Annotated in this window: 55 protein-coding genes; 31 read left to right on the forward strand and 24 right to left on the reverse strand. The window is 71.7% G+C overall.

Annotated features, from left to right (window positions below; genetic code table 11):
* Window positions 1-110: 110 nt before the first annotated feature.
* The 3 genes from ACZ7GJ_RS02930 to ACZ7GJ_RS02940 all read right to left on the reverse strand — a co-directional run bounded on the left by ACZ7GJ_RS02930 (window position 111) and on the right by ACZ7GJ_RS02940 (window position 1,379).
* A complete protein-coding gene (locus ACZ7GJ_RS02930) occupies window positions 111-365 on the reverse strand; it encodes a hypothetical protein (RefSeq protein ID WP_470748805.1) in 255 nt (84 codons plus the stop codon).
* On the reverse strand, window positions 362-796 hold the full coding sequence (locus tag ACZ7GJ_RS02935) for a sigma factor-like helix-turn-helix DNA-binding protein (protein ID WP_470748806.1): 435 nt from the start codon (window positions 794-796) through the stop codon (window positions 362-364). The genes ACZ7GJ_RS02930 and ACZ7GJ_RS02935 overlap by 4 nt, the downstream gene beginning before the upstream one ends.
* A 61-nt stretch (window positions 797-857) precedes the next feature.
* Window positions 858-1,379: a MarR family winged helix-turn-helix transcriptional regulator gene (locus tag ACZ7GJ_RS02940; RefSeq protein ID WP_470748808.1), complete on the reverse strand. Its 522-nt coding sequence runs from the start codon at window positions 1,377-1,379 to the stop codon at window positions 858-860.
* A gap of 304 nt (window positions 1,380-1,683) precedes the next feature.
* On the opposite strand from ACZ7GJ_RS02940, the gene ilvA reads away from it, so the two are divergent.
* From ilvA to ACZ7GJ_RS02955, 3 genes are all read left to right on the forward strand, one after another.
* Complete coding sequence (gene ilvA / locus ACZ7GJ_RS02945; RefSeq protein WP_470748810.1) at window positions 1,684-2,916, forward strand: threonine ammonia-lyase; 1,233 nt, start codon at window positions 1,684-1,686, stop codon at window positions 2,914-2,916.
* A gap of 87 nt (window positions 2,917-3,003) precedes the next feature.
* Entirely contained in the window at window positions 3,004-4,032 is a 1,029-nt protein-coding gene (locus ACZ7GJ_RS02950; RefSeq protein ID WP_470748812.1) for an ATP-binding cassette domain-containing protein, read from the forward strand.
* Window positions 4,029-4,886: an ABC transporter permease gene (locus tag ACZ7GJ_RS02955; protein ID WP_470748814.1), complete on the forward strand. Its 858-nt coding sequence runs from the start codon at window positions 4,029-4,031 to the stop codon at window positions 4,884-4,886. Before ACZ7GJ_RS02950 ends, ACZ7GJ_RS02955 begins: the two co-directional genes overlap by 4 nt.
* 93 nt (window positions 4,887-4,979) lie before the next feature.
* Here the strand turns inward: ACZ7GJ_RS02955 and greA are convergent, their stop codons facing one another.
* Entirely contained in the window at window positions 4,980-5,477 is a 498-nt protein-coding gene (gene greA, locus ACZ7GJ_RS02960; protein ID WP_470748816.1) for a transcription elongation factor GreA, read from the reverse strand.
* Window positions 5,478-5,612: 135 nt separating this feature from the next.
* Entirely contained in the window at window positions 5,613-6,029 is a 417-nt protein-coding gene (locus ACZ7GJ_RS02965; protein ID WP_470748818.1) for a DUF4307 domain-containing protein, read from the reverse strand.
* Between the two features lie 120 nt (window positions 6,030-6,149).
* Between ACZ7GJ_RS02965 and mca the strand changes: the two genes are divergently transcribed.
* Together mca and ACZ7GJ_RS02975 are read left to right on the forward strand one after the other, a co-directional pair.
* Entirely contained in the window at window positions 6,150-7,031 is an 882-nt protein-coding gene (mca, locus tag ACZ7GJ_RS02970) for a mycothiol conjugate amidase Mca (protein ID WP_470748820.1), read from the forward strand.
* 2 nt (window positions 7,032-7,033) lie between these two features.
* Window positions 7,034-7,258 carry a hypothetical protein gene (locus tag ACZ7GJ_RS02975; RefSeq protein WP_470748822.1) on the forward strand — a complete coding sequence of 75 codons (225 nt, stop codon included), beginning with the start codon at window positions 7,034-7,036 and terminating at the stop codon, window positions 7,256-7,258.
* A gap of 245 nt (window positions 7,259-7,503) precedes the next feature.
* On the opposite strand, the gene ACZ7GJ_RS02980 is transcribed toward ACZ7GJ_RS02975, so the two are convergent.
* Window positions 7,504-10,767 carry a tetratricopeptide repeat protein gene (locus tag ACZ7GJ_RS02980; protein ID WP_470748824.1) on the reverse strand — a complete coding sequence of 1,088 codons (3,264 nt, stop codon included), beginning with the start codon at window positions 10,765-10,767 and terminating at the stop codon, window positions 7,504-7,506.
* A gap of 128 nt (window positions 10,768-10,895) precedes the next feature.
* Between ACZ7GJ_RS02980 and ACZ7GJ_RS02985 the strand changes: the two genes are divergently transcribed.
* From ACZ7GJ_RS02985 to ACZ7GJ_RS03010, 6 genes are all read left to right on the forward strand, one after another.
* Window positions 10,896-11,657, forward strand: coding sequence for a DUF4344 domain-containing metallopeptidase (locus ACZ7GJ_RS02985; protein WP_470748826.1), 762 nt, complete (start codon window positions 10,896-10,898; stop codon window positions 11,655-11,657).
* Window positions 11,658-11,685: 28 nt separating this feature from the next.
* On the forward strand, window positions 11,686-13,749 hold the full coding sequence (locus tag ACZ7GJ_RS02990) for a thioredoxin domain-containing protein (RefSeq protein WP_470748828.1): 2,064 nt from the start codon (window positions 11,686-11,688) through the stop codon (window positions 13,747-13,749).
* Between the two features lie 234 nt (window positions 13,750-13,983).
* The gene (locus tag ACZ7GJ_RS02995) at window positions 13,984-15,285 is read left to right on the forward strand and encodes a glycosyltransferase (RefSeq protein ID WP_470748830.1); all 1,302 of its coding nucleotides are present in this window, start codon (window positions 13,984-13,986) and stop codon (window positions 15,283-15,285) included.
* Between the two features lie 116 nt (window positions 15,286-15,401).
* The gene (locus tag ACZ7GJ_RS03000) at window positions 15,402-16,982 is read left to right on the forward strand and encodes an ArnT family glycosyltransferase (protein ID WP_470749616.1); all 1,581 of its coding nucleotides are present in this window, start codon (window positions 15,402-15,404) and stop codon (window positions 16,980-16,982) included.
* A 6-nt stretch (window positions 16,983-16,988) separates the two neighbouring features.
* Entirely contained in the window at window positions 16,989-18,173 is a 1,185-nt protein-coding gene (locus ACZ7GJ_RS03005) for a glycosyltransferase (protein ID WP_470748832.1), read from the forward strand.
* 23 nt (window positions 18,174-18,196) lie between these two features.
* Entirely contained in the window at window positions 18,197-20,614 is a 2,418-nt protein-coding gene (locus ACZ7GJ_RS03010; protein WP_470748834.1) for a galactose oxidase-like domain-containing protein, read from the forward strand.
* Window positions 20,615-20,616: 2 nt separating this feature from the next.
* Here ACZ7GJ_RS03010 and trhA read toward each other — a convergent pair whose 3' ends face one another.
* On the reverse strand, window positions 20,617-21,306 hold the full coding sequence (gene trhA / locus ACZ7GJ_RS03015) for a PAQR family membrane homeostasis protein TrhA (protein ID WP_470748836.1): 690 nt from the start codon (window positions 21,304-21,306) through the stop codon (window positions 20,617-20,619).
* A gap of 220 nt (window positions 21,307-21,526) precedes the next feature.
* On the opposite strand from trhA, the gene ACZ7GJ_RS03020 reads away from it, so the two are divergent.
* Window positions 21,527-23,371 (forward strand): phosphoenolpyruvate carboxykinase (GTP), encoded by a 1,845-nt coding sequence (locus tag ACZ7GJ_RS03020; protein WP_470748838.1) that lies wholly within the window; start codon window positions 21,527-21,529, stop codon window positions 23,369-23,371.
* A gap of 26 nt (window positions 23,372-23,397) precedes the next feature.
* On the opposite strand, the gene ACZ7GJ_RS03025 is transcribed toward ACZ7GJ_RS03020, so the two are convergent.
* From ACZ7GJ_RS03025 to ACZ7GJ_RS03040, 4 genes are all read right to left on the reverse strand, one after another.
* Complete coding sequence (locus ACZ7GJ_RS03025; RefSeq protein ID WP_470748840.1) at window positions 23,398-24,060, reverse strand: hypothetical protein; 663 nt, start codon at window positions 24,058-24,060, stop codon at window positions 23,398-23,400.
* Window positions 24,047-25,663 carry a substrate-binding and vWA domain-containing protein gene (locus ACZ7GJ_RS03030; RefSeq protein WP_470749618.1) on the reverse strand — a complete coding sequence of 539 codons (1,617 nt, stop codon included), beginning with the start codon at window positions 25,661-25,663 and terminating at the stop codon, window positions 24,047-24,049. Before ACZ7GJ_RS03030 ends, ACZ7GJ_RS03025 begins: the two co-directional genes overlap by 14 nt.
* 68 nt (window positions 25,664-25,731) lie before the next feature.
* The gene (locus tag ACZ7GJ_RS03035; protein ID WP_470748842.1) at window positions 25,732-26,919 is read right to left on the reverse strand and encodes a toxic anion resistance protein; all 1,188 of its coding nucleotides are present in this window, start codon (window positions 26,917-26,919) and stop codon (window positions 25,732-25,734) included.
* Between the two features lie 12 nt (window positions 26,920-26,931).
* Window positions 26,932-28,020 (reverse strand): hypothetical protein, encoded by a 1,089-nt coding sequence (locus tag ACZ7GJ_RS03040; protein ID WP_470748844.1) that lies wholly within the window; start codon window positions 28,018-28,020, stop codon window positions 26,932-26,934.
* 143 nt (window positions 28,021-28,163) lie between these two features.
* Here ACZ7GJ_RS03040 and ACZ7GJ_RS03045 point away from each other — a divergent pair, with 143 nt between their 5' ends.
* The gene (locus ACZ7GJ_RS03045; RefSeq protein ID WP_470748846.1) at window positions 28,164-28,589 is read left to right on the forward strand and encodes a hypothetical protein; all 426 of its coding nucleotides are present in this window, start codon (window positions 28,164-28,166) and stop codon (window positions 28,587-28,589) included.
* A 109-nt stretch (window positions 28,590-28,698) separates the two neighbouring features.
* Here ACZ7GJ_RS03045 and ACZ7GJ_RS03050 read toward each other — a convergent pair whose 3' ends face one another.
* The 5 genes from ACZ7GJ_RS03050 to ACZ7GJ_RS03070 form a co-directional block, all read right to left on the reverse strand.
* Window positions 28,699-29,112, reverse strand: a complete 414-nt coding sequence (locus ACZ7GJ_RS03050) for an SCO4983 family protein (RefSeq protein WP_470748848.1) — start codon at window positions 29,110-29,112, stop codon at window positions 28,699-28,701.
* A gap of 108 nt (window positions 29,113-29,220) precedes the next feature.
* The gene (locus tag ACZ7GJ_RS03055) at window positions 29,221-30,432 is read right to left on the reverse strand and encodes a pyridoxal phosphate-dependent aminotransferase (RefSeq protein WP_470748850.1); all 1,212 of its coding nucleotides are present in this window, start codon (window positions 30,430-30,432) and stop codon (window positions 29,221-29,223) included.
* Between the two features lie 216 nt (window positions 30,433-30,648).
* Window positions 30,649-31,038 carry a hypothetical protein gene (locus tag ACZ7GJ_RS03060; protein WP_470748852.1) on the reverse strand — a complete coding sequence of 130 codons (390 nt, stop codon included), beginning with the start codon at window positions 31,036-31,038 and terminating at the stop codon, window positions 30,649-30,651.
* Between the two features lie 169 nt (window positions 31,039-31,207).
* On the reverse strand, window positions 31,208-31,447 hold the full coding sequence (locus ACZ7GJ_RS03065; protein WP_470748854.1) for a DeoR family transcriptional regulator: 240 nt from the start codon (window positions 31,445-31,447) through the stop codon (window positions 31,208-31,210).
* 2 nt (window positions 31,448-31,449) lie between these two features.
* Window positions 31,450-32,661 (reverse strand): PTS transporter subunit EIIC, encoded by a 1,212-nt coding sequence (locus ACZ7GJ_RS03070; RefSeq protein ID WP_470749620.1) that lies wholly within the window; start codon window positions 32,659-32,661, stop codon window positions 31,450-31,452.
* A 544-nt stretch (window positions 32,662-33,205) separates the two neighbouring features.
* On the opposite strand from ACZ7GJ_RS03070, the gene ACZ7GJ_RS03075 reads away from it, so the two are divergent.
* Window positions 33,206-33,556: a hypothetical protein gene (locus tag ACZ7GJ_RS03075; RefSeq protein WP_470748856.1), complete on the forward strand. Its 351-nt coding sequence runs from the start codon at window positions 33,206-33,208 to the stop codon at window positions 33,554-33,556.
* Between the two features lie 9 nt (window positions 33,557-33,565).
* Here ACZ7GJ_RS03075 and ACZ7GJ_RS03080 read toward each other — a convergent pair whose 3' ends face one another.
* From ACZ7GJ_RS03080 to ACZ7GJ_RS03100, 5 genes are all read right to left on the reverse strand, one after another.
* Window positions 33,566-34,012 (reverse strand): nitroreductase/quinone reductase family protein, encoded by a 447-nt coding sequence (locus tag ACZ7GJ_RS03080; protein ID WP_470748858.1) that lies wholly within the window; start codon window positions 34,010-34,012, stop codon window positions 33,566-33,568.
* A 131-nt stretch (window positions 34,013-34,143) separates the two neighbouring features.
* On the reverse strand, window positions 34,144-34,329 hold the full coding sequence (locus ACZ7GJ_RS03085) for a hypothetical protein (protein ID WP_365926870.1): 186 nt from the start codon (window positions 34,327-34,329) through the stop codon (window positions 34,144-34,146).
* Window positions 34,330-34,406: 77 nt separating this feature from the next.
* Complete coding sequence (locus ACZ7GJ_RS03090) at window positions 34,407-35,417, reverse strand: YdcF family protein (protein WP_470748860.1); 1,011 nt, start codon at window positions 35,415-35,417, stop codon at window positions 34,407-34,409.
* A 54-nt stretch (window positions 35,418-35,471) separates the two neighbouring features.
* The gene (locus ACZ7GJ_RS03095) at window positions 35,472-37,049 is read right to left on the reverse strand and encodes an N-acyl-D-amino-acid deacylase family protein (RefSeq protein WP_470748862.1); all 1,578 of its coding nucleotides are present in this window, start codon (window positions 37,047-37,049) and stop codon (window positions 35,472-35,474) included.
* 2 nt (window positions 37,050-37,051) lie between these two features.
* Window positions 37,052-38,335, reverse strand: coding sequence for an amino acid deaminase (locus tag ACZ7GJ_RS03100; RefSeq protein WP_470748864.1), 1,284 nt, complete (start codon window positions 38,333-38,335; stop codon window positions 37,052-37,054).
* 141 nt (window positions 38,336-38,476) lie between these two features.
* Here ACZ7GJ_RS03100 and ACZ7GJ_RS03105 point away from each other — a divergent pair, with 141 nt between their 5' ends.
* The gene (locus tag ACZ7GJ_RS03105) at window positions 38,477-39,235 is read left to right on the forward strand and encodes an IclR family transcriptional regulator (RefSeq protein WP_470748866.1); all 759 of its coding nucleotides are present in this window, start codon (window positions 38,477-38,479) and stop codon (window positions 39,233-39,235) included.
* Window positions 39,232-39,642, forward strand: a complete 411-nt coding sequence (locus ACZ7GJ_RS03110) for a RidA family protein (protein ID WP_470748868.1) — start codon at window positions 39,232-39,234, stop codon at window positions 39,640-39,642. The genes ACZ7GJ_RS03105 and ACZ7GJ_RS03110 overlap by 4 nt, the downstream gene beginning before the upstream one ends.
* Before the next feature lie 66 nt (window positions 39,643-39,708).
* Here ACZ7GJ_RS03110 and ACZ7GJ_RS03115 read toward each other — a convergent pair whose 3' ends face one another.
* Both ACZ7GJ_RS03115 and ACZ7GJ_RS03120 read right to left on the reverse strand, forming a co-directional pair.
* On the reverse strand, window positions 39,709-41,040 hold the full coding sequence (locus ACZ7GJ_RS03115) for a M14 family metallopeptidase (protein WP_470748870.1): 1,332 nt from the start codon (window positions 41,038-41,040) through the stop codon (window positions 39,709-39,711).
* Window positions 41,041-41,148: 108 nt separating this feature from the next.
* Window positions 41,149-42,840: a chitinase gene (locus ACZ7GJ_RS03120; RefSeq protein ID WP_470748872.1), complete on the reverse strand. Its 1,692-nt coding sequence runs from the start codon at window positions 42,838-42,840 to the stop codon at window positions 41,149-41,151.
* A gap of 385 nt (window positions 42,841-43,225) precedes the next feature.
* Between ACZ7GJ_RS03120 and ACZ7GJ_RS03125 the strand changes: the two genes are divergently transcribed.
* From ACZ7GJ_RS03125 to ACZ7GJ_RS03190, 14 genes are all read left to right on the forward strand, one after another.
* Window positions 43,226-44,149 (forward strand): hypothetical protein, encoded by a 924-nt coding sequence (locus ACZ7GJ_RS03125; RefSeq protein WP_470748874.1) that lies wholly within the window; start codon window positions 43,226-43,228, stop codon window positions 44,147-44,149.
* 40 nt (window positions 44,150-44,189) lie between these two features.
* A complete protein-coding gene (cpaB, locus tag ACZ7GJ_RS03130) occupies window positions 44,190-44,891 on the forward strand; it encodes a Flp pilus assembly protein CpaB (RefSeq protein ID WP_470748876.1) in 702 nt (233 codons plus the stop codon).
* 7 nt (window positions 44,892-44,898) lie between these two features.
* Complete coding sequence (locus ACZ7GJ_RS03135; RefSeq protein WP_470748878.1) at window positions 44,899-46,221, forward strand: AAA family ATPase; 1,323 nt, start codon at window positions 44,899-44,901, stop codon at window positions 46,219-46,221.
* 21 nt (window positions 46,222-46,242) lie between these two features.
* Window positions 46,243-46,587, forward strand: a complete 345-nt coding sequence (locus tag ACZ7GJ_RS03140; RefSeq protein ID WP_470748880.1) for a TadE/TadG family type IV pilus assembly protein — start codon at window positions 46,243-46,245, stop codon at window positions 46,585-46,587.
* Entirely contained in the window at window positions 46,584-46,973 is a 390-nt protein-coding gene (locus ACZ7GJ_RS03145) for a TadE/TadG family type IV pilus assembly protein (protein ID WP_470748882.1), read from the forward strand. Before ACZ7GJ_RS03140 ends, ACZ7GJ_RS03145 begins: the two co-directional genes overlap by 4 nt.
* A 2-nt stretch (window positions 46,974-46,975) precedes the next feature.
* Complete coding sequence (locus ACZ7GJ_RS03150) at window positions 46,976-48,352, forward strand: CpaF family protein (protein WP_470748884.1); 1,377 nt, start codon at window positions 46,976-46,978, stop codon at window positions 48,350-48,352.
* Window positions 48,349-49,287 (forward strand): type II secretion system F family protein, encoded by a 939-nt coding sequence (locus ACZ7GJ_RS03155; RefSeq protein ID WP_470748886.1) that lies wholly within the window; start codon window positions 48,349-48,351, stop codon window positions 49,285-49,287. The genes ACZ7GJ_RS03150 and ACZ7GJ_RS03155 overlap by 4 nt, the downstream gene beginning before the upstream one ends.
* Window positions 49,288-49,301: 14 nt before the next feature.
* Window positions 49,302-50,192, forward strand: a complete 891-nt coding sequence (locus tag ACZ7GJ_RS03160; protein ID WP_470749622.1) for a DUF5936 domain-containing protein — start codon at window positions 49,302-49,304, stop codon at window positions 50,190-50,192.
* A gap of 3 nt (window positions 50,193-50,195) precedes the next feature.
* Window positions 50,196-51,455 (forward strand): sensor histidine kinase, encoded by a 1,260-nt coding sequence (locus ACZ7GJ_RS03165; RefSeq protein ID WP_470748888.1) that lies wholly within the window; start codon window positions 50,196-50,198, stop codon window positions 51,453-51,455.
* A complete protein-coding gene (locus ACZ7GJ_RS03170) occupies window positions 51,452-52,144 on the forward strand; it encodes a response regulator (RefSeq protein ID WP_470748890.1) in 693 nt (230 codons plus the stop codon). The genes ACZ7GJ_RS03165 and ACZ7GJ_RS03170 overlap by 4 nt, the downstream gene beginning before the upstream one ends.
* Before the next feature lie 110 nt (window positions 52,145-52,254).
* Entirely contained in the window at window positions 52,255-52,455 is a 201-nt protein-coding gene (locus ACZ7GJ_RS03175; RefSeq protein ID WP_470748892.1) for a hypothetical protein, read from the forward strand.
* Window positions 52,452-53,069, forward strand: coding sequence for a pilus assembly protein TadG-related protein (locus tag ACZ7GJ_RS03180; RefSeq protein ID WP_470748894.1), 618 nt, complete (start codon window positions 52,452-52,454; stop codon window positions 53,067-53,069). Before ACZ7GJ_RS03175 ends, ACZ7GJ_RS03180 begins: the two co-directional genes overlap by 4 nt.
* Window positions 53,070-53,098: 29 nt before the next feature.
* A complete protein-coding gene (locus tag ACZ7GJ_RS03185; protein WP_470748896.1) occupies window positions 53,099-53,683 on the forward strand; it encodes a hypothetical protein in 585 nt (194 codons plus the stop codon).
* A 4-nt stretch (window positions 53,684-53,687) separates the two neighbouring features.
* A complete protein-coding gene (locus ACZ7GJ_RS03190) occupies window positions 53,688-54,323 on the forward strand; it encodes an OmpA family protein (protein ID WP_470748898.1) in 636 nt (211 codons plus the stop codon).
* Here the strand turns inward: ACZ7GJ_RS03190 and ACZ7GJ_RS03195 are convergent.
* Window positions 54,320-54,874 carry a TetR/AcrR family transcriptional regulator gene (locus ACZ7GJ_RS03195; protein WP_470748900.1) on the reverse strand — a complete coding sequence of 185 codons (555 nt, stop codon included), beginning with the start codon at window positions 54,872-54,874 and terminating at the stop codon, window positions 54,320-54,322. The two genes, ACZ7GJ_RS03190 and ACZ7GJ_RS03195, sit on opposite strands and share 4 nt — an antisense overlap.
* A gap of 96 nt (window positions 54,875-54,970) precedes the next feature.
* On the opposite strand from ACZ7GJ_RS03195, the gene ACZ7GJ_RS03200 reads away from it, so the two are divergent.
* On the forward strand, window positions 54,971-55,387 hold the full coding sequence (locus tag ACZ7GJ_RS03200) for a nuclear transport factor 2 family protein (protein ID WP_470748902.1): 417 nt from the start codon (window positions 54,971-54,973) through the stop codon (window positions 55,385-55,387).
* Window positions 55,388-55,470 lie beyond the last annotated feature (83 nt).

Genomic DNA, 55,470 nt, shown 5'->3' on the forward strand with positions numbered 1-55,470 from the left:
CACCCAGCCCCACTTCCCCCCCCCCCCCCCCCCCCCCCCCCCCCCCCGCCTTTTTCCCCCCCCCCCCCCCCCCCCCCCCCCCCCCCCCCCCCACCGCCACCCCGGGTCTCCTACCAGCCCTCCAGCGGCGGGGAGATCCCGCTCGACGGGGTCGTCCAGGCCTGGGTCAGCGAGGCCCACACCAGGAAGGCCACCACCCCGGCGAACAGCAGGGTCCAGCAGGCCCTGCGCAGGGCCCGGCGCCTGCGCCGCAGCCGCTCCCCGCGGGCGGCCGCGCCGGCCGCGAGCCCGGCCGGGACCACCGGGTACGGGCCCTCCAGCAGCCGCCTGACCTGGGCTTCCTTATGGTCCGGGACCCTGCTCACGCCGCCTCCCGGGACCGCATCGCGGCGACCGCCCGGTTGCAGACCGCCCGGACCCGCTCGACCGGTAGCCCCAGCTGCGCCGCGGTGACCTCCTCCGCGACCCCCTCGTAGATCCGCAGTACCAGGACGAGCCGCTCCAGCGGACCCAGCCGCGCGAGTAAGCCCGTACCGCCCTGGTGGCGCCGGGCGGCGCGGGCGTAGGCGGCGCAGAGCTCCTGGCGGGTGTGGTCGTACGGGTCGTCCCCGCGCAGGCGGCCCCAGTGCGCGTACGTACGGGCCAGCGCGCCGCCGAGCAGGCCGCGCGCGAGGGGCGCCTCGGACTCGGGCTCGGCCGTCAGCAGGACCGCGACGCGCAGGAGCCGCCCCGCCGCGCCCGCGACGAAGGCCTCGAACTCGGCGTAGCGGCCCGAACGGTGGTCCACAGGCCACATAGTGCGGCCTGCGGGACCACCCGGGTCAAGAGGTCGGACGAAGTCCGGACCGGCACTCGCCTCAGGAGGCGGGGCCGGCGTCGGCGACGGCCGCCATGAGCTCCGACAGCGAGACGTTGAAGCGCGTCAGCAGCCCCGTGAACGCCTCGCGCTCCTCCTCGTTCCAGTCCTCCGTCACCCGCGCCATCAGCTCGCGCCGCGAGGAGCGGACCTCCTCCAGCCGCGCCAGTCCGCGCGGGGACAGCGCGAGCACCACGGCCCGGCCGTCCTCGGGGTGCGAGGTCCGCTTGACCAGACCGCTGTCGACCAGCGGCGCGACCTGCCGGGTGACGGTCGAGGAGTCGATGCCCATGCCGCCGGCGAGCGCCTTGACGCCCATCGGACCCTCCAGGTCGAGCCGGTTCAGCAGCAGGTACGCGGCCCGGTCCATGGAGTTGCGGGCCTGGCCGACCCCGCCCAGGCGGGTCTGCTCGGCGCGCCGGGCGAAGACCGCCACCTGGTGCTGGAGCGCGTCGAGGAGACCGGCTTCGGCGGGCGCGCCGGCCGGCGCGGGCAGGTCGGAACTGGCCGGGGTGGAGGGCATGGCCGTGGGCTCTCTTCGCGTGGGGCCGACAAGGATGGGGGACAGAGTACGCGGACGGGCGGCGGCTCGTACTCCTCGTACAAGAACTGATACGGCCAGTACGGACCGAGGCCTCCGGGGTGTCCCGGATGGCCGGATTCCGTCGCTTCTCACACCCACCGGTCCGCTTCTCGCAGCCGTCCGGTCGCCGTCTCGCGGCTGTCCGGTCGCCTTCTCGCAGCCGTCGGCGCGCCCCTCCGGTCGGCCCCCGCGGCCCGCTTCGCCGTCCTGCGCCGCGATCCGCGCGGGCTGCCAGACTGGCCGCATGAACTACCGCGTGCCCCAGCCCGTCCCGCAGGTCATCCTCGACGACATCCGGGGGGCTCAGAAGATGCTCTCGGGCGTCTCGCGGGTCACCGCGATGGAGGGCAGCCGGCACCTGTCCGCGCTCACCGGCTCCCCGGTCCACCTCAAGTGCGAGAACCTCCAGCGCACCGGCTCCTTCAAGCTGCGCGGAGCGTACGTGCGCATCGCGGGCCTGCGCCCCGAGCAGCGCGCCGCCGGGGTGGTGGCGGCCAGCGCCGGCAACCACGCGCAGGGCGTGGCCCTGGCCTCCTCCCTGCTGGGGGTCCACTCGACGGTCTTCATGCCGGTCGGGGCCCCGCTGCCGAAGGTGGCCGCGACCCGGGACTACGGAGCCGACGTACGGATGCACGGGCAGGTCGTGGACGAGACCCTCGCGGCCGCCCAGGACTACGCGGACCGCACGGGGGCGGTGTTCATCCACCCCTTCGACCACCGCGACATCATCGCGGGCCAGGGCACGGTGGGCCTGGAGATCCTGGAGCAGTGCCCGGAGGTGCGCACCATCCTGGTGGGCGTCGGCGGCGGCGGTCTCGCGGCGGGCGTCGCGGTCGCGGTGAAGGCGCTGCGGCCGGACGTGCGGGTCATCGGCGTGCAGGCGGCGGGCGCGGCCGCCTACCCGCCCTCGCTGAAGGCCGGGCACCCGGTGTCGATCGACGAGCCGAACACGATGGCGGACGGCATCAAGGTCGGGCGTCCCGGCGACATCCCCTTCAAAATCATTGGCGAACTCCTCGACGACGTCCGTACGGTCTCCGAGGACGCGCTCTCCAGCGCGCTGCTGCTCTGCATGGAGCGGGCCAAGCTCGTGGTCGAGCCGGCCGGGTGCAGCCCGGTGGCCGCCCTGCTGAGCGAGCCCGAGCTGTACGGCGGCGGCCCGGTGGTCGCCGTCCTGTCCGGCGGGAACGTGGACCCGCTGCTGCTCCAGCGCATCCTGCGGCACGGTATGGCCGCCGCGGGCCGGTACCTGTCCCTGCGGCTGCGCGTGACGGACCGGCCGGGGGCCCTCGCCGGGCTCCTGGGGGTGTTGTCAGTGGCGGATGCGAACGTGTTGGACGTGAGCCATGTCCGGACCGACCCGCGGCTCGGGCTGACCGAGGTGGAGGTGGAGCTGCACCTGGAGACGAAGGGGCTGGAGCACTGCGCCGAGGTCGCCCGTTCGCTGCACAGCGCGGGTTACAAGGTGATGAGCTGAGGGCAAGGGGCAGGGCAGAGTCGGCACCCATAGGATTTGCACAGGAAACACCCGATATACACCCGATATATCACTGGGAGAATCCATATGCCAGGCGCCATTTACGCCGAAGGTCTGGTCAAGACCTTCGGCGATGTACGGGCTCTGGACGGCGTGGACCTCGATGTCCCCGAAGGCACCGTTCTGGGCCTGCTCGGCCCCAACGGCGCGGGCAAGACAACGACCGTGCGCGTCCTGACCACCCTCCTCCAGCCCGACAGCGGCAAGGCCGTCGTCGCGGGCATCGACGTACTGAAGCACCCCAACGAGGTCCGCCGCGCGATCGGCCTCTCCGGCCAGTTCGCGGCCGTCGACGAGTACCTCACCGGCCGCGAGAACCTCCAGATGGTCGGCCAGCTCTACCAGATGAAGGCCAAGGCCGCGAAGGCCCGGGCCGAGGAGCTCCTCGAACGCTTCAACCTCTCCGACGCGGCCGACCGCACGGCCAAGACGTACTCCGGCGGTATGCGCAGGCGCCTGGACCTCGCGGCCGCCCTGGTCGTCAGCCCGCCCGTGATGTTCATGGACGAGCCGACCACCGGACTCGACCCGCGCAACCGCCAGCAGCTGTGGGGGATCATCCAGGAACTGGTCGCGGGCGGCACCACCCTGCTGCTCACCACCCAGTACCTGGAGGAGGCCGACCACCTCGCCCACGACATCTGCGTGGTCGACCACGGCAAGGTCATCGCCCGGGGCACCTCCGACCAGCTCAAGGCCCAGACGGGCGGCGAGCGCGTCGAGGTCGTCGTCCACGAGCGCGACCACATCTCCACCGCACGGGAAGTGCTCGCCGGCTTCGGCAAGGGCGAGACCACCGTCGAGGAGCACACCCGCAAGCTGACCGTGCCCGTCGCGGGCGGCGCCAAGCTGCTGGCCGAGGTCATCCGCGAGCTGGACGGGCGGGGCATCGAGATCGACGACATCGGCCTGCGCCGGCCCACCCTCGACGACGTGTTCATCTCCCTGACCGGCCACGCGGCCGAGCGGGCGGCCGAGGACAACGGCGAGTCCGACGAGATCCCCGGGGAAACCAAGGGCAGGGGCCGCAAGGCGCACAAGGAGGCGGCCAAGTGACCACCACTTCCCCGACCCCGGAACTGGCCGCCCCGCGCCCGCGCGGCGGCATCGCCCAGGGGGTCAACGACTCCCTCGTGATGGCCAAGCGCAACCTCATCCGGATGTCCCGGATCCCCGAGATGATCATCTTCGGCGTGATCCAGCCGGTGATGTTCGTGGTCCTCTTCAGCTACGTCTTCGGCGGCTCGATCAGCGTCGGCGGCAACACCTCGCCCGCCGCCTACCGCGAGTTCCTGATGGCGGGCATCTTCGCCCAGACCGTCACCTTCGCCACGGCCGGCGCGGGCGCGGGCATCGCGGACGACATGCACAAGGGCCTCATCGACCGTTTCCGCTCACTGCCCATGGCCCGCGGTGCGGTCCTGACCGGCCGCACCCTCGCCGACCTCGTCCAGACGGCGCTCACCGTGGTCGTCCTGGCGGTCGTGGCGCTCATCGTCGGCTGGCGCACCCACGAGAACATCGGCAAGGTGCTCGCGGGCTTCGGCCTGCTGCTCCTGCTCGGGTACGCCTTCTCCTGGATCGGCGCCCTGATCGGCCTGTCCGTACGCACCCCGGAGGCGGCCACCTCGGGCGGGCTGATCTGGCTCTTCCCGCTGACGTTCATCTCGAACGCCTTCGTCCCCTCCGACAACATGCCGACCTTCCTGCGGCACATCGCGGAGTGGAACCCCTTCAGCGCCACCGTCCAAGCGGCCCGCCAGCTCTTCGGGAACCTCCCGCCGGGCTACGAGGCGCCGCAGGCCTGGCCGATGCAGCACCCGATCCTGGCCTCCGTGCTGTGGTCCCTGCTGATCATCCTGGTCTTCCGCACCCTGGCGGTGCGCAAGTACCGCTCGGCGACGGCGTAGGACGCGGCGTAGGGCGTACGGGCGCAGTACGGGAGAAGCCCGGCCGGGACACCCGGCCGGGCTTCTCTCGTGTCGGGACTGCGCAGGGGCCGCTCAGCCGGTGAAGGGCTTGACGTCGAGGATCTTGACGGAGGCCTTCTTGCCGTTCGGCAGCTCGTACTGGGCGTCCTCGCCGATCGTCTTGCCCATCACGCCGGTGCCCAGCGGGGACTGCGGCGAGTACGTCTCGAAGTCCGAGGACGCGTACTCGCGCGAGGCCAGCAAGAACTCCATCGTGTCGTCCTCGTCGCCGTCGAAGGCGATCTTGACCAGGGTGCCCGGGGCGACCACGCCGTCGGAGGCGGGCGCGGTGCCGACCTTGGCGTTCTCCAGGAGCTGGGTCAGCTGGCGGACGCGGAGCTCCTGCTTGCCCTGCTCCTCCTTGGCCGCGTGGTAACCGCCGTTCTCGCGCAGGTCACCTTCCTCACGGGCTGCAGCGATCTTCGTCGCGATCTCCGTGCGTGCGGGACCAGAGAGGTAGTCCAGCTCTGCCTTCAGCTGGTCGTACGCCGCCTGGGTCAGCCAGGTGACGCTCTCGCTCGTCTGGGTCACGGGTGCTCCTCGTCGGTACAGGGGGACTACATGGCCGCCAGCGGCGGACGAAACCACGAGCCTAACAATTCGGGAAGAAAAGGGGGAGGACCCGAAGGTGTCCTGGCGTTCCTCGAACACCCCGCCCCGGCTGCGTCAGCCCCGCGCGTCGCCGACCGGCCGGCAGGCGACGAGCTCGATCATCGTGGCCCGGCCGGTGGTCTTCAGCGAGACCATCTCGTCCACGCGCGCCGCCTTCTGCGGGAAGGTGAAGTCCGCCCGGCCGACCTCACCGTGCGCCTCGTCCTGCGAGCTCAGGGTGCACACCCCGGCGACCGAGGCGTCCTTGCGCACCTCCAGGTGCACCTTCACCTCGGTGTCCGAGACCACCTGGAACTTGATCACCTCGGCGCTGACCGTCTGCCCGGCGACGTAGTCCCAGCCGATCCAGCCGACCACGCCCAGCAGCCCGATGCCCAGCGCCGACCCGACGATCTTGAGCTTGCGGTCCGCACGCTCGTCCGCCGACCGGCCGTAGCGGCCCTCGGGCAGTCCCTCGCGCACCGCGCTCATCGATCAATCCTTCCGAGAGGGCCGGGCGGCGCCGTCACAGGCATACCCCCGGAATTTTCCGTCCCCCGATTCGGTCACTATAGAAGCCGCCCACCCTGACGAATCACAGAGGATCCTGTCTTGACCGAGCAGCTTCGACTGATGGCCGTCCACGCCCACCCCGACGACGAGTCGAGCAAGGGCGCGGCCACCATGGCCAAGTACGTGTCCGAGGGCGTGCCCGTGCTCGTGGTGACCTGCACCGGTGGCGAGCGCGGCTCCGTCCTGAACCCCAAGCTCCAGGGTGACAAGTACATCGAGGAGCACATCCACGAAGTCCGCGCCAGGGAGATGGACGAGGCACGCGAGATCCTCGGCGTGCAGCAGGAATGGCTGGGCTACGTCGACTCCGGGCTCCCGGAGGGCGACCCGCTGCCGCCGCTGCCCGAGGGCTGCTTCGCGCTGGAGGACGTCGACGAGGCGGCCGGCCGGCTGGTGAAGAAGATCCGTGCCTTCAAGCCGCAGGTCGTCACCACGTACGACGAGAACGGCGGCTACCCGCACCCCGACCACATCATGACCCACAAGATCTCGATGGTGGCCTTCGAGGGCGCGGCCGACACCGAGAAGTACCCGGAGGCCGAGTTCGGCCCGGCGTACCAGCCGCAGAAGCTCTACTACAACCAGGGCTTCAACAAGCCGCGCACCGTCGCCCTGCACGAGGCACTGCTCGCGCGCGGCATGGAGTCCCCCTACGGGGAGTGGCTGGAGCGCTGGAAGGAGTTCGAGCGCACCGAGCGGACCCTGACCACGCACGTGCCCTGCGCGGAGTTCTTCGAGATCCGCGACAAGGCGCTCATCGCGCACGCCACGCAGATCGACCCCGACGGCGGCTGGTTCCGCGTCCCGATGGAGATCCAGAAGGACGTCTGGCCGACGGAGGAGTACGAGCTGGCGAAGTCGCTCGTCGACACTTCCCTCCCCGAGTCCGACCTCTTCGCGGGCATCCGGGAGAATGCGTAGCTATGAGCGCTACGCAGGCAGCAATCGTCCAGTTCCTTCCGCTGGCGGGCGACACCTTCGACAAGAACAAGGTGACCCCCGGAATCCTGGGCTTCATCGTGTTCGCGGCCCTCGCCCTCGGGGTGTGGGGCCTGATGAAGTCGATGAGCCGGCACATGGGCCGGGTGGACTTCAAGGAGGCCCCCGAGCCGACCGCGAGTGCGGGCCGGGACGGCTCCCAGCCGTAGGCGGTGTCTGACGGATGTCCGCGGCGTCGCGACGCCCGGCACGCACTCTCGCCGCACCGACCGAAAGCCCAAGTACATCCAGTACGCGGACTTCCGGTCGGCACGCCGAGAGCACGCACCGGACGCCGCTCCTTCCCCCGCGGACACCCGCCAGACACCCCCTAGGGCACCCGCCCCCGCGCGACCGCAGCCGAGCCGCCGCCACCGCCCCCGCAAAGGGGTGGGGCGGCGGATTCAGGCGTGCCTCAGGCGGGCACTCCCATGATCTCCTGCGCGTGCAGGTTCGGGACCAGTGAGAGCCGCCAGGCCTGCCAGCCCTCCGACGGGTCGACGCCCCGGGCCAGGATCACCCCATACGTCTCCAGGCAGTCCTCCAGGCGCCCGTCCCGCAGCGGATGCGGGGCGCCCGCCAGCCGGGCCAGTTCGGCCCGCGCCTCCTCCGGGGCGCCCGGGAGCGTGTACGGGAGCAGGGTGCAGCGCAGGAAGCGGGCCCAGTCCTCGCCGCGCCGGTCCCCGTACGAGATGAACAGCCGGACCGCCTCTTCGCACAGGCCGAGCGCCTGCGCGGCCTTGGCGTTGCCCGCGTCGACGACCGCGAGCTCCAGGCAGGTCCAGGCCTCGCCGTGGGCCAGCCCGATCCGCCGGAAGTCCGCCCGCGCGTCCACCAGGAGCTGGCGGGCGAAACCGGAGTTCTTCAGGTTCCCCGTCTGCGCGGCGCGCTGGTCGCGGGTCACCCGGCCCGAGTGGTGGCGGGCGTGGGCCAGCCCGTACACGTCCCGCATCCGGGAGAACATCGTGCGGGCCCGCTCCAGCTCCCGTATCGCCCGGTCGCGCTCGCCGGCCTCCTCCAGCGCCTGCCCGAGGTAGTACAGCGTCCACGCCTCGCCGCGGGCGTCCTCCGCCTCCCGGTGCCGGGTGAGCGCCTCGCGCAGCCGCTCCACCGCCGCGCCGGGATCCCCGGCGACCACCCGGGCGCGGCCGAGCTGGGTCAGCGCCCAGGCCTCGCCGCGGTCGTCGCGCGTGCGCCCGTACAGGTCGAGGGCCAGGCGCAGCTCGGCCTCCGCCCGGTCCACCTCGCCGAGGCGCAGGTGCACCTGCCCGAGCTGGAAGTGCGCCCAGGCCTCGCCGTGCACGCTCTCGCTCTCCCGGTGCAGGGTCAGGGACTGCCCCAGCAGCCGCCGGGCCTCCGCCAGGCGCCCGAGGTCGCGCTCGACCGCGGCCAGGGCGTGCAGCCCCCACGCCCGGTCGCCCGCCAGGTCCTCGGAGGTCTGGAGGGCGAGGGCCTCGCGGATCCGGGCCGCGGCCTCGGGGAGGTTGCCCTGGTGGTGCAGGGTGATGCCGAGGGAGATCAGCGCCATGCCCGCGCCCGCTTCCTGGCGGGCCTCCATGTACTGGTCGACGACCGAGGTCAGCGTGGTGCGGGCCTTGTCGAGGTCACCGAGCTGGCGGGCCGCGATGCCGGTGCGCCACTGCACCGAGCGCCCCAGCCGCCCGTGGCGGCCGGCCTCCACCGCCTGGGTGAGCTCGTTGATCTCCCCGAGGCGGTACAGGTCCCCGCGCAGCAGGCAGAAGTCGCAGAGCGCGCCGAGCAGGTCCAGCACCGCCTGCTGGTCGACGCCCTCCGAGTGCCGCAGCGCCGCGGTGATGAAGCTCGACTCGTCGTCGAGCCAGCGCAGCGCCGCGTCCAGGGAGGCGAAGCCGTGGCCGCCGAAGTGGTTGGCGCGGGTGGACATCTTGCCGTCGACCATGCGGATCACCGAGTCGGCGAGCTGCGCGTAGTTGCGGATCAGCCGCTCGTGCGCGGCCGCCGCCTGGGCCCGGTCCTCGTCCGCGGCCAGGCGCGCCGCCGCGTACGAGCGGACCGCGTCGTGCATGCGGAACCGCTCCCCGCGCACGTGGTCCAGCAGCCCCGCGTCCGCCAGTTCGCGCAGGTGCCGCCCGGCCTCCGCCCGGTCCGCGTCGATCAGCGCGGCGGCCGCCGCCGCGCCGAGCGAGGCCCGGCCGGCCAGCGGAAGGCGGCGCAGCAGCCGGCGCCGGTCCTCGGGCAGGCGTACGTAGGCCAGGTCGAGGGCGTGTTCCAGGGAGGACCCCGGGCCCCCGTCCGAGGCCCGCGCCGAGCCGAGGGGTGCCAGCACGCGCAGCGCCAGCGGCAGCCCCGCGCCCAGCGCCAGCAGCCCGGCCTCCGCCGCGGCCTCCGGTACGGGCCCGCCCGCCGCCCGCACCCCGGCGCGCAGCACCTCGGCGGCCTCCGGCCCGGTCAGGCGCTCCACCGGCAGCTGGTGCACCCAGGCCGACAGGTCCGCGGGCAGCTCCAGCGGCTCCCGCGCGGTGACCAGCACGAGGCTCTCGGAGCGCTCCGGTACGAGGAGCCGTACCTGGGCCGCGTCCACGGCGTCGTCGAGCACCACCGTCACCGGGAGCCCTTGCAGGTGCTGGTGGTACAACTCGCTGAGCCTGCGCACCTGTTGCTCTGCGGAGGCTCCGTCGCGGAACAGCAGCTGCTCGCGCGGGGCGCCCAGCCGGTTCAGCAGGTGCAGCAGCGCCTCCCGGGTCGGCAGCGGGGCCTCGGTGGTGCCGGAGCCACCGCCGCCGCCGGATCCGCCGCCGGATCCGGGGCCGGGTCCGGGGCCGGGTCCCGTGGAGCCGCCCCGCAGGTCCACCACGCAGGCGCCCCGGAACTGGTCCCGCAGCTCGTGCGCGGCCCGCAGCGCCAGCGTGGTGCGGCCCACTCCCGGCTCGCCGTGCAGCACCACGACCACCGGCCGGGTGTCCGTACTGGCCCGCGCGGCCTGCACCCACTGCGCGATGCGGGTCAGCTCGGCCTTGCGCCCGGCGAACGCCTCGTCCTGGCGGGGGAGTTGCCCGAAGGACTGCTCCAGGGCGCTGCGCCGGCGGGCCTCCGCGCTGCGGTCCACGGTGCGGCGCGGCGGGATGCCGTTGCCGGCCCGGGGCGCCCGCGCCGCCGCGGCCACCGTGCGCTGCTGCTCCAGGAACGGGCGGATCCCGCGCACCTCCAGGGCGGTCAGCCACTGGAGCCGGAGCTGTTCCGCGCCGCCGGGCCGGCCGAGCTCCCCGGCGCGGCGGTTGGCCGCGGGCAGGTGCAGGGCCGTGACCTTGGCGACCGTGGCCGTCGCCCCGGCGACCGCGGCGATGGTGCCAGCCGTCAGCGAGGTGCCCACGGCGACCCCGAAGGCGAGGTCCGCCCCGGCCGCGGCGAGTGCGGCGACGGCCGTCACCAGCAGCGCCGTCGAGGTGTTGGTGCGGCGGAAGGCGTCGCCGATCGACTCGTCCCCGGCCGCCGCCTCGTCCAGGGCCCGCACGTACGCCTCGTACTCGGGGGCCGCGCTCGCCGCGAGGGCGTCCAGCGCCTCCTTGCCGCGGGCCAGCAGCGCCGCCCGGTCCACGGAGGCTCCCGATCCGCCCGCCGCCGCGGGCACCGTCCGGCGGGCTTCCTCCTCCACGGCGCGCCCCAACAGCCGTTCGGCCTCACTGCGATGGCTGTCCCGCATCGGCATCCCCCTCAGAGAGCTGGCTCCGCAAACGTGTCCCAAGTGTCCGCCGGGACGCCCGCGAGCGCGAGAGAATCTGAGCTAGTTCAGAGGGAGTTGAAGTGAATTCGGTCATCTATGGTGGCCGGATGGGGAAACGTTGGGGGACGTGGGGACTGTGCGCTGCGCTGCTGTCGCTGTCGGCCACCAGGTGTGAGCTGCCGCTGCCCGACCAGGGGTTCGTGGTGCGTCACGAGAAGCCCGTGGAGGCCGATGCCGGCAGTGCCCGTTTCCTGAAGCAGTGGCGGATCGACCAGATGGCCGCCGACCAGCTGAACGACTACGTCGACCTCCCCTACCGGGTGACCGTCGTCGGCCTCTCCTGCGCGGGCGAGGGCACCGCGTACGACTCCCGGACCCGCCGCATCGAGCTGTGCTACGACGACCTGACGGAGGTTCAGGACCTGTTCCAGCGAGCCGCGGGCGGGGCCGGGCGCACGCCGGAGGAGGTCCTCTCCGACTTCATCCGGGAGACGGTCTTCCACGAGGCGGGCCACGCGCTGTACGACGCCCTGGACCTCCCGGACCAGGGGGAGCGGGCCGAGGAGGACGCCGCCGACGGCTTCGCCCGCCTGATGCTGCTGGACGAGGGCGCAAGCGGCGAGCAGGCGCTCCTGACCGCCGCCCGGAGCTACGACCTGACGGCCGCCGAGGACCCCGAACCCGACCCGCAGGACGACGAGCACGCGCCCGACACCGAACGCGCGGAGGCCCACCGCTGCGCGGTCTACGGCGCGGCCCCCGCCCGCCACGAGGACCTCGCCACCGCGGCCCGCGCCGACTGCGGCGCGACCTGGACCCGGACCCGCGACACCTGGACCCGCGACCTGGCCCCGCTCCTTCGGCACTGACCGGGGCACGTGCGGCAGGATGGCCCCCATGCCGAACCGCCTCGCGAACGAGACCTCCCCCTACCTCCTCCAGCACGCCGACAACCCCGTCGACTGGTGGCCGTGGTCGCCGGAGGCCTTCGCGGAGGCGCGCGAGCGCGGGGTGCCGGTGATGCTCAGCGTCGGCTATTCGAGCTGCCACTGGTGCCACGTCATGGCGCACGAGTCCTTCGAGGACGAGCTGTCCGCCGCGTACATGAACGAGCACTTCGTGAACATCAAGGTGGACCGCGAGGAGCGCCCCGACATCGACGCCGTCTACATGGAGGCCGTCCAGGCGGCCACCGGGCAGGGCGGCTGGCCCATGACCGTCTTCCTGACCCCCGATGCCGAGCCGTTCTACTTCGGGACCTACTTCCCGCCCGAGCCGCGGCACGGGTCGCCCTCCTTCATGCAGGTCCTCGAAGGCGTGCGGACCGCCTGGGTGGGCCGGCCCGAGGAGGTCGCCGAGGTGGCGCAGCGGATCGTACGGGACCTCGCGGGCCGGCAGCTGGACTACGGGAAGGCCGGCGCCCCCGGCGGCGAGGAGCTCGCGCAGGCGCTGCTCGGCCTGACCCGGGAGTACGACGCGGTGCGCGGCGGGTTCGGCGGCGCACCGAAGTTCCCGCCGTCCATGGTGCTGGAGTTCCTGCTGCGCCACCACGCCCGGACCGGGTCCGAGGGGGCGCTGCAGATGGCCGCCGACACCTGTGAGGCGATGGCCCGCGGCGGGATCTACGACCAGCTCGGGGGCGGCTTCGCGCGCTACTCGGTGGACCGGGAGTGGGTCGTCCCGCACTTCGAGAAGATGCTCTACGACAACGCGCTGCTGTGCCGGGTCTACGCGCACCTGTGGCGGGCCACGGGCTCGGACCTCGCGCGGCGGGTGGCGCTGGAGACGGCCGACTTCATGGTCCGGGAACTGCGCACCGGCGAGGGCGGTTTCGCCTCCGCGCTCGATGCCGACAGCGAGGAGCCGCTGAGCGGCAGGCACGTGGAGGGCGCGTACTACGCCTGGACCCCCGCGCAGTTGGCCGAGGTGCTGGGCGAGGACGACGGGGCGCTGGCCGCCGCGTACTTCGGGGTGACGGACGAGGGGACCTTCGAGCACGGCAAGTCGGTGCTCCAGCTCCCCGCCGACGGGCCCGTCGCCGACGCCGGGCGGATCGGGGAGGTCCGGGCGCGGCTGCTGGCCGCGCGCGGTGAGCGCCCGGCGCCCGGCCGGGACGACAAGATCGTGGCCGCCTGGAACGGGCTGGCCATCGCGGCCCTCGCCGAGTGCGGGGCCTTCTTCGAGCGGCCCGACCTCGTGGAGCGGGCCACCGAGGCCGCCGATCTGCTGGTCAGGGTCCACTTCGACGTGTCCGCCGGGCGGGCCCGCCTGGCGCGGACCAGCAAGGACGGCAAGGCCGGGGCCAACGCGGGGGTGCTGGAGGACTACGGCGACGTCGCCGAGGGGTTCCTGGCGCTGGCCTCCGTCACCGGCGAGGGGGTCTGGCTGGAGTTCGCCGGGTTCCTCGTGGACCTGGTGCTGGACCTGTTCGCCGCCGAGGACGGATCGCTCTACGACACCGCGCACGACGCGGAGCAGCTGATCCGCCGCCCCCAGGACCCGACCGACACCGCGGCGCCGTCCGGCTGGACCGCGGCCGCGGGCGCGCTGCTCTCGTACGCCGCGCACACCGGCTCGGAGCCGCACCGCACGGCGGCCGAGCGGGCGCTCGGGGTGGTGCAGGCGCTCGGGCCGCGCGCCCCGCGCTTCATCGGGCACGGTCTGGCGGTGGCCGAGGCGCTCCTCGACGGGCCGCGCGAGGTCGCGGTCGTCGGGCATCCGGAGGATCCCGCGTGGGTGGAGCTGCACCGGACCGCGTTGCTGGGGACGGCTCCCGGGGCAGTCGTGGCGGCCGGTCTGCCGGGTGCGGCGGACGGCAGTGCGGGGGAGTTCCCCCTTCTGGCCGAGCGCACGTTGGTGCGCGACCTTCCGACGGCGTATGTATGTCGACATTTCGTCTGCGCGCGGCCTACGACCGATCCGGCCGAACTGGCCGAGCAGTTGGGGGCGGTTCGCCCCTGAAAGAGGCGGAGTAGCGTCAATTCCGGTTGCTTGCGCAGGTTTTCAGAAACGTCGTTTTTATCTGTGTGGGGTCTGGTCTTCATGTTCGGTATCTAGTCTCATGACTTCCGGTGTCACCGTGACACCGTGACAGCGCACTGGGGGGTGCGCGCTTCGGGGGAAGCGGGGGCGGCGGGCCGGGGGGCCCGCTGTGAGCCTCCGAGGGGTTTGACGATCGCCGCCGGGGGTTGCGGCATGTCTGCGGGGGATAATTTGTACACCTCTGTGTTCATATCCATCGTTTCGTTCGCGCTCTTCTGGATGGCCGCGTTCACGCTCTGGTGGCAGATGCATGCCTGGCGGACGCCCGAGACGCTCGCCTCCACCCGCTTCGACCGCCCGGACGGCGGCGGCCGGCTGGCCTTCTCGCTCCTCCTGCCCGCCCGCCACGAGCAGGCGGTCCTGGAGCACACCATCGAGCGGCTCCTCGAATCGAGCCACACCGACTACGAGATCATCGTGATCGTCGGACACGACGACCCCGGGACGGCCGCCGTGGCCGAGCGGGCGGCCGCCCGCGCACCCGGCCTGGTCCGGGTGATCACCGACCACAACGAGACGAAGAACAAGCCCAAGGCCCTCAATACCGCGCTCCCGCACTGCCGGGGCGACATCGTCGGGGTCTTCGACGCCGAGGACCAGGTCCACCCCGAACTGCTCGCCCACGTCGACCACGCCTTCCGCGCCACCGGGGCCGACGTGGTCCAGGGCGGGGTCCAGCTCATCAACTTCCACTCCAGCTGGTACAGCCTGCGCAACTGCCTGGAGTACTTCTTCTGGTTCCGCTCGCGCCTGCACCTGCACGCCGAGAAGGGCTTCATCCCCCTCGGCGGCAACACCGTCTTCGTCCGCACCGACGTGCTGCGCGAGGCCGACGGCTGGGACCAGAACTGCCTCGCCGAGGACTGCGACCTCGGCGTGCGGCTCTCCTCCGTCGGCAAGAAGGTGGTCGTCGCCTACGACTCCGACATGGTCACCCGCGAGGAGACGCCGGGCTCGCTGATGAGCCTGCTCAAGCAGCGCACCCGCTGGAACCAGGGCTTCCTCCAGGTCTACCGCAAGAAGGACTGGCAGCAACTGCCCGGCCGGGGCCAGCGCTGGCTGGCCCGCTACACGCTGATGACGCCGTTCATGCAGGCCGCCTCCGGTGTGATCATCCCGCTGAACTTCGCCATCGCGCTCTTCCTCGACGTGCCCGTCGGCATCGCGATCATCACCTTCCTCCCCATGATCACGGCGTTGGTGACCTTCGTGTTCGAGATCGTCGGCCTGCACGACTTCGGCCGCCAGTACGGCCTGCGCGTGCGCTTCGTGCACTACCTCAAGCTCGTCGTGGGCGGCCCCTTCTACCAGGTGATGCTCGCGGGCGCCGCGATCCGCGCGGTCTGGCGCGAGCAGCGCGGCCGCAACGAGTGGGAGCTCACCAGCCACACCGGCGCCCACCTGACGCCGAGCGCCGCCGCCCCGACCGCGATCCGAGAGGACGTCAACCAGTGACCGCCACCCTGCCCACGGCCACTGATCCCCAGCCCGGCAAGACGGCCACGGCCACGGCCACCGAGACGGCCACCGCCACCCAGACCGCCACCCAGACCGCCACCGCCACCGCGGCAGTGCCCCGCGTCCCCGCCGCCAGACCGCTGGTCCGCTTCCGCTCCTCCCGCCCCGACCTGCTCCTGTGCGGGGTCCTGCTGCTGGTGATCGTCCTCGTGCAGGGCTGGAACATCACCAACTTCCCCACCCTCAGCGACGACGAGGGCACCTACCTCGCCCAGGGCTGGGCCGTCCAGCAGGGCCGGGGCCTCGCCCACTACACGTACTGGTACGACCATCCGCCCCTCGGCTGGATACAGATAGCGGGCCTCACCTACCTGCCGTCCCTCTTCGTACCGGACTCGATGACCGTCGCGCCGATGCGGTTCTCGATGCTCGCCGTCTCCGCCGCCAGCGCGGTCCTGATGTACGTCCTGGCGCGCCGGCTCTGGCTGCCGCGTTGGGCGGCCGGCCTCGCGATGGCCCTGTTCGGGCTGTCCCCGCTCTCCGTCGTGCTCCAGCGGGAGATCTTCCTCGACAACCTCGCCGTGATGTGGATGCTGCTGGCCTTCTGCCTGGCCGCGTCCCCCAGCCGCCACCTCTGGCACCACTTCGGAGCCGGGCTGGCGGCCGCCACCGGGGTCCTGACCAAGGAAACGATGCTGGTGGTGCTGCCGGCGCTGCTGGTGACCATGTGGCGCCACAGCCACCGCGATACCCGGAAGTTCGCCGTCACCGGCGCCATCACCGCCTGCACGCTCATCGGCCTGTCGTACCCGCTCTACGCCCTGCTCAACGGCGAGCTGCTGCCCGGTTCCGGGCACGTCTCCCTCATCGACGGCATCACCTACCAGATGGGCCGCGCCGGCTCCGGATTCATCCTCGACCCCGGCTCCGGCTCGCACGGCGTGTTGCGGTCCTGGCTGTACTACGACACCGTCCTGCCGCTCGGCGGACTGGCCGGCGCGGTGCTGCTGTTGGCCACCATCCGATGGTCGGTCACCGCCCGCGCGCTGGCCGGGCCCGCGCTCGCCGCCGTCATCCTCGCGCTCGTCGCGATGCGGCCCTCCGGCTACCTGCCCGCGATGTACGTGATCCAGGCGCTGCCGTTCCTGGCGCTGGTCCTCGCCGGGGGCGCGGCCAGCGTCACCCACGCCGTACTGCGCCGCCGCCGTACGCCCGGGGAGCGCAGGCGGACGGTGTACGTGCGCCGGGTGCTGGTCGGCGTACTCGCCGCCGCGGCCGCCGTGTACGTACTGCCGCGCTGGTACGAAGGCAACCGCACCGCCCTCACGGTCGACGCGAACGCCCCGTACCGGCAGGCCGCGGCCTGGCTCGGCCGCGAGGTCGAGGACCCCCCGAGCACCCGCGTCCTGGTCGACGACGCGCTCTGGCTGGACGCCGTCCACCACGGCTTCGAGCCGGGGCTCGGCGCCATCTGGTTCTACAAGGCCGACCTCGACCCCGCCGTCACCAGGACGATGCCGCGGGGGTGGCAGGACATCGACTACGTCGTCTCCTCGCCCACCGTGCGCCGCGACGCCGCGCAGCTGCCCAACGTCAAGGCGGCGCTGGAGCATTCGACCGCCGTGGCCGTCTTCGGCTCGGGCGAGGACCGCATCGAGATCCGCCGTACCGACGTCCCGCCGAGCGGGAGCTGAGCCGGCATGAGCGAGGACCTGCGGACCCCGCACGCCCTGGGCGATCCGGAGCTGAGCCCTCCGCGCACGACCGCGCCGGGCAGCGTCACCCTCGTCATCCCGACCTTCAACGAGGCGGGGAACATCGCTGAGTTGCTGGCGCGGCTCGGCGCGGCCCTGCCCGCGCACCTGCCCTGCGAGGTGCTGTTCGTGGACGACTCCACGGACGACACCCCGGCCGTCATCGAGAAGGCCGCCCGGGAGTGCGCCTTCCCGGTGTCCGTCCTGCACCGCGAGAGCGCCGAGGGCGGGCTCGGGGGAGCCGTCGTCGAGGGGGCCCGGCGCGCGGCCACCGACTGGATCGTCGTCATGGACGCCGACCTCCAGCACCCGCCCCACCTGGTCCCCGAGCTGGTCGGCGAGGGCGAGCGCACCGGCGCCGACCTCGTCGTCGCCTCCCGTTACATCGCCGGCGGCAGCCGGGCCGGACTCGCGGGCAGCTACCGGATCGCCGTCTCGCGCGGCGCGACCTGGCTCACCAAGGGGCTCTTCCCGCGCGCCCTGCGCGGGGTCAGCGACCCGATGAGCGGCTTCTTCGCGATCCGCCGTCCGGCCGTGACCCCCGAGGTGCTGCGGCCCCTCGGCTACAAGATCCTGCTGGAGCTGACCGTCCGCTGCCGGCCCGCAAAGGTCGCCGAAGTGCCGTTCGTCTTCCAGGACCGGTTTTCCGGCGAGTCCAAGTCCACCGCCCGCGAGGGCATGCGCTTCCTGGCCCACCTCGCCGCGCTGCGCTCGGCGAGCACCCCGGCCCGGATGATCGGCTTCGGGCTGATCGGGCTCTCCGGCTTCGTCCCCAACCTCCTCGCGCTGTGGGCGCTGACCCGCGCCGGGATGAACTACCTTGCCGCCGAGGTCCTCGCCAACCAGGCCGGCGTGCTGTGGAACTTCCTCCTCATCGAGACCCTGCTGTTCCGCGACCGCCGCCGCCACCGGCGCCGGGCGGACCGGGTCGGGCGCTTCGTGCTGCTCGCCAACGCCGACCTGCTGCTGCGCATCCCGCTGATCGCGGTGTTCGTGGCCAGGCTCGGCATGGCCGTGCTGCCGGCGACCGCCCTCGCGCTGGTGACCACCTTCGTCCTGCGCTTCGCGGCGACCGAAGCGCTCGTCTACCTCCCGCGCAAGGCAGTCCGTACCAGTACCAACAGGAGTTGAGCCGCACCGAAGGGAAACCCTCCATGCCACTGAAGATCCGGCGCCGGACCGGGCGGCGGGCCGCCCTGCTGGCCGTCGGGGCGATGACCGCTGGCCTGCTGCTGAGCGCACCGCAGCAGGCCACGGCCGGACCGCCCAATCTGCTCAGCAATCCCGGATTCGAGACCGCCGGTGCGCCCGGCGCCGACATGCCGTCCTGCTGGACGAAGTCCGGCTGGGGCGACAACGACTTCTCCTTCGCCACCACCGCCGACGCGCACGGCGGCACCAAGGCCATGCAGGTCTCGCTCACCCGCCGGGTCAACGGCGACCGCAAGGCCCTGGTCACCGAGAACGCCGCCTGTGCGCCGACCGTGGTGCCGGGCAAGCAGTACGACCTGTCCGCCTGGTACAAGTCGAACACCCCGGACGTGTCGGTGACGGTCTTCCGGCACGACACCACGGCGGGCTGGCAGTACTGGACCGACCTGCAGAACCCGCCCGTCAGCGCGGGCTGGGCGCGTACGGAGGTCCGTACGCCCGCCGTACCGCCCGGTACCGACAAGATCACTTGGGGGCTCTCGGTCTACGGGGTCGGCACCCTCACCACCGACGACTACGCGCTGGAGGAGGTGGGTGCCGTCCCGCCGCAGCCCGTCTGCACCGGGACCCCGGAGCAGTGCGCGAAGGGCACGTGGGAGGTGATCGCGGCCAAGAACCCGGTCCGCTCGATGCACGCGGTGGTACTGAAGAACAGCAAGGTGCTGCTGATCGCCGGCTCGGGCAACGACATCGCCCAGTTCAACGCGGGCACCTTCACCTCGGCCGTGTACGACCCGGCGAACGGGTCCTTCAAGACGATCCCGACGCCGGTGGACATGTTCTGCTCGGGCCACGTGCAGCTGTCGGACGGCCGGGTGCTGGTGATGAGCGGGAACAAGGGGTACCCCACCGCCGACGGAAAGATCGGCTACCAGGGGCTGAAGGACTCGTACACCTTCGACCCCGCGACCGAGACGTACACGAGGACCAACGACATGAACGGCGGGCACTGGTACCCGTCCGCGACGGTCCTCGGCAACGGCGACGTGATCTCCTTCGGCGGCCTGAAGGAGGACTCGACGGGCAACGTGACCGCGGAGAAGTTCTCGGCGGCGCAGGGCAGGTGGCTGCCGATGAACGAGGTCAACCAGACCTGGTCGTACTGGGGCCTGTACCCGTCGATGATCCTGATGCAGGACGGGCGGCTCTTCTACTCGGGCAGCCACACCTTCGGCAACGGCACCCAGGGCAGCGGTGCGTCGGTCTACGACTACGCCGCCAACACCATCACGGACGTGCCCGGGCTCAGGAAGAAGGACGAGCGCGACGAGTCGGCGAGCGTGCTGCTGCCCCCGGCGCAGGACCAGCGGGTGCTGACGATCGGCGGCGGCAACAACGAGTCCAACCCGGCGGCGAACCGGATCACCGACATCATCGACCTGAAGAAGCCGAGCCCCGCCTACACGGCCGGCCCGGACCTCCCGCAGGGCCTCGTCGACACCGGCACGGGCAAGCGGCCGCAGACCGGGGCCGAGGGGAAGATGTACGTGTCGGCCGTGCTGCTGCCGGACGGCAAGGTGCTGGAGACCGGCGGCGGGCTGCACGACCGGGCCGACCCGGTCTACGAGGCCTCGTTCTTCGACCCGGTGACCAACAGCTACCAGTCGGGCCTGGCCACCGACCCGATCCCGCGCACGTACCACTCGGCGTCGTTCCTGATGCCGGACGGCCGCGTCATGTCGGTCGGCGACAACCCGGGCAACGGCACCTACAACCACAACGTGTCGCTCTACAGCCCGCCCTACCTCTTCAAGGGCGCCCGCCCGCAGATCACTTCGGTGATCGACACGCAGTGGGTGTACGGGGACACGCAGCGGATCACCGTGGACCGGCCGGTCGCCAAGGCCGAGCTGATCCGCCCGGCGGCGGTCACCCACTCCTCCGACCCCAACCAGCGGTTCGTGGACCTGCCGATGACCGTCGTCAACGGCACCACCATCGACCTCAACGTCACCAGCAACCCCAACCTGGCGCCGCCCGGCTGGTACATGCTCTTCGCGGTCGACGCGAACGGCGTCCCGTCGATCGCGCAGTGGGTGCACGTGGGCGGGGCCCCGGCCCTGGCGGCCGCGCAGGAGCAGCCCTCGGCGCACCAGCACACCTTCGCCGACAAGCTGGGACCTGCGAAGGAGAACCCGGCCGCGCGGGACTCGGTACCGGTCGCGCCCGGCGTGGCCGGCTGCGACCGGCACTACGGAACGGTCAACCTGTGCGTGCCGACCCGCTTCCCGGCGGAGGTGAAGGAGACGACCAGGGCCCGCTGCGACTGGCTGGCCTCACACGAGTACCCGGCCCGCATGAAGGTCAACGGCAGCGACCCGCTGCGCCTGGACCACGACCGCGACGGGTACGCCTGCTAGTGCTAGTGCGAGTACGCGGCCAGCGAGATGCCGACGTAGTGGGCCACGAAGGCCGCCAGCGTCAGTGAGTGGAAGACCTCGTGGAAGCCGAAGAAGCGTGGGGAGGGGTTGGGTCGCTTCATCCCGTAGATGACCCCTCCCACGCTGTACAGCAGCCCGCCGACGATCACCAGGACCAGGACGGCGATGCCGCCGGTGCGCATGAAGTCGGGCAGGAAGAAGACGGCCGCCCAGCCCATGGCGATGTAGCAGGGCGTGTACAGCCAGCGCGGGGCGCCGACCCAGAAGACGCGGAAGGCGATGCCGGCGGCGGCCGCGATCCAGACCGCCCACAGCAGGGTCCGCCCGGTGGAGGGCGGCAGCAGCAGGACGGTCAGCGGCGTGTACGTGCCCGCGATGATCAGGAAGATGTTGGCGTGGTCGAGCCGCCGCAGGATGGCCTCGCCGCGCGGACCCCAGGTGCCGCGGTGGTAGACCGCGCTGACGCCGAAGAGCAGGCAGGCCGTGAGGACGTACACCCCGCAGGCCACGCGCGCCCGGGTCGAGTCGGTGAAGGCCATCAGAACGAGGCCCGCGATCACCACGGCGGGGAACATTCCGGTGTGCAGCCAGCCGCGCATCAGCGGCTTGGCCTCGGGTTCCGGCACCACCGGCACATCCGGTGCGGCCACGGCAGCGGCGTCAGAAGTCATGCCGACCATGCTACCTACGGGCCCGTAGGTTTCCGTTAGTGCGCTTTACGGAAGATTGACCGGAGTGGCGATGCTCACGTGAGAGGCCCTCTGGACATATGCGCACACGCACCGGATGATCAGATGAGTGCGGTCGACACCGGATGAGCGGAGCGCGAAGCATCCGGGTCGCAGCCCCCACGGGGCCAACACCAAACAAACCCCTCAACAAGGAGCAATCGTGGCGCGCGACAACGCGGCTCCCACTTCCGGTACGACTCGTCCCACCGAGCACGCAGGGCTCATCTCCTGGGTCGAGGAGATCGCAGCGATCACCGAGCCCGACCGGATCGTCTGGTGCGACGGCTCCGAGGCCGAGTACGAGGCCCTCTGCGAGGAGCTCGTCGCCAAGGGCACGTTCAAGAAGCTCGACGAGACCAAGCGCCCGAACTCGTACTACGCCGCCTCCGACCCGTCCGACGTCGCGCGCGTCGAGGACCGGACCTTCATCTGCTCCGAGAAGGAAGAGGACGCGGGCCCGACCAACCACTGGAAGGCCCCGGCGGAGATGAAGGACCTCTTCTCCGGTGAGAAGGGCATCTTCCGCGGCTCCATGAAGGGCCGGACGATGTACGTCGTCCCGTTCTGCATGGGCCCCCTGGGCTCGGAGCTCTCCGCCATCGGCGTCGAGATCACCGACTCCGCCTACGTCGCCGTCGCCATGCGCACCATGACCCGCATGGGCAAGCCCGTCCTCGACGAGCTCGGCACCGACGGATTCTTCGTCAAGGCCGTCCACACCCTCGGCGCTCCGCTCGCCGAGGGCCAGGCCGACGTGCCGTGGCCCTGCAACACGACCAAGTACATCTCGCACTTCCCGGAGACCCGCGAGATCTGGTCCTACGGCTCGGGCTACGGCGGCAACGCCCTGCTCGGCAAGAAGTGCTACGCCCTGCGCATCGCGTCCGTCATGGCCCGCGACGAGGGCTGGCTCGCCGAGCACATGCTGATCCTCAAGCTCACCCCGCCGCAGGGCGAGTCCGAGGCCCCCAAGTACATTGCCGCCGCGTTCCCGTCGGCCTGCGGCAAGACCAACCTCGCCATGCTGGAGCCCACGATCCCCGGCTGGACGGTCGAGACCATCGGCGACGACATCGCCTGGATGCGCTTCGGCGAGGACGGCCGCCTGTACGCGATCAACCCCGAGGCCGGCTTCTTCGGCGTCGCCCCCGGCACCGGCGAGCACACCAACGCCAACGCCATGAAGACGATGTACGCCAACACCGTCTTCACCAACGTCGCGCTCACCCCGGACGGCTCCGACGTCTGGTGGGAGGGCATGACCGAAGAGGCGCCCGCGCACCTCATCGACTGGAAGGGCAACGCCTGGACCCCGGAGTCCGAGACCCCGGCGGCCCACCCCAACGCCCGCTTCGCCGTCCCGGCCTCCCAGTGCCCGACGATCGCCCCCGAGTGGGAGGACCCCAAGGGCGTCCCGATCTCCGCGATCCTCTTCGGCGGCCGCCGCGCCTCCGCCGTGCCGCTGGTCACCGAGTCCTTCGACTGGAACCACGGCGTCTTCATCGGCTCGAACATCGCCTCCGAGAAGACCGCCGCCGCCGAGGGCAAGGTCGGCGAGCTGCGCCGCGACCCCTTCGCCATGCTGCCGTTCTGCGGCTACAACATGGGCGACTACATGGCCCACTGGGTCAAGGTCGCGGCCGACAAGGACCAGTCCAAGCTCCCGAAGATCTACTACGTGAACTGGTTCCGCAAGAACGACGCGGGCAAGTTCGTGTGGCCCGGCTTCGGCGAGAACAGCCGCGTCCTGAAGTGGATCGTCGAGCGCCTGGAAGGCACGGCCGAGGGCGTCGAGACCCCCATCGGCGTCCTGCCGACCGTGGCCTCCCTCGACACCGACGGCCTGGACATCCCGGCCGAGGACCTCGACCTCCTCCTCACGGTCGACAAGGAGGTCTGGCGCGAGGAGGCCGCACTGGTCCCCGGGCACCTGAACACCTACGGCGACCACACCCCCAAGGAGCTGTGGGACCAGTACCACGCGCTCGTCGAGCGCCTGGGCTGACCCCCGGCCACCCAAGCCACGGCCGACTAGTCCCCGGCCGTTAGACGCGGGAGTCCCCGACCGGATTCCCCACGACCTTCCAAATAGGTCGTGTGCGTCTGCTGACGGCGGGCCTCCGCATCGCGGAGGTCCGCCGTCATGCGTTCCGCCTCCTCGTGCAGCACCGACAGCTGCCGCTCCAGGTGCCGCTCCGGCGACTCGCCGCCCGGCGTGAACCGCGTCCACCAGCGGGTCCGGTCGTACGTGTGCACGCACTCCGGTACGTCCTGCGCGATGGCCCGCGACAGCGCGTGCACCGCCTCCGGGTCGGTGGCCAGCGCGTCGGCCACCCACCCCGGCTCCAGCAGCGCCCCGTACAGCTCCAGCAGCGCGGTGAGCGGGCCCGCGGCGGCCGCGGGCAGGTCCACCTCGGCAACGTACTCCCGAAGCCGCTCGAACTGCCCGCGGATCGCGTCCAGTTGCCGCCCCTGCTCCGGGGGTGGCGGCGGGACCCGCTCCGGCGGGGCGATCAACGCGCCCGCGCCGTACAGTCCCGCGACCACCGCCGGCCAGTACGTGCCCGCCACCCCTGTGACGGTCAGGCCCAGGCCGGCCACGCCGCACACGCAGCCGGCCAGGTTCTTCTTCGACTCCAGGTAGCCGAGAACCCGGGCGCCCGCACCGGCCCTGCTGTGCCTACTGGTAGCCACGGATCTCCTCGAAGGCCCCGTTCAGGGAGCGGTCGTCACCGCCGGTCGCGTCGAAGAGCCGCCCGCCGGTCAGTTCGGTGATGTGCGTGAGCTCCTTGCGGTCCGAGTCCCCGAAGAGCACCGCGAAGACCGGCGTGCGCTTCTGGTCCTCGGGCAGGCCGGCGTAGAAGGAGTCGAAGTGCTTGGCCCCGACGCCCTCGGTGTTCTGGCCGTCCGTCATCAGCACGATCGAGGTGAACGCGTCCCCGCCGCCCTTGCCCAGGTGCTGGTAGGCCGCCTCCAGGCTGCTGTAGACCGCCGTACCCCCCTCCGGCGACAGCGACTTCACGTCCCCGCGGATCGCGTCCAGGGCGGGCCCGGGGTTCCCCGGCTCGACGACGTGCGTCAGCACCTTCTTCACCTTGCCGCCGAAGGGGAGCAGCGTCACCTCCTCGCGGTCGCGAAAACGCCGCCCGGTCCCCGAACCGTCCGTCCCCGTCAGCTCGGTGAGCGCCGACTTCAGCCGCCCGATCCGGTCCTGCTCGGACATCGAGCCCGAGGTGTCCAGGACGTACACGGTGCGCGAGGGCCGGCGCAGCTCGTTCTCGTAGCTGGCCAGCAGCCCGTCCGCGACCGAGAGGGTGCCCGGGAAGGGCAGCTCGCGCCGCTTGTCGGCGTTCAGTCCGGCCGCCGGGGCGACCCCGGGGGCCACCGGCCGGCGGAAGGTCCGCTCGGTGATCGCCTTCTGGGCCTCGGCGCCGCGCAGGTAGTCGGTCAGCGCCCGGCCCGACTCGCGGGCCCCGGCCGGGGCCGAGGTCAGCAGCGTCAGCGGGTAGTGGGCGGTGACCACGCCGTCGAGCGGCCGGATGACCGTCAGGTCCGTCTTGGAGTCCCGGTTCATGGACAGCAGTACGGACTCGTAGTTCACGAGCGCGTCCACGTCCCCGCGCTTCGCGTACGCCGACGCCAGCCAGCCCGAGGAGCCGGAGGTCAGCTTCTGCCCCGTGAAGAACTGCTTCAGCCGCGGCTGTGCGCCCTTCACGTCCGCGTCGGTCAGCGCGGCCTGCGCGCCGGACAGGCCCGAGGCCACCGATACCAGCGCGGAGAAACCGGAGTTGGAGCGCACCGGATCGGTCATGCCGTAGCTGAGCTTCCCGGCGGCGACGGCCTCGTGGACCGCCGACCAGGTGACCTCCTCGGGCTTCCACCCGAGCCGCGCCAGCGCCTGCGGCTTCACCCCGAGCGCGACGGGCGAGGACATCACAGGGGACTCGCTGGAGAGCTTCCCGGCGGCCTCCGGGCGCAGCCGCAGGTAGTCGTTGGAGGAGAGCCAGATCGCGTCGTACTGGCCGTCGGCCTGGCCCGAGGCGATCTGCTCGACGGCGTCGAGGGTGCCGGACGAGGTGAGCTTCACGCTGACCCCGGTGGCCTTCCTGGCCTGGTCCAGCACCGGCTGCATGTCGGCGAGTTCGCTGGAGGCCAGCACCCGCAGCGTGCCCTCCTTGTACGCGCTCTGCTTCGGATCGTCGGGCTTGTCGGGCTTGTCGGAGGAGGTGCACCCGCTGGCGGCGAGCACGCACGCGGCGAGCAGCAACGCACCGGTGGCTCGCTTCGCGCCTCGCAGCCGTGCGGCGCCGAAATCAGCGCCGCCGGCGCTTGAGGTGCGGGTCCGGGCGGAGCCCGCGGTCCCCTTCACCGGGCACCGCCCTCAAGCGCACCGGCGGTCCGCGTCCGCGCGAGGTACGCCGAGGCGCTCTGGAGTTCACCGGTCAGGGACTCCACGGTGGCCGCCATGTTCTCGGTGGCCTGCACCTTGAAGGTGTCGATCGCGTCCAGCGTCTGGTAGATCTGCGCGAACGCCGCCCGCAGGGTCTCCGCGCCCACGGCCGGATCCGCGGCGATCCGCTGGATCTCGCCGCTCTGCGTGGACAGCATCTGCGCATTGCCCCGGATCAGGTCCTCGGTGGTGCCCTTCAGGGCGTTGACCTGCTCGACCACCTTGCGCTGGCTGTCGAGCGCGGAGGCCAGCATCACGGCGATCCGCAGCGCGGAGACGGTGGTGGTGGCGGCCCGGTCGACGCCCTTGATCAGCTCGTCGTTGTTGCGCCGCACGACGTCCATCGCCAGGTAGCCCTGCGCGCAGACGGCCAGCTGGGTCAGCAGGTCCTGGTGCTTCTGCCGGACGGGGAAGAGCACGTCGGCCCGCATGGCGTCGGCCCGCTGCGGGTCCGAGTGCCCGGTCTCGGCGATGCGCTGCTCCACGGCCGCGTCGAGGGCTTCGGTGAGGACCGCGTACTCCTGGAGCTTGCCCATGGTCTCCCACAGGCGCGCCCGCTCGGTGTGCAGGGCGGCGTTGTCGCGGCGCAGCTCGTCCTGACCGCTGCGCAGCGCGCCGACGATCTTGTCGAGGGTGGCTTGCGAGGAGGCGTACTTGGCCACGTGGTCGCGGAACCTGTTGCCCCCGGGCAGCTTCGTGAGGAGCTTGCGGGCGCCCTTGGCGGGCGTGTCGCGCGGGTCGAGGTCCTCGACCGTGCGCCGCAGTTCGACGAGTGATCCGGCGACGCGGGCCTGGGCGTCGCCGCCGCCGTCCGCGCCGAGGGAGCGTACGGCGCGCTCCAGCATCCGGTTGGACTGCTGGGCGGAGCTGCGGATGTCGGCCGTGCCGAGTGCGGCGATCTCGCCGATACGGGTGGCGAACTCGGGGGAGCGGCTGTCGATCCCGGCGAGCGAGCCGACGTACTCCCCGGCCCGGCGTGCCATCTCCTCGTGCACCCCGTCCTGGAGCGGTACGAGGCCGGAGGCCTGCTCCCGCTTGACGGGGGCGACGGGCTCGGGAGCGGTGAGGACGAGCGGACCGTCCTCGGGCGGTGTCAGTGTCATCTGTGGTGTCCCCTAGCCCTTGGCGCGCGCGGCGAGCGCCATCAGGATCTTGACGGTGGGTGCTCCGACCTGGCGGATGCCGGTCAGACCGGGGTTGAGGTACGCGGCGTGCGGGGCGGTCGCGGCCGTGAACTCGGCCAGGCCCTCCTGCGGGCGGAAGCCGTGGCGGACGGCCAGTTCGCGCAGTCTGGGGTCGGTGGCGAGCAGGGTTCCGAGCTCCCTGGCGTTGTCGCTGATCGGCACGAAGGTGTGCGGGGAGTTGACGGTGGTGTCCGGGTAGAGCACCACCATGTTGTCGGCGGTCCCCGCTCCCTGCTTCTGCTGGAGCATGGCCGCCACCTGGGACTCGTAGGCCAGGATGAGCGGTTCGCCGCTGCCGCTGATGAAGGACCGGAAGGGATCGTCGGTGCTCTGCTCCAGGGAGCCCTGCACGGAGATCAGCTTGCGCATCAGGGGCGCGGTGCGCTCGATGCCGGGATCGTCCTCGACGACGCTGAGGTTGTTGGCGACGTTGGAGGTCGCGGCGAGGAAGAGCGCGCCGGAGTTGGAGGTGGCCGGGTCGGTGGTCTTGATGAACACCTTGCCGATCAGTTCGGGGTAGGCGGAGCTGCCGCCTTGCAGGGCCTGCCAGGTGCGGCCCTCGTCGGCGGCCTTGAGGTAGGGGCCGAGGAGGAGCGTGCCGGAGCTCTTGCCGGTCATCTTCACCAGGTTGTGGTCGGAGAGGACCTTGGCCGCGTTGGAGCGGGCGATGACGACGAGGGGGGAGAAGAAGGGCTTGGTGTTCTGGGCGCCCTTCAATCCGGCCGCCGCCTCGATCTCCTTGGCGGGTTCACTGCTGCTGGGGAAGGCGAAGTCGAACTCCTTGAGGGCGAGTTGGTCCATCGCCCAGGAGCCGGATGTCTCCGTCTTCACGGTGTAGCCCTTGTCGGCAAGGGCCTTGACGACGTCCCGGTCACGGAAGAATTCGGACTTCTCGGATCCGATGACGCCTCGCACGGTCTTCGTTGCCGTGCCTTCCTGCTTGTTCCCCCCGATGGCGATGACGGCTGCGACGCCGCCGATCAGGAGGACCGCCAGGGCGATTCCCAATATGCGTCTCACGGGTGCAGCGTGCTCGCGGAAACCCACATTCCGCGATGTGTTGAATGAACGTCAGGTGACCAGGCGGTCCCACTTCGAAATGCTGTGTGGGCCTGTGGGTGCTGGTGGGCGGGGCGGGTGCCGAGGAGGATCGTGCCATGGGCGTGAGCGCGTTGAAGTGGCAGGGCTGGCTCGTCGGGCTGATGGTTCTGGCGGGACTGCTGGTGTTCGCCCCGTTGGGGCTGTACGTCTGGGCCAGTGGCGAGCCGGGTGGCGCGGAGCCGCCGCGGGCGGCCGTGGAGGACGTACGGGTCACCGGGTGCCGAATCGATCCGGCGAGCCGGCGCGTGGTGGCGGCCGTCGAGGCGACGGGCCGGCCGGAGGGGCTCGGGGCGTACGTCGTCACCGTGGAGTTCCGCGAGGAGGCGGACCCGGCCCCGGGCGGCCGCACGGCCCAGGCCCTGGTCAAGATCCCGGGCGTGGCCCCGGACGCGTCGGAACACGCGGAAGCGGTGGGCCCGGTCTGGCCCCCGAACACCACCCCGTGGTGCGGAGTGGCCGCCGCGGAGTTCCGGGTGACTCCCGGCTGAAGCCGGCCAAAAGGCGGTATCAGCCCGGGCGGGCCGTAGTACCCCCGCGAGCAACCCCGCAGGGGCATGGCGCCCGGTCCGGAGCCTCCGCGGCCCCGGACCGGGGCCGTCAGTGGGCGCCGGCCAGGTCCAGGGAGGACAGGGCGGCGGCGTGCGCGTCCATGCGCTCGGCGGCGAGGATCGCGACGGTGGTGTCGGCGCGGGACGCGGCGACGAGGAGGGCGCGGGCGGCGAGGTCGTGCGCACGCTGGTGCAGCGCGGCGGTGCCCCCGGCGGAGTCGGAAGACCCGGCGGCCCCGTGGTCGGCGCGGGTCGGCTGGGCCCCGCGCAGGCGCGCGACCTGGGCGGCGATCCCGTCGGCGGCGTCCTGGAGCCCGAGCTCGTCGGTCAGCGCGAGCAGCGCGGCGAGGTGCCCGGCGAGCTGGATGTCCAGGGCCTCGCCGCGGCTGCTGCGCGGGTAGTCGTCGCTGTGGTGGCCGCCCCCGTGGTGGACGACCGGCTTGGTGCGGATCGGCTCGTACATGAGGAGGCCTCCTGCGTGGTCAGGAGACCATCCTACATTGGATTGGTTCTAAAATTGAGTTGAATCCTGATGGAGTCCCGCCGGAGCCTACGGCTCTGGAGCCCGCGCCTACGGCTGGCTGTAGCCGTCCAGGAAGTTCCCGATCCGTGTCACCGCGTCCGCCAGGTCCTTCGCGGTGGGCAGCGTGACGATCCGGAAGTGGTCGGGCTCGGTCCAGTTGAAGCCCGTACCGTGCACGACCATGATCTTCTCGGCCCGCAGCAGGTCGAGGACCATCTGGCGGTCGTCCTTGATCTTGTAGACCGAGGGGTCGAGCTTCGGGAAGAGGTACAGCGCACCCTTGGGCTTGACGCAGGTGATGCCGGGGATCTGCGTGAGCAGGTCGTACGCCGTGTCGCGCTGCTCCACCAGGCGCCCGCCGGGCAGGACCAGGTCCTCGATGGACTGCCGGCCGCCGAGGGCCGTGGCGATGGCGTGCTGGGAGGGCATGTTGGCGCAGAGCCGCATGTTCGCCAGGATCATCAGGCCCTCGATGTACGACGAGGCGTTCTTCTTCGGGCCGCAGACGGCCATCCAGCCGGCCCGGTAGCCCGCGACGCGGTAGTTCTTGGACAGTCCGTTGAAGGTCAGGCAGAGCAGGTCCGGGGCGATGGCGGCGGTGTTGGTGTGCGTGGCGCCGTCGTAGAGGATCCGGTCGTAGATCTCGTCCGAACAGACCACCAGGTTGTGGCGGCGGGCGATGTCGGTGAGCCCGCGCAGCATCTCGTCGTCGTAGACGGCGCCGGTCGGGTTGTTCGGGTTGATGATCACGAGCGCGCGGGTGCGGTCGGTGATCTTGCGCTCGATGTCGGCGAGGTCCGGCATCCAGTCGGACTGCTCGTCGCAGCGGTAGTGCACGGCCGTGCCGCCCGCGAGGCTCACGGACGCCGTCCACAGCGGGTAGTCCGGCGCCGGGACGAGCACCTCGTCGCCGTCGTCGAGCAGCGCCTGCATCGACATCTGGATCAGCTCGGAGACGCCGTTGCCGAGGTAGATGTCCTCGACGTCCAGGTCGATGCCCTTGGTCTGGTAGTGCTGCATGACCGCGCGGCGCGCGGAGAGCAGCCCCTTCGCGTCCCCGTAGCCGTGGGCGTTGCCCAGGTTGCGGAGCATGTCCTCAAGGATCTCCGGCGGGCACTCGAAGCCGAAGGCCGCGGGGTTGCCGGTGTTGAGCTTGAGGATGCGATGACCTGCTGCTTCGAGTCGCATGGCCTCTTCGAGCACGGGGCCGCGGATCTCGTAGCAGACATTGGCGAGTTTCGTTGACTGGATCACCTGCATGACGGGAGCTTACGGGGCCCCGTGCGGGCGTGCCGCGCTATTTCGGCCCTTGGCGCGGGGTGTGATATGTCCCGGTTCGCGCGAAGAGTGGGTACGGGTGGCGCGCACCCTTGGAAACGGTGCCTCCGTGGCGCTGCGGCCTGCGGAACGATTGCCACCCGCAGCCGGCCGCCGGCCCGGTGTTGCGCTCGTCACTGAGCCGTCGGGCCGGGGGCACTAGAAGTAGGTCGTGGCGCCGGAGGTGAGCGTGCCGACGAGGAGGGCGAGCACCGCGGAGGCCTTGCCGTCGACCCACGGGCGGAAGGCCTTGCGGGGCGCGCGCGTGCGCAGCAGGGCGTCCGTCGCGTGGCCGGTGGTCAGGGGGACCATCAGCGTCTTCAGCTCGTCCATGCCGAGGTGGAGCGTGCGGTCGGTGGCCAGCGCGCCGAGGGCCGTGCCGAGGACGGCCGCCACGGCGACCGGCGCCGACGGGGCCAGGCGGGGCTCGCGACCCCGCGGGGCGCCCTTGCGCTCCGCGAGGGCGGACGCCACCACGAAGGCGGCGGTGACGAGGGTGGCCGCAATGAGCGCGAAGAGTCCGGCGGCCTTCCAGGCGTCGGGGGACACGGGTACATCCGATCTGCGGGAAGAGGGGGCACCGGGCGCCGCCGTAGTACGCGGCACTAGTCGAAGGAAGGGAGTATCGCATTTGCCGGACATACGAAAACCCGCGGCGGGCGGGCCCGGTGAGGGGCCGCCCGCCGCGGGCGGGTGGGGGTCGGGGGTGGGGCCGGTATCAGGCCGCCGAGGCGGAGCGGGAGGTCGCGCCGCAGCGCACCCGGGTCACGCGGCCCTCGGCGGCCAGTTGCGAGAGGTCCCGGTGGATGGTCATCCGGCTGACGCCCAGATCGCGCACGAGGTCCGCGACCCAGACGCAGCCCTTGGCCTCGGCCGCGGCGGCGATGAGCTCCCGCCGCGCCCCGCAGGGCAAACCCTGGCCGGGCGTCCGCCGGCCGGGGGTCCGCTGACCGGGCACGGCTACTTGGCCTCGGCCTTGAGCAGCTCGGCGAGCTCCTCGTCGGACTCGCGGCCCGGGGTGGGGAGGTTCCACTTGGTGATCGCGAAGCGGAAGACGAAGTAGTAGACGACCGCGAAGCACAGGCCGATGCCGGCCAGGCCCCACGGGTTGGACGCGATGCCGAGGTTGAGGAAGAAGTCGATCGCGCCGGCCGAGAAGCCGAACCCGTCCTTCATGCCGAGCGCCCACGTCAGCGCCATGGACACACCGGTCAGGACCGCGTGGATCGCGTACAGCACCGGGGCGATGAACATGAAGGTGAACTCGATCGGCTCGGTGATGCCCGTGACGAAGGCGGTGAGCGCGAGGGAGAACATCATGCCGCCGACGACCTTGCGGCGCTCGGGGCGGGCGCAGTGGACGATCGCGAGGCAGGCGGCCGGGAGGGCGAACATCATGATCGGGAAGAAGCCGGTCATGAACTGTCCGGCGCTCGGGTCACCGGCCAGGAAGCGGGCGATGTCGCCGTGCTTGCCGTCGAACTCGCCCGCCTGGTACCAGGGGAAGGAGTTGAGCAGGTGGTGCATGCCGACGGGGATCAGCGCGCGGTTGGCGACACCGAAGATGCCCGCGCCCACGGCTCCGGAGCCGACCAGCCACTCGCCGAAGCCGTGGATGCCCTTGCCGAGGACCGGCCAGATGAGGCCGAAGACGATGCCGGTGACCAGGCCCGCGAAGGAGGAGAGGATCGGGACGAGGCGGCGGCCACCGAAGAAGCCCGCCCAGTCCGGCAGCTTGGTCCGGTAGAACTTCTGGTACAGCAGGGCGGTGATGATGCCCATCACGACACCGCCGAGCACACCGGCGTTGACCGGGGCGCCGACCTGGACGACCTGCCCGTCCACGATCGCGTCGATCTTCGGCAGGCTGCCGTCGGTGAAGGTGGCGAGCACCTTCGCGAAGACGAGGTAGCCGGTCACGGCCGCGAGGCCGGTGGAGCCGTCGGACTTCTTGGCGAAGCCGACCGCGATGCCGACGGCGAAGAGCAGCGCGAGGTTGTCGAAGACTGTGCCGCCGCCGGCCGCCATGTACTTGGCGATCTGGTTGACCCAGCCCGGCAGGGACTCGCTGCCGAGCATGTCGGCGTTGCCGAAGCGCAGCAGCAGCGCGGCGGCGGGCAGCACGGCGATCGGCAGCATGAGGCTGCGGCCGAGGCGCTGCATGACCGCCATGGCGGCGGAGTTCTTCTTGGCGGTCGGCGCGGTCTGCGCGGCCGTACTCACGTGGCTTCCTCCATGGGAACGGGTGCGTTGCCAGGGCAGGTAGCGCTTGTGTGGGCTGGGCAACAGCGATGCGGTACACGCCATTTGGCGTGGTGTAGTCCAGTTGTAACACGGTTAAAACGGCATAAACGAGGCGAGCGAAATAATGCGGACCTAAGGCCCGGAAGAAGGGGTCCCAGGCCCTCCGCACCCATGCCTTCCGGCGTTGTCAGTGGCCCGGTCTACGGTGCGGGGGCTCGCGATCTCCAGGCGCCTGGGAGCATCAGCCGCCTGGACTACCGCTACGCAACTTAGGCCGACGCGCCCGCCAAGGCGGCCCTCTTCGCCGCATGGCCGTGGCGGAGGCGTCCGGCCGGGCGGATGCCTTGGTGGCGTTCATCGAGGGCTCCGCCGCCTGACCCTCGACACGCCGAGTGATCGTGCAGGATCGATTCCTCCCGCGGGGGCTTCTTAGGGTCTGTGTCCCAGATCCCTATCGAAGGGCTCCGCACCCATGAAGCTTCGCAACACCGCCGCCGCGGCGGTCGCTGGCCTCGCGCTGGTCCTGTCGCTTCCCGGCTCCGCCCTGGCCGCCCAGGGCAACTTCACGTACAAGTACGTCGACGGCTTCGCCCAGGAGCACAAGGTCGCCCTGCACGACCCCCACAGCGGCCAGTGCGTCAATCTGTACGTCGTCGGTGACGACGACAACACGCCCGGCTACGGTCCGCACAACGCGACCGACCGGGCGGTGACCGTCTACGCCGGCCCCGGCTGCACGGGCAGTGAGTGGCGGCTTAAGGCGTACGGCAAGCCCGCGCGGGACGACCTGTACGTGCGCTCCGTGCGGTTCGACGTCCAGTAGGACGCGTGGTCAGCACTCGATGATCACCAGCGGGATCTCCCGCGGCCAGGCCGCCGCCTGGTAGTCGTCGTAGGCGGGCCACAGGGCCGTCATGGCCGCCCAGTACGTCTCGCGCTCCGCCGGGTCCGCCGTGCGGGCGCGGGCCCGGGCGGTCAGGGCGCCGACCTGGAGGCGCACCTCGGGGTGGGCGGACAGGTTCCGGTACCAGGCGGGGTGGTGCGCCGCGCCGTCGGCGGCCGCGAGGACGATGTAGCGGTCCTCGTCCCGCACGTAGATCAGCGGGCTGCGCACCGTACGCCCCGCGACGCGGTCGAAGGTGGTGAGCAGCAGGGTCGGGACCCCGTGCCACAGGTGGCCGTCGGCACCCGCGGAGTCGACGTACGCGCGCACGTGGTCGAGACGGCGGCCGGGCGGGGGGTCGGCCGGGTGGTCCCAGTCGATGGTGGCGGTCTGCATCCTGCTGTCCTCCGGATCGGGCCCCCGGGCGGCTAACGAGCGGCCACCGGCTCTGGATGCGGCCCGCCGGCCGACCGGCGGGCCGCACGGCGAGAGCCCCCGGGGCCGGGCACCGGGGGCGGGGGTCGCCGCTACGGGAGGTAGCGCTCGATGACCTGCGGGCCCTTCTCCTCGATCAGCTTGCGTGCCGCCTCGACGCGCTCCGGAGTCACGTCGCGGCCGGTGGCCATCACCAGGTCTTCGGGGTCGTACGGCCGTTCCCCGCCGGTGTGGAGCCGGTCCGACCGCGTGGGCTGCTGGTCCGATTCACTGTCCATCGGATACCTCCTCCTGTGGGTCCTGGCCCCATCCTCCGACCGCGGCCCCATGAACGCACCTCGGGCGCGCCGAGCACTCACGAGGCGAGGACCGTGACCAGTACCCCGAGCGCGAACAGCGATCCGCAGATCGCGAAATTGACCACCCTGTGCTCCACGAACACGGCGACGAACTCGCGGATCGTGGCGCTCGGCCAGAAGTACGCCGCGGTCGGCGAGCCCAGCACCTGGCCGTTCACGCCCGCCTTGCGGGCCATCATCGCCGCGCGGAAGGCGTGGAAGTTGTTGGTGACGACCACGCACCGGTAGTCCGGGCTGCCCCCGGCCATGATCTTCCGGCTGAGGACCAGGTTCTCCGCCGTCGTACGCGACTGGTCCTCCAGCCGGACGTGCTCCGCGGGGACGCCCTGCGCGATCAGCCAGTCGGCCATCGCCCGGGCCTCGGCGACCTTCTCGTCCGAGCCCTTGCCGCCCGAGGCCAGCAGCAGGGGGACCTTGCGGCCGCGGGCGACCTGGGCCTCGTAGATCTCCATGCCCTTGCGCAGCCGGGAGGCCAGCAGGGGAGGCACCCGGTCCCCGCCGATCAGGCCGGAGCCGAGCATCACCACGTAGTCGACGTCGCCGCGCACCTTGATCCGGCCGTAGAGGAAGGCGTACGCGAGGAAGCACAGGAAGAGGAAGGAGACGTAGACCGCGATCATGATCAGCATCAAGGTCACCCCGGCGATCTCGGTCGAGCGGGTGTCCATCGCGGTGATCGTCAGGGCGAGCAGCGCGAAGATCGCCAGCCCGGCCAGCAGGGACAGCAGGTTGCCGAGGCTGCGGCCCTCCTTGCGGGCCATCGTCACGCCGTTGGCGACGAGGAAGCAGGCCAGGGCGACGACGCCGACGGACGGGACCAGGAACACGGCGAGGGCGATGATCCCGCCCAGGGCGCCCGGCAGGTGCCTGACCTGGTAGAGCAGGGCTATCGACAGGGCGACGAAGGTGAGGCCGAGGAGGACCGCGTTGCGAAAGCGCCGGCGGTCCTCCCGCACGCTCGCGCAGAGGAGGACGAAGAGAAGGGCGGCAGGGACAAAGGCGAGCATGTCGGCCATCGTAGGTGGGCGGGGTGAACGGCAGGGTGAACGTCCGTGCGACTTCTAGGGGTGGGGAGTACGGCGGACCGTGCGGCCTGCGAGGACGTCCGTCCGGCGCCCGTCGCGCATCACGAAGCGGCCGTCGACCAGCACGTACGGGATGCCGGTGGGCAGCGCGCGCGGCCGCTCGTACGTCGACCCGGCCGCGACCGTGTCGGGGTCGAAGAGCACCAGGTCGGCGCGGTATCCCTCGCGGACCAGCCCCCGGTCGGGCAGCCTGAGGCGGGCCGCCGGGCGGCCCGCCAGGTGGGCCACGCACTCCTCCAGGGTCAGTACGCCGAGCTCGCGGACGTAGTGGCCGAGGTAGTGCGGGAAGGTGCCGTACGTCCTCGGGTGCGGCTTCGCGCCCTGCAGGATGCCGTCCGAACCGCCCGTGTGCACGGGGTGGCGCATGATCGCCCGGACGTTCTCCTCGTGCCCGACGTGCTGGAGGATGCCCGTGCGCAGCCGGTCCTCCAGCAGGAGCCGCCGGGCGGCCTCCCAGCCGGGCAGGCGCGTGCCGACGTACGCCGAGAGCGCGGGGTCGCCGACGCCCGCGATCTCGATCGTGGACCAGTCGACCGGGACCCCGTGGCAGCCGTCGGAGCCCTCCACCTCCAGCGCGCGGCGGATCCGCCCGGCCTCGGCGTCGTCGCGCAGCCGGGCCAGCACCGCTTCCGGGCCGCCCTCGCCCGCCCAACTGGGCAGCAGGGCGACGAGGGTGGTGCAGCCGGGGGTGTACGGGTAGCTGTCGAGGGTGATGTCGCAGCCGTCGGCCAGCGCCGCGTCGAGCAGGGCCAGCAGTTCGGGGGCGCGGCCGGCGTTCTCGCCGAAGTTCATGGTGGCGTGCGCGAGGTGCAGGGCGCAGCCGGCCCCGCGGGTCAGCTCGACCATCTCGGCGTAGGCGGCGAGCGCGCCGCGGCCGTACGAGCGGTGGTGCGGGCAGTAGTAGCCGCCGTAGCGGGCGACGACCCGGCACAGCTCGGTCAGCTCGGCGCCGGACGCGTACATGCCGGGGGTGTAGGTCAGCCCGGAGGACATCCCGACGGCGCCCTGCGCGAGCCCGTCGGCGACGAGCGTGCGCATCCGGTCCAGCTCGGCGGGGGTGGCCGGGCGGTCCTCCCAGCCGAGGGCGTACGCGCGGACCGTGCCCTGGGGGACGAGGTAGGCGGCGTTGACGGCGATGCCCCGGCCGCCGTGGGCGCGGTCCAGGGCGTCGAGGTAGCCGCCGACGGTGCGCCAGTGGAAGTCGACGTCGTCGCCCGGGCCGTTCCAGCCGGCGATGGCGGCCCGCACCTCGCCGAGGGTGCGGTCGTCGACGGGGGCGTAGGAGATGCCGTCCTGGCCGAGGACCTCCAGGGTCACGCCCTGGGCGGCCTTGGCGCTGTGGTCCGGGTCGCGGAGCAGGGCGAGGTCGCTGTGGGCGTGCATGTCGACGAAGCCCGGGGCGAGGGCGAGGCCGTGGGCGTCGAGGGTCCGCCGCCCGCCGGCCGGGATCCGGCCGATGGCGGCGATGCGGCCCTCGTGGACGGCGACGTCGGCCGGGTACGGGGGCCCGCCCGTGCCGTCGACGACGCGGGCCCCGCGGATGACCAGGTCCACCGCTAGAAGAACGTGCGGATGTAGTCGGTGACCGTGCCGTCGGCCGCCACGACCGGGATCAGCGGCCACTTCTCGAAGATCGTGCAGGGGTGGGACATGCCGAGGGCGACCCAGTCGCCGACGTCCAGGTCCTCGGCCGAGTCGGTCTCCAGCCAGGCGTGCTGGTCGGAGAGCTTGGTGACGCGGATCCCGGTGGCGGGGCGCTCGGTCCCGCTGAGGGCATCGCGCACCAGCTCGGCCTCGGGCAGGCCGAGGTCGTAGGCGATGTCGCGCTTGCCGGCGTTGACGAACGCCTGGGTGGGGGAGGGGCGGGAGACGACCTGGGTCCAGAGGCGGAAGGCGGGGCGCAGGCCGCCCTCCGCGGGGACGCGGTTGAAGGGGGTCAGGCGGGTGTACCAGCCGTGGTCGTGCGAAACGTACGCGCCGGAGCGCAGCAGGCGCAGGGCGGGCCGGGTCAGTTCCGGGAGCTCGGCGAAGACGTCGGCGACGGCGTCGAACCAGGCCGACCCGCCGGCGCTGACGACGATCTCCTCCAGGGCGGGGGAGAAGCGGCCGGCCCGGTCGAACTCGACCACGAGGCCGGTGAGGCGGCGCAGGTACGCGTGCACGCTGTCCGGGTCGGCGCCGGGCACCTCGGCCTCGTAGCCCGCGATGCCGACGAGGCGCAGCGTGGTGGAGGCCAGGGCGACGGCGTCGGCCACGGCGCGGCAGTCGTCGTCGCTGCGGGCGCCGGTGCGGGCGCCCTCGCCGGCGCCGAGCTCGATGACGACGTCGACGCGGACGCCGAGGCCTTCCAGGGCGCGGTCCATGAGCTGTACGCCGCGTACGGAGTCGACGTAGCAGACGAAGCGGAAGTCGGGATCGGCGACGAGCTCGGCGGCGACCCAGCGCAGCGCGGCGGGGTCGACGAGCTCGTTGGCGAGGAAGATCCGCTGGATGCCGAAGGCGCGGTAGACGCGGGCCTGGTGGGGCACGGCGGCGGTGATGCCCCAGGCGCCGTGGTCGAGTTGGCGGTGGAAGAGCTGCGGGGCCATGCAGGTCTTGCCGTGCGGGGCGAAGGCGAGGCCGTGGCGGGCCGCGTACTCGCCGAGGGCGGCGAGGTTGTGCTCCAGCGCGTCCGCGTCGAGGGTCAGGACCGGGGTGGTGAACCCGCCGGTGTAGAGGTCCCGCCGCTCGGCGGCGAGCTGCCCGACGGTGAGGCCGGCGGCGTGCGCGTCCGGGGGCAGGCCCTTGAACCGGTGGTCCACCGGCTCGTCGGCGAGTTCCTTGACGGGGTCGCTGGCCATGTGGTGCCCTCCCGGGTGTTGCGCTGTCTGCAACGGTCGTTGCGTATGTCGCTGCATGCTGTCTAACATCCCGGGTGACGACGGGTCAACGTCCGCCCCGGCATCGGAGCCGCACAGCACGACACGACGAGAGGACACGGCGTGAGCCAGTCGGTGGAGCGGGCGCTGCGGATCCTGCCCGCGCTCGCCAAAGGGCCGGCCGGGCTCGGGGCGGTCGCCGAGGAGCTCGGCGTGCACAAGAGCACCGCCCTGCGGCTGCTGCGCACGCTGCACGGCCACGGCTATGTGTACCGCCAGGCCGACGGCCGCTACCGCCTCGGCGCGCAGCTCTTCGCACTCGCCGCCGAAGCCGTCGAGAACCTCGACGTCCGCGACATCGCGCACCCGCACCTCGTCGAGCTGAACCGGACCACCGGCCACACCGTCCACCTCGCCCTGCACCAGGACGACGAAGTCGTCTACGTGGACAAGGTCGACAGCCGCTACCCCGTGCGGATGTACTCCCGCATCGGCAAGCCCGTACCCCTGACCGTCGCCGCCGTCGCTAAGGTCCTCCTCGCCGACCTCCCGCCCGCCGAGCGCGCGGCTCTGGCCGACCGGGTCGAGTACCCGCGGTACACGGCCCGTTCGACACCCGACGCCGCCGCCTTCCTGCGCGAGCTGGAACTCGTACGCGAACAGGGCTGGGCCAGCGACCTCGGCGGTCACGAGGAGGCCATCAACTGCGTCGGCGCGCCCGTCCGCGGCCCCGGCGGCCGCGTCGTCGCGGCGCTGTCGCTCTCCGCCCCGACCGCCGCGGCCACCGCCGAAGGGCTGCTCGAACTGCTGCCGCTCGTCCTGCACACCGCCGAAACCGTCAGCCGGGAGTACTCCGGCTCCGTACAGGAAGACCCCTCATGACCGAGAAGACCGCGATCACCCCCGACACCCACACCGCCCCGCCCGCGAAGTTCTCGCACGGCGTGCGCAAGGGGAACATCCTCCAGGTCGCCGGCCAGGTCGGCTTCCTGCCGCACGAGGAGGGCCGCCCGCCGACCCCGGCGGGTCCGGGCCTGCGCGAGCAGACCCTGCAGACGCTGGAGAACGTCCGCTCCGTCCTGGAGGCCGGCGGCGCGGGCTGGGACGACGTGATGATGATCCGCGTGTACCTCACGGACACCGGCCACTTCGCCGAGATGAACGAGATCTACAACGCGTACTTCGAGGAGCAGGGCCTGCGGCAGGCCCCGGCCGCCCGGACCACCGTCTACGTCGGCCTGCCCGGCGGGCTGCTCATCGAGATCGACGCCCTCGCCGTCCTCGGCTAGGGACGTAGGCGCGACGGAGGGGCGCCCCCCTGGCGGTGGGGCGCCCCGTTCAACCGGCTTCGGCGGCTACGGGCAGTACTGCGACTGCTTGCCGATCGAGCGGTACATGCAGTCCGCGTTCTCCAGGAGCTGGAGCACCGCGTCCTTGTTGCGCGCGGTCTCGCGGTCGATGACCTCGTCCGGCGGGTAGAAGCCGCCGCCACCGCTCTCCGGGTACATCTCGAAGGTGTAGGAGAAGATCTTCTGGTTGCCCCACAGCCAGTCGTCGATCGTCCCGTCGGTGATGTAGAGGTCGCTCGCCTGCTCCGGCGTGTAGCCGTTGCTGTTGGCCATGCTCGTGCCGATGGTCTTGTACACCGCCAGGTCGTCGGCGGTCAGGCCCGGCGCGGTGTCGTTGTACGTCCACCCGTACGGCCACAGCACCAGCTCGCTGTAGGTGTGGAAGTCGATGGCGGCAGTGATCTGCTGCTTGCCGCCGACCACGCGGCTGCGCACGAAGTCGGAGACCGCCTTCACCTCGGGCGCCGACTCGGCGGCCGGGCCCCGGTAGGTCTCGGAGCTCTTGCTGCCGCTGGAGCCGCCGCAGCAGCCCCACTTGTAGTTCCAGTTGCGGTTCTCGTCGGTGCCCACGTACGAGGAGCCCGAGTTCGGCTGGCGGTTCTTGCGCCACGAGCGGTAGGAGCCCGTCGCGATGTCGTACTCGCCGCCGTCCGGGTTGAGGTCGGGCACGATCCAGATCTCGCGGCCGTTGACCGCGTTGGTGACCCGGGAATCGGTGCCGTACTTCGACCCGAACTCCTTGAGCAGGTAGAGCGCCATCTCGACGGTCAGGTGCTCGCGGGCGTGCTGGTGGGCGGTGAAGAGGACCTCGGGCTCGTTCTCGTCGCTCGCGACGTTGTCGCTGATCTTGATCGCGAAGAGGTCCCGGCCCTGGTACGACTTTCCGATCACCTTCTTGCTCATGATCGAGGGGTACTGCGCGATGCGCTGGTCGATCTCGGCGGTGGCCTCGGCGTAGTTGTGGTACTTCGCGTCCGCCGACGGGAAGTCCATCGTGCCGGACGCGATGCCGGGCTCGGTGCGCAGCGGCGGGCCGGGCAGGGCCGTCAGGCGGTAGCCGAGCCCCCGCAGGGCCTTGGCCTGCATGGCGTCTGCGCTGACGACGACGGAGCGGGCGTCGACCTCGTCGATGGAGATGCCGGTGCGCAGCAGGTCGGTGCGCTCCGCGGCGGTGGACGGGCCCTGGATCTCGTACTGGACGATCGCCTCGTCCTGGGTGGCCGTGGACGGTGTCGGTGGTGGCGCTGCCGTCGCGCTCAGGCCGTAGGCGGGTGCGCCGAGCGCGAGCGCCAGCAGGGCCGCCGTGACGGCGGCCCTCCGGCGGTTGTGTAGCCGCATGCGTTCTCCTGGGTGGGGAGTGTGGGGGTAGCCGTGCGGACGCGCACAGCGTGCTCTTGTGGCATGTCCCGGTCAAGGCCCCGAATCAGCCACCCCTACACGTACCGCCTACGGCAGGCCGTGGACCTTGGGACCCACCGCATTGGACCAAGCGCTACCCGCCTTGGCGTCCCAGTTGGTCGACCAGGTCATCGCGCCGCGCAGTGAGGGGTAGGTCTTCGACGGCTTGAAGGATCCGCAGTTCGTGCCGCGTGCCAGGCAGTCCAGCGCGTTGTTCACGATCGTCGGGGAGACGTAGCCGCTGCCCGCGCCGCTCGGCGAGGCCGGCACGCCGATGCCCACCTGTGAGGGGTCGAGGCCGCCCTCCAGCTGGATGCAGGCGAGCGCGGTGAGGAAGTCCACCGAGCCCTGGGAGTAGACCTTGCCGTCGCAGCCGTTCATGGAGCCGCTGTTGTAGTACTGCATGTTGACGACGGTCAGGATGTCCTTGATGTTCAGCGCGGTCTTGAAATAGCCGCCCTGCGTGGACTGCATGTCGATGGTCTGCGGGGCCATCGTGATGACGAGCGAGGAGCCCGCCTTCGAGGACAGTGAGCGCAGGGCCTGCGTCATGTACGTCGGGTTGAGGCCGTTCTCCAGGTCGATGTCGATGCCGCTGAAGCCGTACTCCTGCATCAGCGCGTAGGCGGAGTTGGCGAGGTTGTTCGCCGAGGCCGAATCATTGACCGAGATCGTGCCCTTCTCGCCGCCGATCGACAGGATGACGGACTTGCCGGCCGCCTTCTTGGCGGCGATGTCCGCCTTGAACTGCGCGACCGTGTAGCCGCCGAGTCCCGCCGAGTCGAGGTTGAAGGCGATGGCGCCGGGCGTGGTCGTGGCGTCGGCGAAGGAGACGGCGATGATGTCGTACTGCGCGGAGACGTCGGAGATCTTCTGGACGGTCGCGCCGTTGTTGAAGTTCTGCCAGTAGCCCGTCAGAGCGTGCTTGGGGACCGACGGGTTGGGGTTCCCGCCGCCGCCCGTCGTGGTGCCGGTCACCGCTGCGGACTTCGGGCCCTCGCCCGCCGCGTTGTACGCGCTCACCTGGAAGGAGTACGAGGTCGAGGCGGCGAGTCCGGTGACCTGTGCGGAGGCGGCGGACACGGTCTGGACGCGGACGCCGTCCTGATACACGTAATAGCCGGTGGCCCCGCTGACGGCGTTCCACGAAAGGGTGAGCGCGCTCGCGCTCTGGCCGGAAACGGCGGTGCCGGACGGGGCGCCGGGGATGGCCGGTCCGGGGTCGGTGCCGCCGCCCCCGTCGGGGCCGAAAACGCTGAACTCATCGACCACATAAGCCGGTTGGCCGTACCAGCCGTGCGTCCAGACGGTCACCTGGGTGGTGTTCGGGCCGGTGCTGAAGGTGGTGGACAGCTTCTGCCAGCCGCCGCCCGAGCCCGGGGTCCAGGTGGAGACGTCCTGGGTGCCGGTGCCGGTAGCGCCGAGGTAGACGTAGCTGCCCTGGACCTGCGTGCTCAGGGTGTAGGTCGAGTTCGGCTTGACCGTGACGGTCTGACTGCACTTCGCATTGTCCTGGCCCGCCGGGGTGCCCCGGAGGGCGCCGGCTCCGGCGTACACGGGCGCGGAGACGACGGCTCCGCTGCCGCCGGTACAAGACCAGTTGGCGAGACCGGACTCGAACCCTCCGTTGCGGGCGACGTTGATGTCCGCGGCCTGCGCGGTTCCGGTGGCGAGGGCGGTCAGGCCGCCGGCGGTGAGGGTGGCGGCGCCCAGCAGGGCGAGGGAGCGTATGCGGTTCACGAGGGCTCCGGTGGGGGGAGGAAGGGGATGAGGGGGAGCTGGGGCGAACGGGGGAGCGAGTGGGGTCGCCCCGAAAAACGTTTCAGCGCAGCCAAGTTGGTCCAGACCAATCTCCGTGTCAAGAGTGTTTGCAATGTGGCTTGAAATGTTCGGACCGCCAATCCTGGTTGTCCGGGTTTCCCGCCACCTGTGACATGTGCTCGTGGCACGGGAATCACCAAGCCCCTGCCCCGCCAGGGACGACGCGGATATGGTGCTGGAGCAAGGGGGAAGAGCGTTGATCGTTTGCGGTCGCGCAGCGTGTGTGCGGGCGTGGGATCAGGGGAAACCCGGTGGAAGCCGGGGGAGAACGCCCGCGGTGTACGGGGTGAACAGGGGGATTCGCGTGCCGACCGCCATCGCTGTCACCAGTGCCGATCTGGTGCTGCCGGCCCCGGACCGGCACACGCCGGCGGCCGCGGTGCTGCCGCCGCCCGAGCAGGTCGACCTGGAGGGCTCGCTCGCCCACACCGCCGGCCTCCTGGAGCGCCACGGGCACCTCGTCGTCGTCGTACCGCTCTGGCTGCCGCCCGCCGCCGCCCGCCGGCTGCGCACCGTACGGGCCATCCTGGAGAGCGACCGGATCGCGCTCCTCGACATCGATCTGCCCCCGCTGGGCACCGCCCTGCTGGTGCGTCAGCTGCGCCAGCTCAGCGTCTTCGACTTCAGCCCGGGCGTGATCGCCTCCGCGGCCCGGCTGCTCTCCCACTACATCTACGCGGGCGCCCTGCTCGGCACCGTGGCCAAGCTCGACCGGGTCCCCGTCGGGCTGAAGTCGCACGCCAAGTCCTGGGCCCCGAGCGCGCAGTTCGCCGTACTGGCCAACCCGGCACCGCACCTGGTCAAGCTCGGCGGCTCGGGCTCCGGGCGCGGGGCGCACGGCGCGCACGGAGGCGGCGGGCTGCCGCCCGGTCCCGAGTTCGCCACCCACCTCACCTTCGCCCGCGGCCAGCTCGCCTCCGACTGGGTCGCGGCCGAACTCGCCCCCGCCTGGCGGGTCCAGGGCGTGATGGAGAACCCGCTGCCGGCCGACTCGCCCGCCTGGTGGGCCACCCCGAAGCTGGTCGAGTTCGCCGCCGCCATCCCGGACCCGGCCCTCCTCTACCAGCTCGTCGCCTCGGTCCGACGCGAGGAGTGCCGCTGGTGCGGCTTCGAGCTCATCGGCGACCGCTGCGGCTTCTGCGCCGCGCCGCTGACGGCCCCGCCGCCGGGGCAACAGGGGCAACACGGGGCAGCCGCGGCCGACCCGTACTCCAGATCCAGATCCTGACCGGCCCGAACGAACGAAGAACGGCGAGGTAGTACGTCCGATGAACTCACGCCAGCGCCGCGGCGTCATCCTGCTGCTCCTGTCGGTCCTGTGCGCCCTCGCGGCGTTCGGCGGGGTCCTCGTGGTGATCGGCGACGTCAACTCCAAGGTCGGCGTCGAGGTCGTCGCCTACCGCGTGAAGGGCGACATAGCGCCGTACAGCCCGCTGACGGCGGGCCAGTTCGAGGAGGTCACGGTCCCCAAGCGGTGGCTGTCCGACACCGCCGTCACCGACCTCGGCGGGCTCAAGGACAAGATCGCGCTCACCACCCTGAAGAAGGGCTCGCTGCTCCAGTCGGACATGTTCGTCGACAAGCCGCAGCTCCAGCCCGGGGAGCAGGAGATCGCCATCATGATCGACGCGGCGACCGGCGTGGCCGGCAAGATCACCTCCGGCGCGAAGGTCAACATCATCGCCACCTTCAAGGGCGTCAAGGACACCGACCCGTCCCGCTCGGTGATCATCGTCGCCAACGCCCGGGTCCTGGGCGTCGGCAAGCTCACCGCCCTCGACAAGGACAGCGACAAGAAGGGCCCGGCCGAGGCCGTCCCGATCACCTTCGCCCTGAACACCAAGGACACCCAGCGCGTCGCCTACGCCGAGTCCTTCGCGGAGCACGTACGCCTGGCCCTGGTGGCCCCCGGCACCGAATCCGCGCCCGGCCCGGCCGACCGCACGTACACCCTCGACGGGGACAAGTGAGGCCCGGATGACCACCCGAATCCTCCCCGCGGTCGGCGACCCGGACGCCGCCCGCGCCATCGTGACCCTCATCGGCCAGCTCCCGGCCGCCGAACCGGCCGGCCCCGTCCCCGACTCCACCGCACTGCTCGACACCCTCGCCCGGCTGGCCGCCCAGTCCATCGACGACCTGCCCGAGGTGGTCCTGGTCCACGAGCGGATCGGCCCGGTCCCCGCGCTGGAGGTCATCCGCGAGGTCGCCCTGCGCTTCCCCGCGGTGGGGGTGGTCCTGGTCTCCTCCGACGCCGGACCCGGGCTCTTCTCCGCCGCGATGGACTCGGGCGCCCGCGGCCTGATCAGCCTCCCCCTCGTCTACGAGGAGCTCGCCAGCCGCGTCCAGGCCGCCGCCCAGTGGGCCGTGGGCGTACGCCGCCACCTGGGCCGGGGGCCCGACCCGCACACCGGGCCGGGCGGCAGGGTGGTGACGGTGACCGGAGCCAAGGGCGGGGTCGGCACCACCTTCACCGCGGTGCAGTTCGCGCTGGCCGCGGCCGCCGCGGGACGGCGTACCGCGCTCGTGGACATGGACCTCCAGGCCGGGGACGTGGGCTCGTACCTCGACGTGCAGTTCCGGCGCTCCATCGCCGACCTCGCCGGGATCCAGGACATCTCCCCGCGCGTCCTGCAGGACGCGGTGTACGACGACCGCACGGGCCTGGCGCTGCTGCTGGCCCCGGCGGACGGCGAACGGGGCGAGGAGGTCGACGACCGGGCCACCCGGCAGATCCTCGGCGCCCTGCGCGGCCGCTACGAGCTGGTCGTCATCGACTGCGGCACCCAGGTGACCGGCGCGAACGCCGCCGCCGTGGAGATGGCCGACGTGGCGGTCCTGGTCACCACGCCGGACGTGGTCGCGGTGCGGGCGGCGAAGCGCATGGTCCGCATGTGGGAGCGGCTCCAGGTGCGCAAGGCGGAGGACACCTCCGTGGTCGTCAACCGCTGGACCAAGCACACCGAGATCCAGCCCGCCCTGATCGAGAAGATCACCAAGACCCGGGCCACCCGCACCCCGGTCCCGGCCGCCTTCAAGGAACTCCAGGCGGTCGTGGACGCGGGCCGGGTCCAGGACCTCGACAACCGCTCGACCGTGAAGCAGGCCCTGTGGGCCCTGGCGGGCGAACTGGGCCTGCTCGAAGCGCCGCAGGACCCGGCGGCGGCCCTGCCGGAACCGTCCGGCGGCGGCTCCGCGCTCGCCGTCCGCCCTGCCGGCCCGGTGGCCCGCCTGCGCGGCGGCGACCGCGGCACGCTGGGCCCGCTCGGCGCCTGGTCGCGCCGCGGCCGGGAGGGCTGAGGGATGCCGGGGCGCAGACGCATGCGCTCCGACCGGGGCCAGGTGGCGGTGGAGTTCGTCGGCACGGTGCCGCTGATCCTGCTGCTGGTGGCCGCGGTGTGGGAGTGCGTGCTGATCGGGTACGCCTTCTCCCTGGCGGGCAACGCGGCGGACGAGGCGGCGCGGGCGGGCGCCGTGAAGGGCCACGAGGCGTGCGTGACGGCGGCCGGGAAGTACGTATCGACCGCGTGGGGCCGCGAGGTGCGGTGCACGGAGTCCGGCGACGTCTACACGGCCACGGTCACCCTCAACATCCCCGTGCTGCTCCCGGGGCTGGGCTTCGGTTCGATCGACGGCAAGGCCGGCGCGGCGATGGAGAGGGAGTGAGCGTGGACCGGGACGGGAAGCGGCACTCCGGGCGCGACCGCGGCCAGGTCGCCATCGAGTACATCGGCTTCGTGCCGATCATGCTGTTCGTCGCGCTGTGCGGGATCCAGCTGGGATGGGTCGCCTACGTCCACGAGCAGGCGGACACCGCGGCCCGTACCGCCGCGCGCGTGGAGGCCCGTAACGGCAAGGGCGGGGAGGCGGCGGGACGGGCCGCGATCAGCGAGGGACTCGCCGAGGGCGCCGGCTTCGCCTGGACCAGCACCGCCGACGCCGTCAGCGTCACCGTCACCCTCAAGGTCAACTCCATCGTGCCGGGGCTCTCCATCGACCCTGCCACGGCCACGGCGGTCATGCCCAACGACGCGCCCCCGAAGGGACCCTGACCATGAGCCTGCGCTCCCGCGTCACCACCCCCGACGAACGCCACGGCCCGCGCGAGGACGGCCGGCTGGTCTCCTCGTACCGCGCCAAGCTGCTGGAGGAGATCGACCTCGCCGAGATGTCCGCGCTCGCGCCGGCCGAGCGCCGGGCGCGCCTGGAGCGCGTACTCGGCCACATCATCAGCCGCGAGGGACCCGTCCTGTCCACCGCCGAGCGCGCGCAGCTGATCCGCCGCGTCGTCGACGAGGCCCTCGGCCTCGGCGTGCTCGAACCGCTCCTCGAAGACCCGTCCATCTCCGAGATCATGGTCAACGGCCCGGACCAGATCTTCGTCGAGCGCGGCGGCCGGGTCGAGCAGCTTCCGCTGCGCTTCGCCTCGCACGACCAGCTGATGCAGACCATCGAGCGCATCGTCTCCACCGTCAACCGCCGTGTGGACGAGGCGAATCCGATGGTCGACGCGCGGCTGCCCAGCGGCGAGCGCGTCAACGTCATCATCCCGCCGCTGTCCCTGACCGGCGCCACCCTCACCATCCGCCGCTTCCCGCGCGCCTTCACCCTGCACGAGATGATCGGCCTGGGCTCGCTCGACGAGCAGATGCTGCTCCTGCTGTCCGGCCTGGTCCAGGCGAAGATGAACGTGATCGTCTCGGGGGCCACCGGAACCGGCAAGACCACCCTGCTCAACGCCCTCTCCGGCCTGATCCCCGACGGCGAGCGGATCATCACCATCGAGGACTCGGCCGAGCTCCAGCTCCAGCAGGCGCACGTCATCCGCCTCGAATCACGGCCTGCGAACGTCGAGGGCAAGGGCCGCATCACCATCCGCGACCTCGTCCGCAACTCCCTGCGCATGCGCCCCGACCGCATCATCGTCGGCGAGGTCCGCGGCGGCGAGACCCTCGACATGCTCCAGGCGATGTCCACCGGCCACGACGGCTCGCTGGCCACCGTCCACGCCAACAGCTCGCAGGACGCCCTGATGCGCCTCCAGACGCTCGCCTCCATGTCGGAGGTGGAGATTCCGTTCGAGGCGCTCCAGGACCAGATCAACAGCGCCGTCAACGTCGTCGTCCAGCTCACCCGCTTCGGCGACGGCTCGCGCCGCATCACGGAGATCTCCATCCTCGACTCGCACGGCCGCGAGCCCTTCCGCATCATCCCGGTCTGCCGGTTCGTGGCCCAGCCCATGGGGTCCGACTCCCGTGTGCAGGGCTACTTCCAGTACTACCCGCTGCCGCGGCGCATCGCGGAGCGGCTGTACATGAACAGCCAGCCGATCCCGCAGGCCTTCGGGGTCGCCCAGCCGGACGACCACCTGAGCTCCTACGACGCCCACGACCCCCTCACCAGCCCCCGCCCCACCCGGACCGTCCTGTGAACCCACTGATCCTCTTCACCCTCGGCGCCACGCTCCTGACCTGCGTACTCGTGGTGCTGGGCGTGCGCGCCTACGCCGCGGGCCAGGCCCAGCGCGCCGCCCTCATCGAACGCCTCTCCGCCAGCGGACCGACCGAACCGACCGGCCGCGGGCGCCGCTTCCGGGCCCTGGACCGGCGGCTGCGCCGCACCACACTGGGCCGCCGCATCGAGCTCAAGCTCGCCACGACCGGACTCGACCTCACCCCGGGGGAGTTCTTCGTCTACATGCTGGGCTCGGTGACGGGCATCTGGCTGATCGCGGCCTCGCTGCTCGCGCCGTTCTTCGGCCCGGTCGCGGGCCTGATCGGCCTCTGGGCGGCGAACGCGTTCCTCAACTGGCAGCGCACGCGCCGCACGGAGCGGTTCATCAACCAGCTACCCGAACTCGCCCGGATCCTGGCCAACGCCACCCAGGCGGGCCTGGCCCTGCGTACGGCCATCGCCATAGCGGCCGAGGAGCTGGAGGCCCCGGCGGGCGAGGAGCTCTCCCGGGTCGCGGACCGCCTGGCCGTGGGCCACTCCATCGAGGAGTCCCTGGGCGAGCTGACGCAGCGCCTCCCCTCGCGCGAACTGGTCGTCCTGGTCTCCACCCTGGTCCTGTCGGCCCGGGCGGGCGGCGCGATCGTCGGCAGCCTGCGCAACCTGACGGTGACCCTGGAGCAGCGCAAGGAGACCCGCAGGGAGATCCGTACGCAGCTGTCGCAGGTGATGGTGACGGCGTACCTGGTCCCGGCGATCGGGCTCGGATCGCTGCTGCTGGTGAACACGATGATGCCGGGCGCGCTCGACCGGATGACCGGGGCCTTCCTCGGGCAGACGGCGGTGCTCGTCTCACTGGGGCTGTTCACGCTGGGGTTCGTGCTCATCCGCCGGCTGTCCAAGATCGACGTGTGAGGGGTGGCGGGATGATTCCACTGCTGCTGGCGCTCGCCGCGGGCGCATCGGTCTTCGGCGTCTTCCACGGCGTCCGCCTCTTCCGGGCGGACGTCAAGCTGCCGACCGACCTGGCACTGGCGCTGGAGGTCGGCGCCACGCGTACGACGGCGGTCGGCTCGGCCGTGGACCGCCTCGGCATCCGGTACGCACCGCTGGTACTGCGCCTGATGGGCCCGAACCAGGTGGCCCGCAAGCGCCGCCAGATCGACATGGCGGGCAACCCGGCCGGCCTGACCATCGACCGCTACGCGGCGCGCCGCGCGGTGTACGGGTTCCTCGGCGCCCTCGGCTCCGTGCTGATGCTGCTCAACGGCCAGCTGGTCCCGGCCCTGCTGATGGTCGCGTTCGGGCTGTTCTGGATCGAGGTCGGCCTGTGGTCGGCGATCCGGATCCGCCGCGACCACATCGAGCGGACGCTGCCGGACTTCCTGGACGTACTGGCCGTGGTCGTCAGCGCCGGCCTCGGCTTCCGGCAGGCGCTGGACCGCGTGGCGGCCAAGTACGAGGGCCCGTGGTGCGACGAGATCCGCATCACCCTCCAGCAGATGGACATGGGCGTCAGCCGCCGCCAGGCCTTCGACGAGCTGCGGCGGCGCAACGACTCCGAGCAGGTCGCCCAGTTCGTGACCGCCCTCCAGCAGGGCGAGGAACTGGGCTCCCCGATCGTGGAGACCCTGATCGCCATCGCCGAGGACATGCGGCGTACGGACGCCCAGAACGCCCGGCGGCGCGCCGCCCGGGCCGTGCCCAAGGCCACCTTCGCCGTCACCATGTTCATGCTGCCGGGCACGCTGATCCTGCTGGTGTGCGGCTTCGTCTACGGCGCGGACGTCGACTTCGGCGCCATGCTCGGGGGCGGGTGAGCCATGACCTCCATGGACCTCTCGTCGGCCGGGTGGGTGGGCCCGGCCCCTGCTGCGGCCACCGCCCCGGCTCCGTCCCCTGCCCTTCAGGCGAACGCGCTCCAGGCGCTGTGCCGCCAGGTCTTCGCGTTCCGGCTGGTGATGATCGCCCTGGGGGCGCCGCTGGCACTGGGACGCACGGCGCACGGGGGGCCGACGTACCTCGTGGGCGGCGCGATCCTGCTCACCTTCATGCTGTCCTACGTGCTCTTCCGCGACTGGGAGCGCTTCGGGCCGCTGCTGCTGCGCCACCGCTGGCTGCTGGCACCGGACATGGCCTTCAGCGCCCTGCTCCTGGTCACCGCCACGCCCTCGTCGCCGCTCGCGCTCGTGTCGGTCTGCACTCCGCTGCTGGCCGGGCTGGTCTACGGCTGGCGCGGCTCGGCGGTGTACGCGGCCGTCCAGGCGGTCGTCGTGGCCGCGGTGGCGGGCGGCCCGGTACTGGCCGGCCTCTGCGTACTGGCGGGTGCGGCGGGGGTATGTCTGCGGGACCTGCTCTTCCGCTTCGGCGCGGCCGGCCAGGCCCTGACCGAGACGCGGGCCCGGCTGGCGGTGGCCGAGGCGGTGCGGGCCGAACGGGACCACCTCGCACGGGAGATGCACGACTCGGTGTCGAAGACCCTGCACGGCCTGGCACTGGCCGCGGACGCCCTCGCCCGCACCACGGACCCGGCGGCCGCGCGCCGCCAGGCCGAGTCGGTGGCCCGGGCGGCCCGCCGCGCGGCGGCGGAGTCCCGCGAGCTGCTGACGGACCTGCGGCGGGACATCGACGCGCCGGGCGTCTCGCTGCTGGGCGAACTCCGCGGGCTCGCGGAGGGCGGGGCGGGCGGGGCGGGCGCGGAGCTGCGTACCGCGGGGGTGCTTCCGGTGGTCCCCGCGACGGTGGCGCGACACCTGCTGGCGGTGGCCTCGGAGGCGCTGGAGAACGCCCGGCGGCACGCGGGAGCCTCGCGGACCGTCATCGAAGCGGCCGTCTCGGCCACGCACTTGACCCTGACGGTCGAGGACGACGGCTGCGGCCTCGCGGGCGACGGGGTCGACGGGGTCGACGGGGTCGACCTGACGTCGCTGCACGGTACGGGCCACTTCGGGCTGCTCGGCATGGCGGAGCGCGCGGCCGCGATCGGGGCCCGCCTCCACATCGGCGCCCGCCCGGCCGGCCCGGGCACCCTGGTGCGCCTGGCCCTCCCGCTGGCGGCCCTGACCCCGGAGGGGAGCCCGTGACGCCGCCGCCGCTCAGCGTGCTCATCGCCGACGACAACCCGGTCGTACGGGCGGGTCTCGCCGCCCTGCTGGCCACGGTCGACGGCCTCGAAGTCGTGGCCCAGGCGGCGGACGGCCGCGAGGCCCTGCGCCTGACCCGGCTGCACGCCCCGGACGTGATCCTGCTGGACGTCCGCATGCCCGGCGTGGACGGCATCTCGGCGCTGCCGCACCTGGTCGGGCTGGCCCCGGTGCTGATGCTGACGTACAGCCAGGAGGCGGAGGTCGTGCGGGAGGCCCTGCTGCTGGGCGCGGGCGGCTACTTGGTGCATGGCGAGTTCACGCCGGAGCACCTCGCCGAGGCGGTACGGAACGTCTGCGCGGGCCGCGCCCATTTCAGCCCGACGGCGGCGAGCGCGGTGCTCGCAGAGCTCCGTACCTCTTCGCATCCGCAACGGACTGTGGCACAGTCTTCTGAGCGGCTGCACAACTCGCTGGTCTTCGGGCTGAGTTCGAGGGAGGTGGAGATCATGGATCTGATCGCGTCCGGGATGAGCAACCAGCAGATCGCCGCTGCCTGCTTCATCAGCGAGAAGACGGTCAAGAACCACATCAACCGCATCTTCGCCAAGCTCCAGAGCACGACCCGCAGCGGTGCGATAGCCCGCTGGCTGGGAACAGCCCGTCCGGGGGTGGCTGGACATGGGTAGACGGCATGCGCAGTGGGTCCGTATTTGGGCCCCGGGACCCTTGGTCCCGACCGCGGTCCGGCCGTACCGTCCGCAAATCGACAGCGGCACCGGCCCGGGAGGGAACCCCCATGTTGCAGAACACCCTGGCGAGGATGCGGAAGCGGTACGACGGCAAGGCCGCGAGGGATCGGGGCCAGACGGCGTTCGAGTACCTCGGAATCATCCTGGTGGTCGTCGTGATCATCGGGGCGATCGTGGGTACGGGTATCGGCAAGGACATCACCACCAAGATCAAGGATCAGATCACCGCCATCACCGCGGGCAAGTGATCCCGCGAGGCGCCGGCGACCGAGGGCAGGCCTTCCCCATCTTCATCGTGGCGGTGGTGGGCCTGCTCTTCGCCGCACTGGCCTATTTCGCGTTCGGGCAGGCTTCGGTCATCCGCAGCAACGCCCAGAAGGCCGCTGACGCCGGGGCGCTGGCGGCGGCGCGAGATGCCAGGAACACGCTGCTGGGCGGCTTCAACCCGGCCGCGTTCAAGCGGGAGGACTGGAGCAGACTGCTCGACGGGAAGCTGTTCGACGCCAAGGCGGGCTGCGCCGCGGCGAAGGCCTTCGCACGCGACAACGGGTCGACCGCGGCCTGCGACGCATCGGAATTCCCGCGCTTCACCGTCACCGCCACGACGGCGCACGCGATGGCCGACTCGGTCGTCCCCGGCGCCGCCGGAACGCAGGGCATCGCCACCGCGACCGCCGTGATCAAACCGCGGTGCACCCTGTCCCCGCCGCCCGACGCGAGCGAAGATCCGCCGGCCGAGGGCACGCCGCTGCCCGTCGACTTCAAGTGCAGCGGTGCGGACCCCATTCACCTCGACCCTTCGAAGTCCCCGACCTGGCCGGAGCTGGCGCAGAAGCTCTTCAGCGTGAACCTGGTCAAGTAAGAGCTACGAGAGACAAGGAATCGGAATTGATGAGCGTTCGGCACAGGGTGAAGGTCCGCGGGGGAGCGGCCGTCGCGGTTGCGGCGGTCTTGGCTCTCGGTCTGGCCGGATGCGGTGGCGACGACAAGAAGCCGCAGGATTCCCAGAAGCCCCCCGCATCCCAGCCGGGCGGCGCCACTTCTGCGCCCGTGCCCAGCGGTAGCCAGTCACCCGAGCCCGCTCAGGTACTCGCGACGGTCAACGGCGAGAGCGGTGTCGTCATGGTGATCAACTCGGCGGTCCGCGATGCGAGCGGCTTCGTCACGGTCAGCGGGCAGATCAAGAACTCGGGCGACAAGGACTTCACGGGCACGGCCAACTGGGGAGGTACCGAACTGACAGCCAATGCCGAGTCCGTGGCCGGAGCCACTCTGGTGGACCGGGCGGGAAAGAAGCGCTACTACGTCCTGCGCGACACGGAGAACCAGTGCCTGTGCACCACGGGCCTGTCCCGCGTGAAGGCGGGTGCGACCATCCCGTTCTTCGCCCAGTTCCCGGCCCCTCCGGCAGCTACGAGTGACGTCGACTTCACGCTGCCCACCTTTGCCACGGCCACCATCAAGATTTCCGGGTGACCCCATGTCAAAACTCCACCGCACCACAGCCGCGACAGCCGTTGCCGGCCTCGTCATGGCCGGCGCCCATTTCATCGGAGCCACAGCGGCGCACGCGGACGGCGTGAAGCCGTCCACGCCACCGGGCACGGAACCCTCCGCCTCGGCTCCGGTGCCGATCGACTCCAACGCTCCGGGGCTGAAGATCCCCCAGGGCGGAACCCTCGCGCCCGTCAAGGTGCTCGACATCGCCGAGGTCGTCGAGGACCTCGGTGGGGAGCAGCGCCGGCAGGAGACCAACCAGACCGTCATGATGGCGCTCCAGTCCGAGGTGCTCTTCCCCGAGAACAGCGCCGTCTTCAACGCCCAGGCGGCCGCGCGGATACAGGCCATCGGCAACGAGATCAACCAGCAGAAGGCGACCCGCGTCCGCGTCTTCGGGTTCACCGACGACCAGGGCAGCTACGAGCACGGCAAGGAACTGTCCAAGCAGCGCGCCGATGCCGTGCAGGCGGAGCTGGCCAAGACGGTCACCAACCCGGGTGTCGTCTTCGACGTGCGCGGCTACAGCGAGGACTACCCGATCGCCGACAACGGCACCGAGGAAGGCCGCAAGAAGAACCGCCGCGTAGAGGTCACCTTCCCCCGGAGCACTCCCTAGGCGTCCCGGGGCCCGGGTCGGGCCCGGACCAGGGCTGCCGCGGCTTCGGCCGCGTGCCGGGCCGGGGCCGGGCCGGGGGTGAGGGCGGCGACCGCCGTGGCGCCCTCGACCAGGATCAGCAGCTGGTCCGCCAGGCCCTCCCGGTCCGGGCCGACGAGTTCGGCCAGCAGGGCGCGCAGCTCCGCCTTGTGGCGGCGTACGACGTCCAGGATTCCGGCGGGGCCCGCGCCCAGCTCCCCGTACGCGTTCAGGAACGCGCAGCCCCGGAAGTCCGGCTCCGAGAACCACCGCGCCAGCCAGTCGAAGACGGCCGCGACGGGGTCGGGGGCCCCGGCCACCGCGTCCCGCAGGCTGGCCGTCCAGCGCCGGTCGCGACGATCCAGGTACGCCGTGACCAGGGATTCCTTGGCGGGGAAGATCCGGTAGAGCCGCTTGAGCGGCACGCCCGACTCCGCGCGGATGCGGTCCATGCCGACGGCCTGGATGCCCTCGGCGTAGAACAGCGCCTCCGCCGCGTCCAGCAGTCGGGTCCGGGCTTCTTCGTCGTCCATGAGGGCAGCGTAGTCCAGTTCCGCTTGCGACGAGAACGTGCGTTCTCTACTCTGAGAACGCACGTTCTCCCCGTCGTTCCGCGAGAGGTGACCGCCATGACTGCCGTACGCCCGCCCCTGCCCCCCTTCACCGAGGAGAGCGCCCGCGCCAAGGTCCAGGCCGCCGAGGACGCCTGGAACAGCCGGGACCCCGAGCGGGTCTCCCTCGCCTACACCGAGGACTCGGCCTGGCGGAACCGCGACCGCTTCCTCACCGGCCGCGCCGAGATCCGCGCCTTCCTCGCCGACAAGTGGGAGCGCGAGCTCGACTACCGGCTGCGCAAGGAACTGTGGGCGTACACCGGCAACCGCATCTCCGTGCGCTTCGAGTACGAGTGGCACGACACCGCCGGCCAGTGGTGGCGCAGCCACGGCAACGAGCAGTGGGAGTTCGACGGGGCCGGCCTGATGCGAAGGCGCGAGGCCAGCATCAACGACGTCCGGATCGCCGAGCAGGACCGCCGCATCCGGTAATCCGGACGTGTGAGGTTGCGGCGCCGGCGGTTGCGCGGCCCGGCTCGCGGTATGTGTCCGGGTGCGGCGGGGCCCCGGCTCCG

The sequence above is a fragment of the Streptomyces sp. NPDC037242 genome, assembly GCF_055604165.1.

Excerpts from the sequence above, each read along its gene's own strand:
- ACZ7GJ_RS03005 (WP_470748832.1), top strand. The coding sequence starts at position 16,989 with ATGAGCGAGGACCTGCGGACCCCGCACGCCCTGGGCGATCCGGAGCTG.
- ACZ7GJ_RS03050 (WP_470748848.1), bottom strand. The coding sequence starts at position 29,112 with ATGTACGAGCCGATCCGCACCAAGCCGGTCGTCCACCACGGGGGCGGC.
- ACZ7GJ_RS02990 (WP_470748828.1), top strand. The coding sequence starts at position 11,686 with ATGCCGAACCGCCTCGCGAACGAGACCTCCCCCTACCTCCTCCAGCAC.
- ACZ7GJ_RS03085 (WP_365926870.1), bottom strand. The coding sequence starts at position 34,329 with ATGGACAGTGAATCGGACCAGCAGCCCACGCGGTCGGACCGGCTCCAC.
- ACZ7GJ_RS02980 (WP_470748824.1), bottom strand. The coding sequence starts at position 10,767 with ATGCGGGACAGCCATCGCAGTGAGGCCGAACGGCTGTTGGGGCGCGCC.
- ACZ7GJ_RS03140 (WP_470748880.1), top strand. The coding sequence starts at position 46,243 with ATGCGCTCCGACCGGGGCCAGGTGGCGGTGGAGTTCGTCGGCACGGTG.
- ACZ7GJ_RS03185 (WP_470748896.1), top strand. The coding sequence starts at position 53,099 with ATGAGCGTTCGGCACAGGGTGAAGGTCCGCGGGGGAGCGGCCGTCGCG.
- ilvA (WP_470748810.1), top strand. The coding sequence starts at position 1,684 with ATGAACTACCGCGTGCCCCAGCCCGTCCCGCAGGTCATCCTCGACGAC.
- ACZ7GJ_RS03010 (WP_470748834.1), top strand. The coding sequence starts at position 18,197 with ATGCCACTGAAGATCCGGCGCCGGACCGGGCGGCGGGCCGCCCTGCTG.
- ACZ7GJ_RS02985 (WP_470748826.1), top strand. The coding sequence starts at position 10,896 with ATGGGGAAACGTTGGGGGACGTGGGGACTGTGCGCTGCGCTGCTGTCG.
- ACZ7GJ_RS03200 (WP_470748902.1), top strand. The coding sequence starts at position 54,971 with ATGACTGCCGTACGCCCGCCCCTGCCCCCCTTCACCGAGGAGAGCGCC.
- ACZ7GJ_RS03075 (WP_470748856.1), top strand. The coding sequence starts at position 33,206 with ATGAAGCTTCGCAACACCGCCGCCGCGGCGGTCGCTGGCCTCGCGCTG.
- ACZ7GJ_RS03080 (WP_470748858.1), bottom strand. The coding sequence starts at position 34,012 with ATGCAGACCGCCACCATCGACTGGGACCACCCGGCCGACCCCCCGCCC.
- ACZ7GJ_RS02950 (WP_470748812.1), top strand. The coding sequence starts at position 3,004 with ATGCCAGGCGCCATTTACGCCGAAGGTCTGGTCAAGACCTTCGGCGAT.
- trhA (WP_470748836.1), bottom strand. The coding sequence starts at position 21,306 with ATGACTTCTGACGCCGCTGCCGTGGCCGCACCGGATGTGCCGGTGGTG.
- ACZ7GJ_RS02940 (WP_470748808.1), bottom strand. The coding sequence starts at position 1,379 with ATGCCCTCCACCCCGGCCAGTTCCGACCTGCCCGCGCCGGCCGGCGCG.
- ACZ7GJ_RS03115 (WP_470748870.1), bottom strand. The coding sequence starts at position 41,040 with ATGCGGCTACACAACCGCCGGAGGGCCGCCGTCACGGCGGCCCTGCTG.
- ACZ7GJ_RS03150 (WP_470748884.1), top strand. The coding sequence starts at position 46,976 with ATGAGCCTGCGCTCCCGCGTCACCACCCCCGACGAACGCCACGGCCCG.
- ACZ7GJ_RS02935 (WP_470748806.1), bottom strand. The coding sequence starts at position 796 with ATGTGGCCTGTGGACCACCGTTCGGGCCGCTACGCCGAGTTCGAGGCC.
- ACZ7GJ_RS03100 (WP_470748864.1), bottom strand. The coding sequence starts at position 38,335 with ATGGCCAGCGACCCCGTCAAGGAACTCGCCGACGAGCCGGTGGACCAC.
- ACZ7GJ_RS03090 (WP_470748860.1), bottom strand. The coding sequence starts at position 35,417 with ATGCTCGCCTTTGTCCCTGCCGCCCTTCTCTTCGTCCTCCTCTGCGCG.
- ACZ7GJ_RS03055 (WP_470748850.1), bottom strand. The coding sequence starts at position 30,432 with ATGCAGGTGATCCAGTCAACGAAACTCGCCAATGTCTGCTACGAGATC.
- ACZ7GJ_RS03035 (WP_470748842.1), bottom strand. The coding sequence starts at position 26,919 with ATGACACTGACACCGCCCGAGGACGGTCCGCTCGTCCTCACCGCTCCC.
- ACZ7GJ_RS02995 (WP_470748830.1), top strand. The coding sequence starts at position 13,984 with ATGTCTGCGGGGGATAATTTGTACACCTCTGTGTTCATATCCATCGTT.
- ACZ7GJ_RS02975 (WP_470748822.1), top strand. The coding sequence starts at position 7,034 with ATGAGCGCTACGCAGGCAGCAATCGTCCAGTTCCTTCCGCTGGCGGGC.
- ACZ7GJ_RS03135 (WP_470748878.1), top strand. The coding sequence starts at position 44,899 with ATGACCACCCGAATCCTCCCCGCGGTCGGCGACCCGGACGCCGCCCGC.
- ACZ7GJ_RS03165 (WP_470748888.1), top strand. The coding sequence starts at position 50,196 with ATGACCTCCATGGACCTCTCGTCGGCCGGGTGGGTGGGCCCGGCCCCT.
- ACZ7GJ_RS03190 (WP_470748898.1), top strand. The coding sequence starts at position 53,688 with ATGTCAAAACTCCACCGCACCACAGCCGCGACAGCCGTTGCCGGCCTC.
- ACZ7GJ_RS03175 (WP_470748892.1), top strand. The coding sequence starts at position 52,255 with ATGTTGCAGAACACCCTGGCGAGGATGCGGAAGCGGTACGACGGCAAG.
- ACZ7GJ_RS02965 (WP_470748818.1), bottom strand. The coding sequence starts at position 6,029 with ATGAGCGCGGTGCGCGAGGGACTGCCCGAGGGCCGCTACGGCCGGTCG.
- cpaB (WP_470748876.1), top strand. The coding sequence starts at position 44,190 with ATGAACTCACGCCAGCGCCGCGGCGTCATCCTGCTGCTCCTGTCGGTC.
- ACZ7GJ_RS03110 (WP_470748868.1), top strand. The coding sequence starts at position 39,232 with ATGACCGAGAAGACCGCGATCACCCCCGACACCCACACCGCCCCGCCC.
- ACZ7GJ_RS03070 (WP_470749620.1), bottom strand. The coding sequence starts at position 32,661 with ATGGCGGTCATGCAGCGCCTCGGCCGCAGCCTCATGCTGCCGATCGCC.
- ACZ7GJ_RS03195 (WP_470748900.1), bottom strand. The coding sequence starts at position 54,874 with ATGGACGACGAAGAAGCCCGGACCCGACTGCTGGACGCGGCGGAGGCG.